The following is a 57,671-nucleotide window of genomic DNA, read 5'->3' as shown; positions in this document are numbered from 1 at the left end:
CGGGAGCGACGCGACCAGCGGAATCGCGGCCAACCCGGCTGTCGGCGCGGCCTGCGACCGCCTCGTCGAGGCGGGCGGCACCGCCTGCTTCAGCGAGACGCCGGAGTTCATCGGCGCGGAACACATCCTCGCGGACCGGTGCGTAGACGAGGAGACGCGGGAACGTCTCCTCGAACGGGTCGAGGCCCGCGAGGGGATGGCCGAACTGATGGGCGTGGACCTCCGCGGCGCGCAACCGACGCCCGGCAACCAGGAGGGCGGCCTCACCACCATCGAAGAGAAGAGCCTCGGCGCCATCTCGAAGGGCGGGACGACGCCCGTCCGCGGCATCGTGGACTACGCCGAGGACCTGCCCGTCGGCGGCGGACTCGTCCTCATGGACACGCCCGGATACGACGTGGAGAGCGTCGTCGGCAAGGTGGCCGGCGGCGCGCAGGTGATAGCGTTCACCACCGGGCGCGGCAGCACCACCGGCAACCCCATCGCGCCGGTCATCAAGGTGACCGGCAACCCGAAGACGTGGGAGAAGATGTCGAACAACGTCGACGTCAACGCCGGGACGGTGTTCGACGGCGAGTCCGTCGAGTCGGTCGGCGAACGCGTCTTCGAGACGCTCGTGGACGTCGCGGACGGCCGGCGCACCGAGTCCGAGCACCGGCGCTTAGAGGAGTTCGCCATCAACGAGATTCAACCGCAGGAACTCGACGCGGAGGCGGGCGCATGAAGGGCCGCGTTCTCGACGACGCCCTCCTCCTTCTAAGCGACGCCGACAACGTCGGAACGGCGGTGGACGACCTCTCGGCTGGAACCGAAATCGAGTGCGACGGTCGGACCGTCACCCTCCCGGAGGACGTTCCCTTCGGTCACAAGGTGGCGTTGGAGTCGTTCGCCGTCGGCGACGAGGTGCGGAAGTACGGCGAAGTCATCGGCGCGGCGACGCGCGCCGTCGGGCCGGGCGAGTGGGTCCACACGCACAACTGCGAGAGCACCCGCGGCCGCGGCGACCGCGCGGCCGCCGGGGGTGAGGCGGCGTGAGCGTCCCCTCCGTCACCGGGCGGACGTTCGAGGGCGTCCCTCGGCGGGACGGCGGCGTCGGCGTCCGCGACAACGTCCTCGTCCTCCCGTCGGTCATCTGCTCGCACATCGTCGCCGACCGCATCGCCGCGCGCGTTGACCACGCCGTCTCGACGCCGCACGATCACGGCTGCGCCCAACTCGGGGCCGACAACGAACAGACGCGGCGGACGTTCCTCTCTCTGGCGCAGAACCCGAACGTTGCGGGCACCCTCGTCGTCGGACTCGGGTGCGAGGAGGTCCAGAGCGACGACGTGGCGGGTGCGCTCCGGTCGCGGGACGTCCCGGTGCGAGAACTGTCGATACAGGGCGTCGGCGGCACCGACGAGTGCGTCGAACGGGGCGTCGAGGCGGCGTCCGAACTCGTCGAATCGCGCTCCGTGGACCGCTCCGACGCCACCATCGGGGACCTGACGCTCGGCGTCGTCTCCACCGACCTCGACACCTCGACGGTGGACGTGGCGGACCCCCTCGTGGGCGACGTGGCCCGCGCCGTCGTCGCCGCCGGGGGTCGAGTCGTCGTCGCCGGCAACGAACGCGTCCTCGCCCACCCGGACGACGCGCGCGAGATGACCGAGGAGTCGGCCCGCGACTCGGTGGACGAACTCCTCGCCCGACACGAGGGCATTCCGCCGCGCGCGACGCGAGTCGGTCGGTTCGCCCGCAAGCGGTCGTTCGACGAGGTGACTCGCTCGTGGGGAGAACGCGACGTCTCGGAGGTGCTCTCGTACGGCGAACGCGCGAGCATCTCGGAGGGTCTCGCCCTCGTGGACGCGCCGTCGCGGTTCGCGGAGGCGACGACGGCCCTCGCCGCCGCCGGCGCGAACGTCGTCGTCCACGTCACCGGCGACGGCATCCTCGCCGGCCACCCCCTCGTCCCGGTGGTGAAGGTGACCGGCGACCCGGGCACGGCGGCGGCGCTTCCGGACGACATCGACGTGGAGGCGACGAACGCCGACGCCGACGACCTACTGGAGACACTGGTCGCCGTGGCGAACGGCGACCCCTGCTGCGCGGAGCGACACGGCCTCACGGAGTTCGCCATCACGCGCGTCGGACCCTCGATGTGAGTCCGCCGCGTCATCCGCCTTTTCTCGGTCTCAGAACGCGCTCGGGGTGAACCCGCCGTCTATCGTTATCGTCTCGCCGGTGACGTACGACGCGGCGTCGCTGGCGAGGTAGACCGCCGCGCCGGCCACGTCCTCGGGGCGACCGATTCGCCCGGCGGGCGCGCGGGACGTGACGCGTTCGTACCGGTGGCTCCCCTCCTCGTAGGCGTCGGCCGTCTGCGCCGTGGCGATGAACCCGGGGCGGACGGCGTTGACGCGCACGTCCGGCCCGAGGTCCTTCGCCGCCGCGCGGGTGTAGCCGTCGATACCGCCCTTCGCGGAGGAGTACGCCGCCAGGTTCTCGATTCCGAGGACGGAGGACAGCGACGCGACGTTGACGACGCTCTCTACCCCGGTACGGTTGGCGAACGTCTGCACCGTGCGGTGGACGCCCGTCAGTTGCACGTCGAGGACGTGGTCCCACTCCTCGTCGGTCACCTCCGAGACGGACGACCGGGCGATGGCGCTGGAGGAGTTGACGAGGATGTCGACGCCGCCGAAGCGGTCGGTCGCGGCGTCGGCGAGCGATTCCAGCGAGTCGCGGTCGGTCACGTCGCAGGTGGCCTCCAACGCCTCGCTCCCCCGTTCGCGCACCTCGTCTGCGGTCGCGGCGACGCGCGATTCGGTTCGACTCGTCGGGACGACGTTCGCCCCCTCTTCGGCGAACGCGAGGGCCACCGCGCGACCGATACCGCTCGTTCCGCCGACGACGACGGCCGTCTTCCCGTCGACCGTGACCGGTTCGTACGTGAACGACGCGGGTTCGCTACTCTCGTCGGACATGGGTCTCGATGCGTCGCCGACCGTGATATACGTTCGTGTCGCACACAGGTTCGGAACTGTCAGACGGACGAACTTGGAGTCGCAGAAACTGAGAACGCCCGCCCGGCGGGCGCGCGGTCAGTCACGAGTACGTGAGGTTGAGTTCGATGACGTTCGCCGCGCTCCGGACGCGTTCGGGTATCTCCGATTCGAACGCCTCGTCCTTCATCCGACTCGTCGGCCCCGAGACGCTCACCGCGCCGATGGCGCGCCCGTCGGGGTCCGTGACGGGCGCTGCGACGCACCGGAGACCGGAGAGCCGTTCCCCGTTGTCGGTGGCGTACCCGCGTTCGCGGATGGCCGCGAGTTCCTCGTCGAGTTCCTCCCGCGTGGAGACGGTGTTGGCCGTCTGCGCCGGGAGGCCCCAGCGGTCGACTATCTCGTCGACGCGTTCCTCGGGGAGGTGCGCGAGAATCGCCTTCCCCAGCGAGGTGCAGTGGAGGCCGACGCGCATCCCGGCGTGCGTGTCGAGGTTGACCGCTTGGTCCCCCTTCGAGCGGAGGAGGTAGACGCCCTCTCCGTGCTCCTCGACCAGCAGGTTCGCCAACTCCCCGGTCTCCTCGGCCAGCGCCTCCACCTCCGGTTTGGCGACGTCGTAGATGCGCATCCGGTCGCGCGTGTGTTCGCCGAAGTCGAGGAACTTCAGGCCGATGCAGTACGTCTCGTCGTGCCAATCGACGTACTCGTGTTCCCGGAGCGTCCGCAGGTGGCTGTAGACGGTGCTCTTGGGAAGGTCGAGTTCGTTCGCTAACTCCGTCACACCGGCGTTACCCTTCTCCTTCAACGCTTCGAGGATTCGAAGCGAGGTTCCCAGCGCCCCGATCGTGTTCGCGGTGTTCGTTCCCATGGCACACACCGGTTGCCGTCCGGTATACATAACGTTTGTTCACGTTCGCAGAACGTGTTTCCGGCCATGGTGGTGGACGACCCGACATCGTCGTGCGCGCCGGACGTGACGGTTCGGCGACGCGTTCCCGCCCCGCGGTGCGTCGGTGCGCGTCCGCTTCAACGTTTCCCCGCCGCCGGACTGCGGCTTTCCGAACTGTTTTGTCGCGGGGGAGAGACGCTGCGGGCATGCACCGCGTACGATTCCGCGACCCCGCGGGGAGCGTCAGAACCGGACGGCGAACGGACGACGGACTCGTCTTCGGCGACGAGACGTACGACCCCGAGGACGTGGACGTCCTGCCGCCCTGCGACCCGACGAAGATAGTCTGCATCGGCCTCAACTACGAGAAACACGCCGAGGAATCCGGGATGGAGATTCCGGACCGACCGCTGTTGTTCCTCAAGCCGCCGAACGCGCTTTCGTCCCACGGCGACACCGTGACCCTCCCCGCGGGAAAGGAACGGGTGGATTACGAGGCGGAGTTGGCCGTCGTCGTCGGCGAGCAGTGTCGCAACGTCTCCGAGGAGGAGGCGATGGAGTACGTGGCGGGCTTCACCTGCATGAACGACATCTCGAACCGCGACGACCAAGATAAAGAACAGAACTGGATTCGCGGGAAGGCGTTCGACAACAGCGCACCCCTCGGCCCGGTTCTCGCCACGCCCGACGAGGTGCCCGACGACGCGAGCATTGAACTCCGGATGAACGGCGAGACGAAACAGGACTCCTCGCGGGCGGACTTCATCTTCTCGATACCCGAACTCGTCGCGGAGATTACGACGTACATGACGCTGGAACCGGGCGACGTCATCTCGACGGGGACGCCCGAGGGCGTCGGTCCACTCTCGGACGGCGACACTGTCGAAGTCGAAGTCGAGGGCGTCGGCGTCCTCGAACACGACGTGCGCGTCCCGTAAGACGGCGGGACGCCCCGCCCCGGCGGCCCTGACGACCGGAGCGGACGGGGCCCGAAGATTCATGTCCATAGGTGACACAATACACGCTGCGGTCGGAGGGGAACGTTGCGCGTAGTCCAACAGCCGCGTGCCACTATCAGTTCAACCAGCCCACTGCCGTCGCCCCCCTCCGTCCGCGTGCGTTCTGCCGGCGGAGCGACCGTTCGCGTTCGGCGTAAAAATAATTCGGAGCCGAGGGGCGGGCTCAGTAGTTGTCGTAGACCGTCTTCGTCGTGGTGAAGAACTCGAGGGCGGCCTCGCCCTGTTCGCGGTAGGTGTTACTGGAGGAGTCTTTCATCCCGCCGAAGGGGACGTGGAGTTCGAGGCCCGTCGTCTTCTCGTTTATCTTCACGACGCCCGCTTCGATATCTTCGACGAAGCGATTCGCCTCGGTGTGGTCGTCGGTGACGATGCTGGCGGCGAGGCCGTAATCGACGCCGTTGGCCACTTCGACCGCCTCCTCGTAGTTCTCGACGCGGATGACCGAGAGCACGGGGCCGAATATCTCGTCCTGCGCTATCCGCATGTTCTCGTCCACGTCGGAGAAGACGGCGGGCGAGACGAAGTAGCCGTCCGCGCCGTCGACGTCGACCTCCTCGCCGCCCGTTTCGAGGGTCGCGCCCTCGTCCTGCCCGACTCCGACGTACTCCAGCGTCGATTCGAGTTCGCTCTCGCTCACCTGCGGCCCCATGTCGTGGCCGTCGAGGCCCGGGCCGACGTCGATGTCCTCGGCGGCGGCGACGACCCCGTCCACGAACTCGTCGTACACGTCGTCGTAGACGATGGCGCGGGAGGTGGCGGTACACGCCTGTCCGGTGACGCCGAACGCCCCCGAGGCGACGATATCGACGGCCTCCTCCACGTCCGCCGTGTCGGAGACGATAGTCGGGTTCTTCCCGCCCATCTCGCACTGGACGCGCTTTTGGTCGTCCGTCGCGGCGTCGTACACGTGGTGTCCGACCGCGGAACTCCCGGTGAAGGAGACGGCGTCCACGGCGTCGTGGTCCGTGATGGCGCCGCCGACGTCGCTCCCGGACCCGATTACGAGGTTCACGACGCCGTCGGGGATCCCCGCCTCGTCGAGACACTCGATGATACCCTTCGCGACGCCGGGCGCGAGTCGCGCCGGTTTGATGACGACCGTGTTACCGGTCGCGAGGGCGGGTGCGAGCTTCCACGCGGGGATGGCGATGGGGTAGTTCCACGGCGTGATGAGGCCGGCCACCCCCAACGGTTCGTTCTTCGTGTAGAGGTTCTTCCCCCGTCCGCTGGCGGCCTTCACGGTGCCGCCGTGGTCTCCGGCCTTCTGCGCGTAGTAGTAGAAGATGTCGACGGCGCGTTGGACCTCCGGTTCGGCCTCCGCGGGCGTCTTCCCCTCCTCGCGGGTGAGCGTCTCCGTCAGTTCCTCCTTGCGGTCTTCGAGCAACCGCGCGGTCTGCGTGAGAATCGCGCCGCGTTCCGGACCGGGCGTGGCCGCCCACTCCTCGGACGCCGCGGCGGCGGCCTCGATGGCCCGTTCGGCGTCCTCGGTGGACCCCATCGCGTACTCCGCGACTACCTCCTCCGCGTTCGCCGGATTGGTCACCTCGAACGTCTCTCCCGACTCTGCCTCCGTCCACTCTCCGTCTACGTAGTTCGTGGCTGCCATGGGCACCGAAGCGTACGCCCGCGTGCCTTAGGGGTTTTTCGGTGAGTGCGGCGCTCCGAGCGGTGTCCCTCACGAACGACCGTCCCGAACCACCCTCTCTCACCGGGACAGCCCGATTCGCCCGACCGATTCCCCGTCGGCGCTAACAATTATGTGGCAGTGCCCGGTACCTGAACGCATGCAATACTACGCATTATCGGGTGCGGAGCGATCAGCACTCGTCGCACGAGACGGGGACGACGCCTTCGACCTGACGAGCGCGAATCCGAAGGTGGAGACGTTCTCCGACCTCGCGCGGGCCGCGAACATCACGAATCAGGGCGTCGACGACGTCGCGCGGGGACTACTCGACGACGCCGACTCGGTCCCGGCGGACGAGTTGTCCGACCGGGCCCGTCGCCCCGCCGTTCCGGACGAGGTGTGGGCGGCGGGCGTGACGTACCACATCAGTGAACAGGCCCGAGAGGCCGAAAGCGGGATGCCCGACGTCTATCTGGACGTTTACGAGGGGGAACGACCCGAGATATTCTTCAAGGCGACGGAGAGTCGAACCGTCGGCCCGAACGATGCGGTCGGAATCCGCGAGGACTCCTCGTGGGACGTTCCGGAACCGGAACTGGGCGTCGTCCTCTACCGCGGCGACATCGTCGGCTACACCGTCGGCAACGACATGAGTAGTCGGTCCATCGAGGGGGAGAACCCCCTCTACCTCCCGCAGGCGAAAGTGTACGACCGCTGCTGTTCCATCGGTCCTTGCATCACCTCCGCCGACGCCGTCGACGACGCGCAGAACCTCGGCATGACGATGACCATCGAACGCGACGGCGAGATTCTGTACGAGGAGTCCACCTCCACCTCCGAGATGATCAAATCGTGCGAGGAACTCGTCTCCTACTACGCCCGCCACAACACCGTCCCCGAGACGGCGGTTCTCCTGACGGGAACGGGACTCGTCCCGAGCGACGACTTCACCCTCCGGGAAGGCGACAGCGTCCGCATCGAGATAGACGACATCGGCATTCTCGAAAACACCGTCACGGTCGTCTGACTCCCTCTTTCGATTCGGAGGCGGCACCTCCGTTTCCTATCGTCGCACGGGGCGATACTATGGCGACACGGAAACGGAACGCCTCGAACTGCGGATATCACCCCTGACGGCGACCGTATCCGCGGTGAACGGACGAGAACGTCCGCGCCGGTCGAATCTCCATCCGTGCGACCAAATCGCACAGCCGTCCGCCCCCGTCGGAGGCTGTGACAACAGTAAGACTGTAACGTCGGCCGAGGGAACGGTCCGTTCGACGACCGGTTCGTCGGGCCGGCCGGCTACCCGTATCGAAGGGGCGTCGCCGTCGTCCGGTTTTCCGCCCCGCGTGGCAGTCGAGTTCGCCGTCGGGCCGGGAGAGACGCTCCGTCCGCCCCCTCGTTCGGATCCGTTCCGGGGGTCGCTCTCGTCGGACGGGGGCCTCCGCCGTTTCGTATCGTCGTCTCGCCCGCGCGGCGCGTTTCCCCCGACAGAACCGTCTGCCCGGCGGAGCGAGTCGTCTCCTCGGGGCGGACGCAATCGGGTAGTCGAGTCGCCGATTCGGCTAGCGGACGGTGTACCCACCGTCGAGAACGATCGTCTCCCCAGTCATGTACGCAGAGGCGTCGCTCGCGAGGTACACCGCCGTCGGGCCGAGCATCTCGGGCGACGCCATCTCGTCCATCAACATCTCGCCCTCCCACGTCTCGACGGCGTTCTCTGCGACCTGCGCGCCCTGGTCCGCGTTGTCGGTCGCGACGTACCCCGGCGCGAGGTTGTTCACGCGGATTCCGTGCTCGGCCCACTCCGAGGCGAGTTGGTTCTTGAACCCCTCTAACCCGGCCTTCGAGGCGTTGTAGGCGACCTGTCTCTGGGGGTAGTTCGCGATGAACGCGGACATCGAGGAGACGTTCAGGACGACGCCGCCCCCGTTCTCCATCATCTCGCGCCCGGCGGCGCGCGAACAGAGGAACGCGCCCGTGAGATTCGTCGTGAGGACCGCGGACCACTCTTCGAGCGACATCGTCTCGATGGCCTCGTGGACGACGATGCCGGCGTTGTTCACGAGCACGTCCACTCCGCCGAATCGTTCGACGGTCGCCTCGACCATCGCCTCCACGGCGTCCTCGTCGGTCACGTCGCACTCAACCGCGAACGCGTCGGCTCCGGTGGAGTCGCTAATCTCCTCCGCCGCCTCCTCTCCCGACGCCGCGTCGCGGTTGGCGACGACGACGCTCGCGCCCGCCTCCGCGAGGGCGTTCGCGATAGCGCGGCCGATGCCGCGATTCCCGCCGGTCACGATTGCCGTCTCTCCGTCAAGGTCGAACGCGTCGAGTACAGTCACGGACGTACTACCGACCGAGTCTCACAAAAACCTTCGTCCCCGCTTCCCCGTTGGCGCGACTGAGACGGTACCACCGGGGGGTGGTACGACCGCCGACGGATCACTCGCCGAACGATATCATCCCCTTGACGACGGAGGGGTCCATCGCGCGCCGGAACGCCCCGTCGATATCGTCGAGCGACGACTCGAAGTCCACGATGCCTTCCACGTCCACGGCGTCGTCTTCGAGGAGGCCGATAGCCGCGTCGTACGTGTTCTTGTAGCGGAACGAGCCGTGGACGTCGAGTTCGTTGTCGATGATGTCGAGGACGTCGAAGGGGACGTTCGCCTCGTCGGCGAGTCCGACGAGGACGACGGTTCCGCCTCGCCGAACCGCGTCGATGGTCGATCGGATGGACGGCTCCGCGCCCGACGCTTCGACGACTACGTCGGCCCCGACACCGTCGGTGTACTCGTCGACGGCCGCTTCGAGAGACTCCTCCGCGACGTTGACTACCCGGTCCGCCCCGCGTTCTCCCGCGAACGAGAGTTTCTCCTCGACGACGTCGGTGACGATGACGTCCGTCGCACCGGCCGCCCGAGCGGCCTCCATCACCATCAGACCGATGGGGCCGGCGCCGGTCACGAGCACCGTATCGCCCGTCCCGACGTCACCGCGACGACAGGCGTGGATGCCGACGGAGAGCGGTTCACAGAGCGCCCCTTCCGTCGTCGAGACGTTCTCGGGCAACTCGTACACGTAGTCCGCCGGCCACGAGACGTACTCGGTGAAGGCGCCGTCGTGCGGCGGCGTCGCCATGAACTCGACATCCTCGCAGAGGTGGTAGTCGCCGCGCTTGCAGTGTGCGCACCGCCGACAGGGGACGCCCGGTTCCAGGGCGACGCGGTCGCCGGGTTCGAGCCTGCTCACGTTCTCGCCGACGTCGACCACCTCGCCGGCGCTCTCGTGTCCGAGGACGAGCGGATTTTCGACGACGTAGTCTCCGATGCGGCCGTGCTCGTAGTAGTGGACGTCCGACCCGCAGATACCGACGTCCCTGACGGCCACGAGGACGTCGTCCGGACCCGGAGACGGCCTGGGACGGTCCTCGATTTCGAACTCGTGAGGTTCGGTCAACACCGCGGTTTTCATACCCGATCAATTGGCGAGGTGGACACAAATAGGTGCGGGTCGGCCTATCGAATCACCACTCCGCGATGCTCCCGTCCTCGTGGTGCCAGATGGGGCTGTGCCAGTTGACCTGCGTCTGGGCCTTCTCGCGAACCGCGTCCTCGTCGACTTCGATACCGAGTCCCGGGCCGGTGAGTCGGTTGATGTAGCCGTCCTCGAACTCGAACGCGCGCGGGTCTTCGAGCAGTTCGAGTCCGTGGCTCGAATCGGCGTCGTGCAGTTCGAGGTCCTGTTCCTGCATGACGACGTTCTGGGAGGCGAAGCCGACTTGAAGGCTGGCGGCCAACGCGACGGGACCCAGCGGGCAGTGGGGGACGACGGCCACGTCGAACACCTCCGCCATCGAGGCGAGTTTTCGCATCTCGGTGATACCGCCGACGTGGGTGACGTCCGGCTGGACGACCGACACCGAGTTGTCGACGAACAGCGGTTTGAACTCGTGTCTGGAGTACAGACGCTCCCCCGTTGAGATGGGGACGGTCGTCTGCTGTGCGAGCGACCGGAAGGCGTCTCCGTACTCCGAGAGCACCGGCTGGTCGACGAACATCATGTCGTACGGTTCCACCCGCCCGAGGAGTTCCCGAGCCATCGGCTTCGAGACGCGGCCGTGGAAGTCGAGACCGAGGAAGGCGTCGTCGCCGACGGCGTCTCGGACCGCCGCGACCTGTTCCACGAGGCGGTCGACGGCCGCGGGCGTTTCCAGCGGGCGGAACTCGTGCGGGGAGTTGAGCTTGAACGCCCGGTACCCGTTCTCCCGTGCTCGACTCGCCGCGTCCGCGAGTTCTTCGGCGCTGTTGCCGCCCAACCACTCGTGGACGAGCATGCGGTCGCGGACGTGTCCGCCGAGGAGTTGGTGAATCGGCGCGTCGTAGTGGCGCCCCTTGATGTCCCACAGCGCGTGGTCGATGCCGGCCAGCGCACTCATCAGCACGGGGCCGCCGCGGAAGTAGGCGCTCTGGTAGAGCTTCCGCCAGTGGTACTCCGTCCGAAGCGGATCGCTCGTCAGGAGGTGCTCTTCGACGAGTTCGGAGACGGCGGTCCGGACCGTCTCCAATCGCCCCTGCACTATCGGTTCACCCCAGCCGGTTATCCCCTCGTCGGTCTCCAGTTTGAGGAGTAACCACCGCGGGGGAACGGCGAACAGTTCGTAGTCGACGATTTCCATGCGTGGGCTGTGTCCTGCCGACTACTTTAGTTAGCAGGTCCGGACGTACACGGAACGGATTTCACCCGTCCGCATCCATCGACGGCGCGATAGTGAACGGACACGTACATTTAACATGATAGAAACCGACTATCGACTCGTTCGCATGAGCGTACTCGAAAGCTTCTCCCTAGAGGGAGAGACAGCTATCGTTACGGGCGCGGCGCAAGGACTCGGTAAGCAGATGGCGACCGGTCTCGCGGAGATGGGAGCCGACGTCGCCATCGCCGACGTGGACGTCGAGAAGGCCGAGCGGACGGCCGCGGAGTTGGACGGCGAGACGGACGTCGTCGCGACGGAAGTCGACGTCACCGACGAGGCGTCGGTCGAAGCGATGGTCGAGGACGTCACCGACCGCCTCGGGCCCGTAGACGTGCTGGTCAACAACGCCGGCATCGTGGAGAACTCGCCCGCCGAAGAGACGTCGCTCGACTCGTGGCGGCGCGTCCTCGCCGTCAACCTCGACGGGGTGTTCCTCTGCGCCAAGCACGTCGGTCAGCGGATGTTAGAACGCGGCGGAGGGCGGATCGTCAACATCGCGTCGATGTCGGGCTTCGACGTCAACGTCCCGCAGAAACAGGCCAGCTACAACACCACGAAGGCCGGCGTCTCCATGCTGACCAAGTCGCTGGCCGTCGAGTGGGCGGACCGCGGCGTCAGAGTGAACGCCATCGCGCCGGGCTACATGCGAACCGACCTCGTCGACGAAGTGCTGGAAGCGAACCCCGAGATGGAGGAGACGTGGTTGGAGAACACGCCCATCGGACGACTCGGTCGGCCCGAAGAGCTCCGCGAACTGGTCGTCTACCTCGCTTCGGACGCGTCCTCGTACATGACCGGGTCGACGGTCGTCATGGACGGAGGGTACACCGCCCGGTAGCGGTGTCACCCCGTCTCGAACTCGGTTATCCGACTCTTCGCTCGGTCCCATCCGTCGGTCGTCGCGGGTTCGTACGTCGTCGTCTCGAACTCCTCCGCCACCAGTCGCCGTCCAGTCTCGACGTCCGGGAGCGTACCGACTCCGACGGCCTGGGTCAGGAGGTTTCCGACCGCCGTCGCCTCCGTCGGCCCGGCCACCACCGGGCGACCGGTCGCGTCGGCGAGTAACTGACAGAACAGTTCGTTCCGCACGCCGCCGCCGCCGAGGTTGATCTGTGGTATCGGCCCATCCGCGACCGACGCAAGTTCGTCCAGCGCCAGCGCCGTCTTCGTCACGAGACTGTCCAAGAGACAGCGGACGACTTCCCCCCGACCGGCCGGGACCGGTTGGTCCGTTCGCTCGCAGAAGGCGCGTATCTGGTCGGGCATCGGTTCGTCGATGCCGAAGCTGTCGGCGTCGGGGTCGACGAACGACGCCCGCGCCGGGGCCTCTCGCGCCGCCGAGAGGAGCGTCTCGTAGTCGGCGGGTACGCCGGCGTCGCGCCACGCCTCGCGGCACTCTTCGAGGAGGAAGAACCCGTTGACGTTCGTGAGCAGACGGACGGTTCCGTCGGCGCCCAGTTCGTTCGAGAGGGCGCGCTCGAAGGCGGCGTCCGTCCGCACCGGTTCCTCCCGTTCGACGCCGAGGATGAACCACGACCCGGTACTCAGGAACGCGGCGTCGTCGGTGAGCGGCAGACCGGCGACGGCGGACGCCGTGTCGTGGCTCGCGGGCGCGACGAGTTCGGGGTCGCAGGGGAGTTCCCGGGACACGTCGTCGGCGAGCGAACCCAACCGTCGCCCGGGTTCGTCGAGCGTCGGGAGGATATCCGTCGGAAGCGACAACTCCTCCAGCAGGTCCGTCGCCCATTCACGCTCCCGCGGGTCGACCATCTGCGTCGTCGACGCGACGGTCACTTCGCCGCACGGTCGCCCCCCCAGCAACGCCGTCAGCAACTGGGGCATCATGAGGAGTCCGTCGGCCCGGTCGAGGAGTTCGGGTTCCTCGTGCGCGAGCGTGTGGAGTTGCCACAGCGTGTTCGGCGTGTTCCAGTTGGTGACGCCCGTCGCCTCGAAGACCCGTCGTTCGTCGACCGCCTCGAACAGCGACTCGCGCGTCGCCGTCGCGGCCGGATCGCGGTACGAGATGGGGTCCCGCAGGACTTCGCCGTCGGACAGGAGCCCGAAGTCGAGCCCCCACGCGTCGATACCGACGGTGTCGACGTCGTCCCCTCGCTCGGCCGCGGCGCGGATGCCGGCGACCATCCGGTCTCGGAGGGCGTCGAGGTCCCAGACGTAGCGACCGCCTCGCTCGACCGGTCGATTATCGAACTGGTGGACTTCCCGGACTTCGAACGACTCGGGCGTCACGGTTCCGAGGTACACCGTTCCCCCGCTGGCACCGATGTCGATGGCTACGTGTTCCATCGTCCGGTCACTGCCCGTAGCTGTCCAGTTTCCCGCGGAGACGGTCTATCTCCTCGTCGGGGAGGATCTCCGGTTCGCCGATTGCGCGGGCCTGGTAGTGGATGCGCGCGCAGTACTCGACCATCTGCGCGACCGTGTACGCGTCGTCGAGCGACCCGTCGGCCGTCAAGACGCCGTGGTTCCGGAGGAGGGTCGCGTTGTACGACTCGCCCAGGGCGTCGACGGCCGCGTCGCCGAGAGCCTCCGTCGCGTGGGTCTCGTACCCGGTGACGGGGACTTCCGACCCCGTGAACGCGAGGAGGTAGTGCGAGGCCGGAATCGCCTCGCCGAGCGAGGCGAACGTGGTGGCGTACGGCGAGTGGGTGTGGACGACGCCGCCGACGTCCGAGCGCCGTTCGTAGACGGCGAGGTGCATCGGCAGTTCCGTCGACGGTTCGGTCTCCCCCTCGACGACGGTTCCGTCGGTGCGGACGACGGGCACGTCCGCCGGCTTGATGTCCGCGTACGGGATTCCGGACGGGCTGATGGCGATTCGGTCCTCGTCGAGACGAGCGCTGAGGTTCCCGCCCGTCCCGGTCGTCAGGTCGTCGTCGAGCAGGCTGCGGCCGTATTCGCAGATGGCGGTGCGCGTCTCGTAGTGCGGAATGTCTCGTGATGTCATGAACTGTCGTGGATAGGTGTTGATGGTCGGCGGATGGTGCGTGCGAACGAGAGCGCCTCCCGTCCGCGGGTGTCGGCGTTCACTCGGCGGAGCGACTGACGGACTGTGACTCCTCCTTCGGCGTTATCTCCGCGTCCAAGTCCAGCTTCCGCTGGTGAATCGTCTCGCCGGTGTTCGCGTCGAAGAGGTGGACGTCGGTCGGCTCGACGTACGCGTACACCTGTTCTCCCTCGGAGATGGGGCGTTTCCCGTCTATCTCGACGACGAACGTGTCCTCGTGCGACTGGTCCACCGGGCGGAGGTAGACGTAGGAGATGCTCCCCATCGGCTCGACGACGTCGACGGTCACTTCGACGCTGTTGCCTTTCACCGGAGTTTCCGAGAGGTCGAAGTCCTCCGGGCGCGCGCCCAGCGTCACCGCCGAGCGGTCGCCGACGTTCGACCGCATGCGCTCGGAGAGTTCGTACTCGAACCCGTCGCAGGCGAGCCTGTCGCCGTCGACATCGCCCTCGAAGAAGTTCATCGACGGCGACCCGATGAAGCCGGCGACGAACCGGTTGGCCGGCCGGTAGAAGCACTCCAGCGGCGTCCCGACCTGTTGGAGTTCGCCGTAGTTGAGCACGACGAGGCGGTCGCCCATCGTCATCGCCTCCGTCTGGTCGTGGGTGACGTACAGTGTCGTCACCCCGAGGTCGTTCTGGAGCCGGTTTATCTCGGTCCGCATCGTCGTCCGGAGCTTCGCGTCCAGATTCGAGAGCGGTTCGTCCATCAGGAACACGTTCGGGTCGCGGACGATGGCCCGTCCAAGGGCGACGCGCTGTTGCTGTCCGCCGGAGAGTTCCCCCGGCGTGTTGTCCAACAGATTCCCGATACCCATCATCTCGGCGGCTTCGGTCACCTGCGCCTCAATCTCCGCCTCCGAGAGGTCCGTCGACATCTTCAACCCGAACGACATGTTCTCCTCGACGGTCATGTTCGGGTACAGCGCGTAGTTCTGGAACACCATCGCGACGTCCCGCGCGCGCGGTCCAAGTTGGTTGACGAGGGCGTCGCCGATGAAGACGTCGCCCTCGCTCTGCGTTTCGAGCCCCGCGACGATTCGCATGAGCGTCGACTTACCGCTACCTGACGGACCGACGAAGACGACGAACTCGCCGTCTTCGATGTCTAACGAGACGTCGTCCACCGCGACGACGGCGTCGCCGCTCTCGCCGAACCGTTTCGTTACGTCGTCTAACGTGATACTGGCCATTATGTGCCCTCCGTAGCGCGAGCGGGGAGTCCCGCCGCGCGAATGCGTTTTGCGAACTGTGCGCGTCGTTCGGTTGTGGTCGCGTTCATTCTTTGATCACCACGCCGAAGCTGAGCCCCGCGGCGAGGTACTTGTTCACCGCTATCAGGAAGATAACGACGGGGAGGATCATCGCCATCGAGGCGGCCGCGAGCATGCCCCACTCGATGGAGCGGGAGCCGATGAACGAGTAGACGAACAGCGTCACCGGCACCGCCTTGAAACTCGTCAGCACGAGTCCGAACAGGAGTTCGATCCACGCGAAGATGAAGCTGATAATCGCGACCGAGAAGATGCCGGGCTTGGCCGCCGGGAGGACGACCTTGCGGAACCCCTGGAATCGGGTCGCGCCGTCGACGCGCGCCGCCTCCTCCAGGGTCTCGGGGATGCCGTCGAAGAACGCCTTCATCACCCACACCACCAGCGAGAGGTTGATGCTGACGTACATGAGCACCATCCCGATTCGCGTGTCGAACAGGTTGAACGACTGGAAGATGACGAAGAACGGGATGACGACGGCGATGGGCGGGAGCATCCGCGAGGAGAGAATCCACACGAGGACGTCCCGTTCCATGGGGATGTCGTACCGCGAGAGGACGTACGCCGCCGGGACGCCGATGAGCAGGACGAGTATCACCGACGCCGACACCATGAGGACGCTGTTGGCGAACGCCGTGAGGAACTCCCCGCTCTGGGCGAGCTGGATGTAGTTGTAGACTGTCGGCAGGAATATCCAGTCCGGCGGGAGCTGGTTCGCCTCTCCCGGGGGTTTCAGCGACATGGACGCGAGCCAGTACAGGGGGAAGAGGACGACGAGCGACCACAGCAGCAGGATGCCGTGTCTGGCCGCTCGAACGACGGTCTCGCGCGTGTCCTTGTCGAGCCGCTGCGAGCCGGTCGTGGGGTCGACGTTGCCGTCTCGGGTCGCCATCAGTCCCACACCCCCTCGAAGCCGACCTTTGCGATGACGACGTTACACACCGCGATGACGAGGACGAGGTAGACGACCGCTATCGCGGCCGCCACGCCGGGCTGGTTGTTGATGAACATCTGCTCGTAGATGTTGATACTCACCAGTTGCGTCGCCGTCCCCGGACCGCCCTGAGTGAGGCCGTACACCACGCCGAACGTCCGGAACAGGTCTATCATCCGGATGAGCGTGGCGACGAACACGACGGGTTTCATGTACGGGATGATGACGTGGACGTACCGCCGCCACAGCGGGGCACCGTCGACCCGCGACGCCTCGACGAGGGTGTCGGGGACCGACGAGAGGCCCGCGTAGAAGATGATGAACATGAACGGCGTCCAGTTCCACGTGTCGAGGAGTATCACCGTCAACAGCGGAATCTCCGAGAGGAACGCCGGCGCCGCGAACGGCGTCCACGTGTTGATCATGTACGGGATGATTCCGACCTCGCTGTTCAGCATGATGCGACCGATAGTCGCCATCGAAACCGGGGCCACCGCCATCGGGACGATGAAAAGCACCCGGTAGAACGACTTCGCCCGCTCGGATTTCACGCCGGCGACGAGTGCGGCGAGGAAGAACCCGAGGACGCTCTCTAAGACCAACGCGCTGGCGACGACGGTGATGGTGACGACGAACGAGTGGAGCGCACCGCCGCGGGTGAACGCCGTCACGTAGTTGCTCAGTCCGACGAACTCGGCTTCGAGCACGTTGAACGTGGGTTCCTCGATGAGACTGAGGTACAGGTCGTACGCACCGGGGAAGAAGGTGATCATCACCATCACGAGCACCATCGGCGCGACGAACCAGTACGGGAGGTAGTCGTTCCAGATATCGCGCAGGCTGGGGAACCCTCCCTTCTCGTCTGCGGCCGTTTCTGCTTTCGTCTGTGTACTCATTGTCAGTGTTGGGTCGGGTGGATGCGGGTCGAACCGTCCGCGTTACTCACTGTAGATGTCCTCCGCAATCTTCGCCGCCTTCTTCATCGCCGCCTCGGGTGATTTCTCCCCGGCGATGGCCCGTTGGAGTTCCTCGGAGTAGCGCTGTCCCCACTGGGGGTACTTCCGGTCGAACGGGTCGGGCTGCGCCTCCTTCAGGGATTCGAGCGTGACCTGGGCGAAGTTCTCGCCGACGCGCGACCGGAACTCATCGTTCTCCCAGACGGACTGGCGCACCGAGAACGCGGCGTCGTTCTCCAAATGCATCCACGTGTTCGTCGGTTGCGAGGAGGCCCACAGCATGAAGAGGAACCCCTGCTTGGAGTTCTTGGCGTTCTTCGAGGTGGAAATCTGCCAGTTGTAGGCGTTCGGTCCGAACGTGCCGTCGGCCGGTTTCGGCGCCTTCGCGATGCCGACGGAGTCGGCCACCTGAGAGTCCTCACCCGTCAGACCGGGCCAGAACAGGTTGGCGTCGGCGACGATGTGACCCGCGCGGCCCTCCTGCATCGTCGTGAGCACGTCGGACCACGTCTGCGTGGACGCCCCTTCGGGGCCGTAGTCCCGCAGGAGGTTCGTGTACCACGTGGCGGCGTCGATGACGCCCTGGGTGTCGAGTCCGGAGTCCTTCGGGAACTTGGTCCAGAGTTTCGCACCGTTCTCGCGGATGAACGTGTTCAGGATGTAGATGTTCATCCCGTATCCCTTCTGTCCGCGCCCGGCGGTACCGGCGACGTCGGACTCGTTCTCGTGGATGGTCTTCGCGTTCTGCCGGTGTTGTTCGAGCGTCTCGGCCACTTCGAGACCGTGTTTCTCGTAGAGGTCCTTCCGGTAGAACTGGGTCTGGACCTCGGTGGTGATCGGGATGCCCGTCCACTTGTCCGTGTATCCGCCACCGTGGGCCTGCCATCGGGACGACTCGAAGAGGTCGTTTGGCTTCCACCAGTTCTCGTCGTAGAGGCTACTGTCGTTGAAGTACTTGTCCAGCGTCTGGAGCCATCCCTCGCTACGGAACTGGTTGATGACCTGGTCCATGAAGAAGACGTCGAACTGACCGGCCCCGGTGCTCACGTCCGTCTGCCGCTTCGTCCGGAACTGCTGTTCCGGGAGGACGTTCCACACCACGTCGATACCAGTCAGTTCCTCGAACACCGGCACCGCGGGCTTTATCGCGTCGACCCACGGGTGCTGGACCGCTCCGATGTTTATCTTCGACCCCTCGAACTGTTTCCATTCGATGTCGGCGCCCTGGTACTCGCTCAACGGGATGGCGAGTTCGCCCGAACTACCGCTCTCGCCGGTTCCCGTCGACGTTCCGGAACTTCCGCCGCGGGTACAACCCGCGAGACCGCCGACCGCTCCGACGCCTAGCGCTTTCAGTACGTTTCTGCGGCTGCGTTGGCTTGCCATACCTATTGACCTCACCGTAGCACAAATCGAGCATGATTAATAAGCTTACTCCTCGTTGGCGCTATCGGCCCCTCCGATTCGGCTCGCTCGACGACTCGTCCCCGCCGAACGGAATGCGTCACCGCGTGAACGGCGTTCGTGGAGGGGATTTATTATGGACCGTGAAGAACCGAGTAGTTGAACGCGGGAGTACATCCGACGGAAACCCCCGCGTGAAGACGACTGCGAGCCATCGCAGCCACCGAAACACCACAGGCAACAGATGATGCGAACCGAGACAGACTCACACGACCAGCGTCCAGTGGAGCAGCCGATAAACGCCGAAGCTCGATACGGAGAGTTCGACGGATGATGCGTACGGCGACGCTGACCGACGTTGGTGAAATCGAAGTACAGGAGCGGGAGCGACCGGAACCGACGGAGAGCGACGTAATCGTCGAAATCGGCGCTTGCGGGGTGTGCATGACCGACTACCACATGTACCACGGCACGTTCGCCGTCGACACTCCGCTCGTACTCGGACACGAGAGCGCCGGCACCGTCGTAGACGTCGGCGAGGACGTCACCGGCCTCGACGTCGGGGACCGAGTCGCTATCAACCCCACCGTGCCGTGCACCAACTGCTCGTACTGCAAGCGCGGGGAGACCCACCTCTGTGAGAACAACACGAGCATCGGCGGGGCCGGCGAGACGATTCTCGACGGCGCGTTCGCCGAGTACGTCCGAGTCCCGGCGATAAGCGTCGAGGACATCGGCGACCTCTCGTTCGAGAACGCCGCGCTGGCGGAACCCTTGGCCTGTTGCATCCACGGCGTCGACCAAGTCGACGTCGAACTGGGCGACAGCGTCGCGATAATCGGTGCCGGCCCCATCGGTCTCCTGTTGATGCAGGTGTTCCGCAACGCCGGAGCCAGTCCGATAGTCGTCTCCGAACTCGATCCCGAACGGCGTGAACTCGCCGCGGAACTAGGCGCCGACGCGGTCATCGACCCGGCCGAATCCGACCCCCTCGCGGCCATCCCCGATGCGGCGGGCGGTCCCGTCGACGTCGCCGCGGAGGCCATCGGCCTCGTCCCGACCATCGAACAGGCGAACGAGGTGACCGCGAACGGCGGTTCGACGCTCATCTTCGGCGTCCCCGACCAAGAGGCGACGATGGAGGTCAACCCCTTCGACATCTTCTTCAACGAAGTCGGCTACCGAGGGTCGTTCTCGCTGACCGCCGAGGACTTCGAGCGCGCGGTGACGATGCTCCGGTATGACCGAATCGACGCCGACCGACTGGTCACGTCCCGAATCGGTCTCGACGACTTGCCCTCCGCCTTCGAACGGATGGAGAACACGGAAGGGCTGAAGAACGTCGTCGTTCCCCATTCCGAGTGACCGCCCCCTTTTTCTCCTGACGCGTACCCCATCTTCCGCTGAAAGCGACGAGGAGACGTCCGGTCGAAGACGACTTTTCGGAGCGGCACGTCCCAGGTTCGTCCACGCCGCCGAAGCGCGTTCGTGACGCCCCCGTAGCGACCCCCTCCCGTTCTTCAGAAATGAACGAGGTAAATTCGAGCTGTTGTCGGGTGGAATCAACCGCATCCGACATGATTCTTCATCCAAAACGCCCCGAAACCGCTCCGCGAAGCGGCCCGTTGTTCTTCTCTGATGAACGGGGTTTTTGTCCCGTCGGCGTGTACGACGGATCATAATGGCCGACCCCACGAAATACACGATCGAGGCGACCGAGACCTCGTTGACTATCCTCGAGGCTCTCGTGGACCAGGACGGACCGACGGGCGTCACGGCGCTCGCGGAGCGAGTCGGGAGTTCGAAAAGCGTCGTACACAACCACCTCTCCACGTTAGAGGCGTCGGGGTACGTCCTCAAAGACGGGACTCAATACCGGCCGTCGCTACGGACGCTGAACCTCGGCGTCCGGACCCGCGAACAACTCCCCGTCTTCCGTATCGCGAAACCGCTCCTCGACAACCTCGCGGCGGCGACGGGCGAGACGGCGACCCTATTCGTCCGAGAGGAAGAGGGGGGCGTCCCCGTCTACGTCGTCGAGCCGTCCGACGAGAGCATTTCAAATCTCCGAGAGGGTGAGCGGTTGCCTCTCCCGGAGAACGCCCCCGGCCGAGCGATTCTCTCCACCCTCTCCGACGAACGTATCGACGAAATCCTCGACGACGCGGAACTCGTCGCGCGCACCGATTCGACGCTCACGGACCCCGAAGAACTCCGCGAACGGGTCAGACAGATCCGGGACAGCGGCATATCGTTCTGCAGAGAAGAACAAGCGGAAGGAGTGGTGAGCGCGGCCGCACCGATCGAAACGAGGAACGACCGTTCGAACGCCGCGCTGGGCGTGTACGGCCCGGCAGACCGCTTACAGGGTCGATATCTGGAGGAAGACCTCACCGGTCAGATACTCAGCACCGCGAAGTCCGTCCGCGTAACGCTCACGAATCTGTGAAGGCGGGAGTACGGCGCGGCGCCTCTCGCGTGTTCCGTGTCCTCGGCAACTGGGGTAACGTATGACGGTGAGAAAGGATTCGTCGGTATTCGAGCGACACTCCGACAGCGCAGCGGTGTTAGTGACGTCATCGTCCGTTACACCTCTATGACTGTAATGCGATTTACTTTTACCACGTTCACCGTCGCTACGCTTACCGGCCCTCTCGAGGGACTGTCGACTCCCGTCTCGTTGGGGTTCTCACGGTGAGAAACGCTCGGTTGGCGTCATTGGATCCCCGTCGAATCGTCACCCTCGTGCGACCTCACTGCCCGACAGAAGCAGTCCACCTGCGACGACCGCCGCGTCCAGTAGCGACGCCGACCGTCGTGGGATTCATCGCGGACGGGTGGGCGCCGGCGTACCGAGAGGGCGAACGGATGCCGCTTCACCTCAACGCGCCCGGGAAGTCCCTCCTGGCTTCCCTCCCCGACGACCGGCTGACGGAGATACTCGGCGAAAGCGACCTGACCGCCCGGACGGAGGCGACTCTCACCGACCGGGACGAACTCGAAGCGGAACTCCGTCGAATCCGCGACAACGGCTTCTCGTTCTGCAGAGGTGAACAGTTCGAGGGGCATCGTCGGAGTCGCCGCGGCGTGTTCCGAACGCGGGCGGCGACCGAGTGGCCGCAGTCGGCGTCTGCGGACCGGCCGCCCGGTTGAACGGTCGATAGTCGGGGAACCGCGCGCAACAAGGCGAAGATTCTGCCCCTTGCCACACGGCTTATGCCCCGGAGGGTGCACCGGGAACCGATGCACGCTCGGAACGCGGCTAGGTACGCCACGCTGGTGTTAGCCGCGGGAATCTGGTTTCTGAGTAAGTTCCTCCGGTACGCGTTTCCGCCCCTCTTCGAGACGATGCAGGCGAGTTACGGCATCTCGAACGCGGAGGTGGGGACGATATACACCGGTCTCATGGTCGTGTACGCGTCGTTGCAGTTCCCGTCGGGGATGCTCTCGGACCGGTTCGGATCCGTCCGCGTCGTCGTCGGCGGCGCTCTGTTGGCCTCCCTCGGGTCGTTCGTCCTCGCGTTCAACTCGCCCGCCGCGGTACTCGCGGCGGCGGCCGTCCTCATCGGCGCGGGGACCGGCGCGCACAAGACCGTCGCCGTGGGGATTCTCTCTCGGGTGTACCCCGACCGAACCGGGCGCGTGCTGGGCACGTACGACACGTTCGGGGCGTACGGCGGCGTCGGCGCGTCCGTGGTGGTCACGCTGTTTCTGGTCGCTCCGCCGACGCTGGACGTCCTGTTCTCGCGGTTACCCGGTGCGACGTGGCGCGGGGTCTTCCTCCTGTCCGGCGTCGTCGGCGTCGCCCTCGCGGGAGCGTTCGCGCGGTACGTCCCCCGGCAGTTGTCGGCGTCGTCCGTGGTGAAGTCGGACTCCGAGGAGACGCCCGCCGCCTCTGAGTACGTCCGCCAGTTCTCCAACCCCGCCTTCACCGCGTTCATCCTCGTGACGGTCCTCTTCTCGTTTTCGTACAACGGCGCGGTGGCGTTCTTCCCGTTGTACCTCTCGGAGGTGGCCGAGTTGGAGACGACGACGGTGAACCTCCTGTACTCGGCGCTGTTCGCGGTGAGCATCGTCCAAGTGCTCACTGGCGACGTGAGCGACCGGACGGGTCGGCTTCCCATCGTCGTCGTCACCATCTCCATGGCGGCGACCGCGCTTCTCGGAGTTATCGTCTTCGCGGACGCGGGCGCGGTCGTTCTCGGGGCCGTCGTCGTCACCTTCGCCCTCGGGAGTCACGGCTTTCGTCCGGTTCGGGGCGTCTACCTCGTCGAGATACTCCCCGACCGAATCGCCGCCGGCGGGTTCGGCATCGTCCGGACGCTTCTGATGGGTGCCGGCGCGGCGTCGCCGACCGTCGTGGGATTCGTCGCGGACGGGTTCGGCTTCCGCACCGCGTTCGCCCTCCTCTCGGCGTCGTTGGTCGGCGCAGCGGTCGTCGCAATCGGTCTGCTCCTCCTTGATGCTCACTAGTCAAAATCAGCGCGTAGCAGGCAACTCCATTACACGCCTATAACTGTAACAGATGCCGTCTTCCTACGAGTACGTGATGTTCACCTCGACCATCTTGGACGCGCGCTGGAGCAAATTCGGAAGTTCCTCTCTGAACCGTTCGCCGTTGAGCCGACGAGTAGGTCCCGCCACGGTCAACGCGCCGAGTAACTCACCGGTCTCTCGGTTCTGGATCGGGGTCCCAACGCCTCTCATGCCGTCGACTCGCTCTTCGTCGTCGAACGCGATACCGGTCTCGCGTATTTCGGCCAGTTCCCGCTCCAGTTTGTCGGGATCAGTAATCGTCTGCTCCGTCTTCGCCGGGAGTCCGTACTCGTCGATGACCGCCTTTCTCCGTTCCTCGGGGAGGTGTGCGAGTATCGCCTTTCCTGCGCCCGTACAGTGGAGGTACAGGCGGATTCCGAGACGTGCGTCCGTTCGGACGGCCTGATCGGTACGGTCGTAGTAGAGGTAGACCGCCTGTCCGTTCTCTTCGACGGCGACCGCCGCGGACTCTCCGGTTTCCTCCGCCAGTTCGTTCACCACGGACTTCGTCACGGGGTAGACGAGTTGCCTGCTGAGAGCGCTCGACGCGAGGCGGAGCGTTTTCAGGCTGACGCTGTACGAGCGGTCCGCCTTTACGACGTAGCCGCACTCACGGAACGTGTCGAGGTGGCGGTGGACGGTACTCTTCGGGTGACCGCTCGCCTCCGCAATCTCCGAGATACCCGCCGTTCCCTCGTCCTGTAGCGCCTCCAGTATCTCTAGCGCTGTAACGACCGACTTCATCGGTGCATTGGTATCGGTGCTCATTGATTGTCTGCTCTATTGCAGGCATTCTTCAAAAAGATTGTTCTACGACTCGGGATTCTCGTTCCATGATATGGAAAAGACTCGCCGCTTACAGAAACCATAATAATTGATGTAGTACGTTCTCCCCTTTCGAGGGACGGGTGGAACGAACGTTCCACGATGTGGAATTCTGCCAACTATTCCGTTCTGTATGGTGATTATATTGACAGCACTTTGGACGTTGGAAGCGCCGACCGAATGAGACAGAATTCGCCTAGACGGTCTCTTCGTAGATATTTCCCGCAGAACCGTCCAGGGTGACTCCGAAGACACTTCAGGAACTGTCGGAAAACATACTCTAGCGTTCGTCTATATCTTCGATAGTTATTTATAGTGATAGTCTAGAGTTTGTCCTGGTGTGACACGCCAATGAGTATGATAGGTGCAATCGGGATCCTAGTAGTGTTTGCGATATTCGGCATCCTCATGATGACCGAGTTAGTGCCGACGTTCGTCGCACTCGCTGCAATGGCTCTCGGGATCGCGGCGGTCGGTGGTTTAGGCTACGAACAGATACTGAACGACGTCATCGTGGATGGGTCGACACGATTGAGTGCAGCCTTCGTTGCGGTCTTCTTCGGTGCTGCCCTCGGGGCGATCGTCGAGCAAACCGGCATCGCGGAAGACCTGGTGAAATCGGCTGCCGAACTCGGCGGCGACAGTCCGTTCATGGTCGCGATACTGCTATACCTCGCGGTGGCAGTCATCTCTACGAGCATCTCCGGCCTCGGAGCGTTCATCATGATCGCGACCATCGTGTTCCCGATCATGGTGAGCATCGGTTTCCCCCGGAAAGCCGCCGCCGGAATCGTCTTACTCGGGTACGCGAACGGTGTGATGTTCAACCCCGCGAACTGGGTTTTCTACGCCGACGTGACGGGGATCAACCTCCAGAGCGTGATGGTCTGGGCGCTTCCGACGGGCGGGGCCGCGCTTCTCGCCGGCCTCGGGTACATCACGTTCCAGACGCGGACGTCCTCCCTCCAAGCCACCTGGGCGATGGAGGCGGGAGTTGAGTCGGAGGAGACCACCTCTCAGTTCAAATCGAACGTTCCGACGTACGCGCTCCTGTCACCGGTGATTCCGGTCGGCCTCGTCGTCGTCGGTCTCCCGGTCCTCCCGGCGTTCGTCGTCGGCATCCTCTTCGCCGCCGTCGCGAGCAAACCGGGTCTCGAAGGTCTCAAGAACCCCGGACAGACGCTCAATCAGGTGACCCACGCGTTCCACGAGGGAATCTCCAACGCTGCGCCGGCCATCGCGCTGATGGTCGCCATCGGGTGGCTCCTCAAAGCTGTCTTCGCCGAATCCGTCGCGACGACGATGGAACCCCTCCTCTCGGCGATTATTCCCGATAGTATGGTCCTGTACGCGGCGATGTTCATCCTCCTCGCACCGCTGGCGCTCTACCGGGGCCCGCTCAACCTGTGGGGCCTGGGGAGCGGTATCATCGGGGTTCTCGCCGCTATCGGCGTCAACCCCGCGTTGATAACCACGACTGCGGTGAGTGCGCTTCGCGTCCAAGCCCCCGCGGATCCGACGAACACGCACAACGCGTGGACCGCCGACGAGATGGGCGTCAACGTCAACACCATCACGAAGAGCGTCCTGCCGTTCGCGTGGATAACCGCAGCCGCAGGAATTATCGCCTCCGTCTACCTCTTCGGAGCCTAACGAACGATGACCAAGATACGAGTCGGAATCGACGTTGGCGGGACGTTCACTGACGCTGTCGCCGTCGACAGCGAATCGCTCGAACTCCTGGAGCAAGTCAAAGTCCCCACGACGCACGATGCGGACGAGGGGGTCGCCGCAGGGATCGTCCAAGCGGCCTCACAGATCCTCGAAAACATCAACGCGACGCCCGAGGACGTCGTGTTCCTCGCTCACGGAACGACGCAGGCGACGAACGCCCTCCTCGAGGGCGACGTGGCGAAAGTCGGCGTCATCGGCATGGGGAAAGGACTGAAGGGACGCCGCGGAAGGACGGAGACGAACGTCGACGACATCGACCTGAAGAACGACCAGGTCATCGAGACGACGCACGCCTTCGTCTCGCTCAGCGACGGGTTCCCGGAAGCAGAGGTCAGAGAAACGCTCGCTCGGTTCGAGGAGGAAGATGTGGAAGCGGTCGTCGCGAGCCAAGTGTTCGGCGTCGACGACCCCCGCATGGAAGAACGAGTCTGCGAACTCGCCCGCGACGAGGGGTTCGCAGCTATCGGGGCGAACGTCGTCTCGAAGCGGTACGGACTGAAGGTCCGGACGCGGACGGCCGTCGTGAACGCGAGCATCCTACCTCGGATGATGGAGACGTCGCGGTCCACCGCGGCGGGCATCGAGGGAATGGGCGTCACCTCCCCCTTGATGATCATGCGTTCGGACGGCGGCGTGATGGAGATAGACGAGATGCGCCGGCGACCGATACAGACCATCCTGTCCGGTCCGGCCGCCGGGGTCGCCGGTGCGCTGATGTACGAGAACGTCACCGACGGCATCTTCATCGAGGTCGGCGGAACGTCGAGCGACATCAGCGTCATCGAGAAGGGACAGCCGAAGTGGAAGCCCGCAGAGATCGGTAACCACACGACGTTCCTCGAGACGCTCGACATCCGTACGGAAGGGGTCGCCGGCGGGTCGATGATACGAATCGAAGACGGCGACGTCGTCGCGTCGGGCCCCCGGAGCGCACACATCGCGGACCTCCCGTACGCGGTGTACGCGGACCCCGAAGATATCACGGACCCGAAACTCGTCCGCGTCCGTCCGAAGGACGGCGACCCCGAGTACGTCGCCGTCGAGACGGCCGACGGCGACCGGTACGCCGTCACTCCGAGCGGTGCGGCGAACCTGCTCGGATTGGTCGACGAGGACATGTACGCGTCGGGGAACCCGGAGGCTGCGAGACGCGCGTTCGAGCCGGTCGCGGCCGAACTCGGAACGGACGTCGAGTCGGCCGCAGAGCGCGTCCTCGAGGTGAGCGCGCAGAAGATCAAGCCGGTCATCGAGAACATCATCGACGAGTACGACCTGAACCCGAACCTGCTCGAACTCGTCGGCGGCGGCGGCGGGAGCGCAGCGCTCCTTCCGTACCTCGCGGAGACGACGGACTACGACGTCCACTTGGCCGTGAACCACGAGACCATCAGCACTATCGGCGTCGCCCTCGCTATGGTCCGAGACGTGGTCGAGCGGAACGTGATGAACCCCTCGGAGGAGGAAATCGAACACCTCCGGCGCGAAGCGGTCGACTCCGTTATCGGAATGGGCGCGAATCAAGAGACCGTCGAGGCGAAAGTCGAGTACGACGCGTCTCGGAACCTCCTTCGTGCGGAAGCCGAGGGGTCGACAGAGCTCCAGACCCGTGACCTCTCGCAAGGGGCGGTCAGTCCCGACGAGCGTCTGGAAGCGGCCGCCGCCGCCTTAGACGCAGACCCCGACCAGATAGACGGCGGTGCGTCCACCGCCGGTCTCCACGTGTACGTCGCCGACGAGACGACGAAACGGCTCTTCGGCCTGCTCTCGAAGACGAAGTCGAAGACGACGATAGTCGACAACGCCGGCGTCGTCAAGATGAAACTCGAAGACGCGGCCGTGTACGAAACACGCGGGGAATCGCTCGAGCGAACGGTCGAACGCGTGCTGAACAGAGAGTCCGTGTTCAGTAACTCGTCGACGAAGCTCCCCAACATCTACATCGCGCGCGGGAACCGCCTCGTCGATATCAGCGGGATGTCGACGCGTGAGCAGGTTCTCTCGTTAGTGGACATCGAACTCGAAGACGTCGAACCGGACGAGGAGCTAGTCATCCTCGCGGAGAAGCCATGAGCTTCGGAGAGACGCTTCGGTCCCGTCGGGGGGAGCAATCGACCGACCGTGAAGCACGACGGTTCGGCGAGGCGAAGGCCGGCGAACTCCGCACGGCGCACGGCACGGATAACGTGTGGGAACTGGCCGCGAACGAAGGCGTCACGATAAGACGCAGCGAGTGGAGCGGCGTCGACCGACTGCGCCTCTTCGGGACGTACGCCGACGGCGTCATCACGCTTTACGACGCCCAGATCCCGGTTCTCGCGGAACGCCTCGGCGTTTCGGAGTCGCTCGCAACCGAACTCGTGCTGGCGCACGAACTAGGCCACCACGTGCTCGACGTCTCAGCGGTGGAGCGGACTCCACGGTCACCGTTGCGCGAGGCCCTCTCGTCGTGGTTCGGAGGCTCTGCCGACGAACGAGAACTGGAAGAACGGGCGGCACAGTGGTTCGCCGTAGAACTCCTCGGAGACCGGCTTCCGGATACGGCCCGTCGGAAACTGCGTCGCGGAGTCGGAGACATCGAATAATACATGACGTACAACATGGACACTCACACAGTAGAGGGAGAAACGTACGCCACCGTCGTCGTCGGCGGGTCGGCGGGAGGAATCGCGACTGCGGTGCGAGCCGCACGAGAAGGCGCGCCGACGCTGTTGATAACGTACAACCAACACCTCGGCGGGATGATGGCGGGAGGCTTGAGTTACACCGACACGCTGGTGATGAAACCTCGCTCGCCGATTCTCGACGAGTTCTTCGAGGCCGTTCGAGAACACTACGCGACGACCTACGGGAGAGACTCCCAACAGTACGAGTACTGCGAAGACGGGTACATCTTCGAACCCCGCGTCGCGGAGGAGACGTTCGAGACGTTCGTCGACGACGAAGACGACCTGACCGTCGTTCGCGGGTATCACCCCGTTTCGGCGGACCGGTCGAACGACACGGTGAACGCGGTCACGTTCGAGTCGTTCGACGGCGACCGGTCGTTCACCACCGAGGGGTCGGTGTTCGTCGACGCCACGTACGAAGGTGACCTCTTGGCTGCAGTGGGCGTCTCCTACCGAGTGGGCCGCGAACCGCGGTCGGCGTACGACGAACAGTTCGCCGGTCGAATATTCACCGGTATCCGCAGTGACCGGTACTATCCCCGGGAGGCGGTCGGACACGCGGACGATAGCGCGCCGATGGACCGGCGAGGGCCGCTCCACGTTCCGGAGGAGAAGCGCCGCGGGAGCCTCGATTTAGTTCCGCATCCGGCAGGGCTGACGGAGATATTCCCCGGAAGCGACGGACGCGGCGATAACGCCATCCAAGCGTACAACTATCGGCTCTGTCTCGCGCGCGACCCCGAGAACCGACGCCTCCCGGAGCGACCGGAAAGCTACGATCGCGAGGAGTTCATCGAAGAACTTCCGCACGTCCGCGAGTCGGGCCTCCGGTCGTACCTGACGCTCCGGTACCTCCCGAACGACAAAGCCGACATGAACGCGGCCGACCTTCCCGGGGAGAACTACGACTACCCGGAGGGGTCGTGGGAGAGGCGCGACGAGATAGCAGAGAGACACCGCGAACACGCCCTCGGGCTTCTGTACTTCCTCCAGAACGACGAGGAGGTTCCGGACGAAATCCGGTCGGACGCCCGAGAGTGGGGACTCGCCGCCGACGAGTTCGAGGATAACGACAACTTCCCGTGGCAGTTCTACGTCCGCGAGGCGCGCCGTCTCGACGGTCGGTACACGTTCTCCGAAGGAGACGCTCGATTGGCACCGGCTCTCAGTCGGACGCCCGTGCACGCCGACGCCATCGCGTACGCCGAGTATCCGCTCGATTCCCACGCGTGCCGCGACGTCCGCCGGGCGGGCGGTGAGCCCGAAGGGTTCTTCTACGCGTCGCAGGTGACCCGGCCGTCCCAGATTCCGTACCGTGCGCTCCTCCCGAAGGACGTGGACAACCTGCTCGTTCCCGTTCCGCTCTCGTCGACCCACGTCGCATACGGGACCATCAGACTCGAACCGACGTGGATGCACATCGGCGAGGCCGCCGGGTTCGCCGCATCGCTCGCACACGAACACGATGTCGCTCCCGCCTCGCTCGACGTGGATGCGCTCCAGCGACGCCTCGCCGTCGCGGACCACTCGCTGTCGTTCTTCAACGATGTCGACGCGGAGACGGACGAACCGTGGGCGCCGGCGGTCCAGTACTTCTCGACGAAGGGGTTCTTCGAGTCCTACGACGCTCGTCCCGACGACGTGCTCGAATCGTCGGTGGCGAGAACGTGGGTCGATGCAGCCGCAGCGCTCGCAGAGGGCGGAGCGTACGATGCGACCGAGCGTGCGTCCGCGGTGGATAGCGAAGCGTCTTCCACTCCAGTACGGCGGGGAGAGTTCGTCGAGATGCTTCGGTCGGCGTTCGACGATGTCGGCGGACTGGAGAGTGGCGAGAGCGACGACGAACTGACTCGCGGCGAGGCGTGTCAACTCCTTTGGGACGCCCTCGTTTCCGAGGTGCAGGACTCGCCCGAGGACGCCGAACGCCTACGTTCGAGACTGGTTGACTCGGAGGCTTCAGGTCCGACGTGAACCCCTCTCTGATAGCCTCCGGCTGACGAGTACGTCCACATTCGGTTCAGCGATCGACTCGCCGGAACGCCCTTGCCGTGCCTGTCTCGTCGAATACCAACCATTACGCTCGTTCGCGTCCGTATTCGAGACACAGCCACCGACGAAAGCGGGGAATCGGAAAATCCTGATGCGGCCTTAGAAACTTATCTGCGCGGGAGAGGACGCCCTTCGGAACGTTGCAGTTCAGTCGCTCCTCGGCGGTGCCTCGTTCATCGCGTCTGTTCGAGGAGGCCCTTCGTGTAGCCGACGGCGAAGAGCCTGCCCTTCGGGTGGACAGCATACCGTTAACGGATATCCTCCAGGAAGATGTCAACGGGGAAAGAATTAACTGGGCAGGGATTACCTCTAGATGTGGGCCGTGTTAGCGCCCCACTAAGGTAGCCTCAGCCATGCAAGAGAAATTCGACCTCGAACGGAGAACAGTGTTACAATCACTCGGAGTCCTCTCTGGAAGTGGGCTCGGACTCGGTACGTCGGTGACGGAAGTTGCATCTGCGTACGATCATACCAATCCGGGTTCTGCGGACCTCGCAGAGAGTGATTCCGTCACAGACATCGACTATTCGAATCAGGGACTGGCCTTCGACCCCGGCGCACAGAGTTACTCTCCAGGAGACGAGTTCATCTTCCCATCCCTCATCGAGACGTCGAACATCGCCGATCCGTTAGGGAAGTACCACTTGTACTGCGCTCCTCACGGTACCTCCGAGACGAAAGACGGTGAGACGATCGGCGTCGCCCTGTTCTACTCGGACACGCTCGGTGACGGTTCGTGGTCGGAGTACGCCGGAAACCCTATCATCGACCCGTCGGACTTCAGCGGCGTCTCTCACATCTCGTCACCGCACGCCATCTACGCCGACGAATACGGGAAAGTGCTGCTCTACGCCCACGGTAACAACGACACGACCCGATGGTGGTACTGCTCAGGTGATGACGGAGCCACGTTCGACTACGGCGGCGTCGCAGTAGACACGTCGATGTACTCCGGGTCGTCAGAAACCTCCTACGCGCGCGTCTACAACTACTCGATTCCCGACCGGTCGAACAGTTACACGATGTTCTTCATGGATAACCAGAGCGGGAATCGTCACATTCGACTCGCGACGTCCGACGACGGGAAGAACTGGACCGTCGACCCGAACGAAGTCGTCACTCCGCAACCGGAACACGAGGGGAACGTCTCCGGTCCCTTCTTCTTCCGATACGCCGGGTCCTACTGCCTCGCCTTCCACGCCTCGGACGGTAACCAATGGGTCGCGGAGGTGGGCGAGAACATAGACAAAGAGAATCACCTCGGGACGTTCAATCAGGCGACGAGCGGAGAACCGGACAACGGCCGATGTAGTTCGCCGTTCCTGATAAGAGACGAGAGTGGCCAGCCGTGGATGTACTACGAGTCCGACGATAGACTCGACGCTGCGATCGGTGTCGAGAAATTGACCGACTCCGACGATGCGGCTAATTTGAGTCTCTTCGACCTCTCGTAACCCACCGTCGGGTAACTGGGTTTGGCGATGAATCGTCCTACGGTATTCCAATCTTTTCCTCCTTTCATCACGTACCCGCTTTGGGCCTTCGTAGGTGTTATCATAATTATAGAAACTGGCTCTCTACTGTAGCGGCTAATACCACTGCTCTCCAGCTCACAGAAGTCTAAAACCGCGTTCATAGCGTAGGACACGGCTAACGCTGGAAATAAGCCATGCATCAAAACCATCCTCCGAGGTTGGGAACCTCCGGTGGCGGTCATTTCATATAGCACCATAGGATTCATTCGGTCCTTGATCTCGCTGTATTGCACGATATCGCGCGTTTCGGACGCCAAAACTGGGGAACCAGATATCGCCAATTCCACATTTCCTTATAATAAGCCAAAGTGGAACGCTCTGAACATCGAATACTAATCATAGGGCCCCTCTATACCTTGAAATCAGCGTGTACCCACCCCGACACTATTAATACACCATATGGCGCTATACAGAATATTAATGCCGGAGGTGTATACGTCTCGTAGAGCGTTACCACTCACAAAAGGTGGACCGCATTAGTGTAGAGATCTAATCAGGTGTTATCAGTGCTGAGCAAATCAGTTCGACACACTCTCTATCTATGAGAGTCGCATATAATCTGTCTCATTACCGTCACTGACTTTCAACAGGAAGTTGATGGCTGCAAGATGTCGTGCGACAAAAATCAGATATCCTTACAATCCTTGTGGAGAAGGCAGTAGGGGTGTCGTCGGGGCACATAGTATCGAAGACAAGGTACAGCGATGTGAATGGATTAGTACCAAACCGTTCAAAATCCTGTCTTAGTGTTTCTTTGACTTAGCCGTAGAATATTAGCGGCAGGTCCATTACTTACTCTGTCACTCTCACATCTTCAAACGTACTGTCAAAATGAATTGCTCCACTATATATCTCGGAGTAGAGAAAAATTCTTATGAAGATATAATAACACAAAAAAGAAATTGTGTTCGAATCTAGTTGTTTGGTTAGGCGACTGGATAAATGGGGGTGGAAGGCCCACAGGGGGCAATAGACTGATCACAGTAATCAACGATACATTCTGCGACCTCCTCACAAGCACCACTAATTTTCATTAACATAACCCTACCTCCACAGAGTGAGGCTATTGCAGCGAGACATGCCACAAATGGTGCCGGACCACCTAGTCCAGTAATGACACAAGCCTCCCCTGCTAGACCACAATAGAAAGACGAGTCCATCAAGTCGTATGCGCAGACATGGAATGGAGCGCCCTTACACGAATCTGGCGTTTTAGCGGCCATCGTTGAGAACCCATCAGAGGAGCTCACAGAAGCTCCTATTTGTTTTTCGTGTAAAATCTCTTCAGTACTCCTATCGATAATTACTACTGACGAGTCCGTTTTACCTTTGTAGTAAATATTCGATTCATTTTCAATCACAGATACGTTACTAACCTCTCCACCAACAATCTTAGCAACTAATGCTTCTTCATCCCCCGTAGCTGTCCTTGCATACATTGCAGTGTCAGGCGTGCCAATAATAAATTGGGATTTGCCTTTAGCGGGTGGTGCGTTGGTAATCTTCTTAATCCAGCCTTTGTTGGACTTCTTCTTAACTGCTAAAATTGCTTGTACAACAGTGCCGTTCTGTATTACCAGCCCAAGGATACCGACGTTAGTTTCATACCGAATTCCATGGGCTATAGTCTCACCTCCGTACTTTACTCGAGATTCTTCCGCCTGCTCATCCAGATTAATTTTTCCACTCTTATTCTCATTATTTCTCTTCCTAATATTGAATCCAGTCCCGATTTTTTCTGAGATATTTTGAACTGGCTTAGTTTGAATATACTTTTCAGTCTCTGCCCGCGTTGTATCTCGGCTTTCTGCAGTAAGATCACCCGCTTGAGCGGTTAAGCTAAACCCACTTGTTGCGCTAGCTACACCAATCGCCTTGAGGAGGTCTCGTTTCCTCATAGAGATGAAGTTATTCTATAATAATATAAATATCACTAATCCTACATTTAAATATCTAATAGTTATATCACTGGTCAGGTGATTGGTTTTTGCTGCTCGTAAATACAAGCATTACTACTATCCATCCAAAAATTAGGTAAGGCACAAAGTCTAGACGGTAATAGATTCCAATGTGGAAGGGTCCCGGTACCAAAAGAGGAAGGAACACGAGATACGCAATGATCATCGCCAGCGTTGCAGCAACAGTAAATTTCGTCACTTCATCCATATATTGTCGATAGCTCCTATTACTCTCAGGGGGGCTTCATTGTATAAATGTACTGGTGATATTTCTTCGTTGAGTCCTACTAAACCATAATCAATTAAGCAAATAGATCCTGACGGTCACCACTGCAAGCGCTCGTTGTGAGCGTTGGGTGATGTCCATTGTGTTCAACGGCAGTATAGTCATCGAAAGAATAATTATCCAACTAATCGATTTCTCATCTTGATGAAGGTGGACATAATCAGAATACTTCGTCAGCCAGAATATACCGGTGAAAATCGATGCGAACCTTGCACAGTATTGAACTTAATCATTGCAGGACTTTTTAGTTCGGCAATTGCCTGGAAATCGAAGATTGGAGGTGTCACTACCTTTGGTGTCTCAGTAGGACTAATCTATCTTTGTGGATATCTTGTTCCTGGAACACCTAGATTAACAAAGCAGTACCTTCCACAAGCAGTACTTCGATGGTTTGGTAAAGAACTCGAATTCGAGACGCTGAACGGCCTCAACACAGCATCCGCACCTACGAATAACACGAATAGTCAGTCATCGCAGGTAGCATCCCATGACCCGGGTACTATGACTGAAAAGATTGATCCCCACAAATACCTACTCACAGAGAGGATCCTTAAGCCATGTACTGACCAGGACGATCTCTGTCTCACAGAGATATTTAAAGAAGAATGGAACGAGAAGATGGTAGAGTTGGCTACCGAGAATCTGGATGGGGGTAAGGGAGCTTCGGCTCTTGAACTAGAGGCGAAAGGAGACTCGTTCGAAATTGAGCAGTACGGAGACGCCTGGACATTAGTATCCGATTCACAGATTCTCGGACAATGGCCTTCTCATGCAGCACTCCTCGCCGACATCGCGGCTGCGCACGTACTGGATAAGCGGTCTGACCAATGGAATGAGCTTGCTTCATCCCAGAAAGGACAGATCCTCACTGGACTTCGGCTATTTTTGGAACATTGTCCTGGCAGTAAAGGGCCTGTAAGCTTGAATCAGAAGACGGTGGAATCGTGTTGTTCCTCCTACGAGGTAATTACGTATTCTTGTGATGAAACAGGAGAACGACTCTTTGAGCAGCCCCTTGAGTAGACCTGAGACCTAGTCGAAGTCAGCACGATTTTTCGTCCTACCTCAATTTGCCTTGGCATTCAGCACCTTCAAAATTAGAAACTAAGACTGCGACGGTTGATGGGGTTATGATAGTGGACAGACGAAAAGAGAAAACCAGATCACTTCGATGCCAGCTCTGATCGCCCATCTATTCTGTAGCTCTCCTGATCCTCCTTAGAGTGCGGATTTCAGGATAGGCTCTACTGGTCACCACCAGATGAACCTCGAAACGAGATGGTAGTCTAGTACTCCATTTCTTCGCCAAGGGAAGTCACTGATTACCGTTACACCTGGCGACAGGTCGAACTTTCTCGATTCTCCTATCTGTGCGACTAAATTGATTGTAGCTATTTCAATAAATCTGAGCAGGCGACCATTACAGTTCTATTATTGTAACTCCGGGATATTCTATAGGTAGGATGAGGCTCTAATTCGACTGGAATCCGACATGGCGGGGTAGTCGGGGTCGGTCCTGACATGACCGTCTGAACCACACCAAATGCCCTGACTGATTGAGACATTTCCGAACACGCTTACTACCGATTTTCTAACAAATTTTGGCTGTATGCAAGGCACGCATCAGTTTCATCCTTTAATATGGCTTATGCGATTGTCTGAGCCTCTGGCGTTACAGTACTATTACTGTAACGGTAGAAAATATAATTCGAATTCTTATATTCCGGTATAACTGGAATCTCATTGCAATCGGTAGAAGACGACGGAACTGAGAGGGACACAGCATCACGTCTAACAAATTTAGGACCATAGGTGCGACCGCAATTTTTGATTTATGAGGACGGAACCTGTTGGGGAACAAGTGGCGCGTTGGCAGACGAATTGAGGCGCCACACGAAACAGAGCTAGATTTCTCCGTGAGGCAGAGATCGTCTTGATCAGCACACGGCTCGAAGTTGAGATACTGAAGAGCGTAGATGGGACGGTTCTATCCTGAGCCGGATACCCCATCCAAAGAATGATTATCCAGTCATGCCTTTTGCACCTTGTATGAAGGTAGACATAGTTGAGATACTCCATCAACCAGAATATACTGATGAAAACCGGTGTGAACCGTGTACAGTACTGAATTTAGTCATCGCAGGGATCGCCGGATCTGCTATCGCTCGGAAATCAAAACTCGGAGGTGCGGCGGCGTTTGGAGCCTCAGTTGGTCTGATCTATCTCCGGGGGTACTTGGTCCCCGGAACGCCAACGCTAACGAAGCGGTATCTCCCATCGGCTGTCCTTCGTTGGTTCGGCAAGGAACCAGAGTTGGAAACTCGAGGTGGCCTTGGCAGTGTACCAAGTGAGACAACGAGTGCAAATGAACAGCCATCGAAAGCAATGACCTCTGATTCGGAGACGTCAACCGAGGAAATTGATCCTCATGATTTCCTGCTCACCGAGGATGTTCTCGAGCCCTGTGAGAACCGCGATGATCTCTGTATTAGTGAGAGCTACAGCAAACGGTGGAATGCAGAGATAGTCGATTTAACTGAGAAGGATCTAGACGTGGATGAAGCTGTTTCCATCCTTGGAGTCCAGATGGAGGGTGAAACGTTCGAAATAGAGCAGTATGGAGAAGCTTGGGCGTTAGTAACTGGTTCACAGACTATCGGGCAGTGGCCTTCTCAGGGAGCGCTCTTAGCGGACGTTGGAGCCGCACGCGTATTGGAAGAGTGGTCCGATGAATGGGATAACCTTGTACCGGCACAGAGAGGGCAGATCCTCAATGGGCTTCGATTGTTCTTAGAGCGATGTCCAGGCAGTGAGGGTTCGGTAAGTATAAGCCAAGAAACAGTAGAATCATGCTGCTCCTCTCACGAGGTAATCACAGTATCCTGTGATAAAACAGGAGAGCGACTCTTCGAGCAGCAATTGAACGAAGTATAGTACAACACACTCGAACCAGTTTTTAGTATAGCTTCGGTAGCTCTATTGGAATCACCAGCCACGCTTGAATCGGTATGTAGTGGGCTATCAGATGAAAATTATCCCGGTGCCGAGTTTGCCACGCAGCTTCTCGAATCGGCCGTGGAGATGCTGTTCAATAGCTTCCCCCGTTTCAAGGGCCGTGGTTAGTTAAGGATGAAGAGTGAGGCGGTGTGATTTCTTGCTGATTCTTGGCAGAAATCGACTGCCCACAGGAGATTGGGACTGGGTTGATTAGGAAGTCGACATGGAAATCGGAACGCTATCGAGCGAATTTTCTGTGAACTCAAACGGCGCACCTCCTCGTTCTCAAACTATTTCAGCCACGTAGAGCCTCAAACCGCTGAACACTGGCTCCAAGCATTTGCTGCCTGGTCCAGTGCTCCAAATTAAACACGACAGTTCTCGCATGGCAAACTAGTGAATCCGGTTCTCCTCGTAATCAGGGAGTACGGATAGTCGATGGAAAACAAGAGATCGAGGTATTCGCAGATCTACGTATCTCTAGTGCTTTGGAAGTCTGTTCAGCTGTAACATAATTTCCCAAGAGAAATTCGGTGTGAACACAACCCATCAAATTCGTCCTACTGCTCCTATGAGGTCCCCTCCGTCACCGTTTATGCTCATTTCACTCTAGAATTTATAACTCCAAAGGAAATGTAGAGGAGCAACACCAACGATAGTAGTAGCTGTATCGCTGTCAAAATCTGATTATTATATCTCCCCATCACTAAGTTGTAGCCTGTTAAGAACGATATGTAGAGTAAGGCTACTACTGAAAATATTGCAAGTCGACGATTTGAACTAGCCCAGTCAACGATATCCTCAGTCATGTACTAGACAATGCACGCCACAATATTAAATCTTTCATACACATATATCTGGTCACCTTACTGTCAGCATGAAAACATCTATATACATTGAACAATAATGTGTCTATATGCGTCCTAACAGACGTGAAATACTAAGAAGTATGGCAACTGCATCGCTTAGCATAAGTGTACTCGGTAGTACTACCGCTGTTGGAACCGACAGTGATGGGAATAACTGGGAGTTTGAACAACTAAAAGGTGATGAGCGGGAGAAGGCTATTGCACAATTTAACGAGAACCCCCAAGTTCGGGAGCTTCTACGCTTCGCTAGAAAGCAGGAATGGCAACCAAACATGGGTGAGGCTCGAGCCGTCAAGACTGTTGGTCCAGATGTAGAGAAAGTTTCGGTGACTGTCGGATTCGAAACCTCTGCAAATAGAGAAGAGAATGTCTTCATGGGGTGGGAATCGTCAGCTGATCTGGAAACAACACTTTACTATTATTCAAGCGAATTCGACAACGACGGCAAAAAATATACTCAAACAGTCTATACTGTTAATGATTCTGGAGAAATAGTGTCTGAAAGCAAGGATGTTACAGATGTGTTGAATAGTGTCACGTCTGTGTCGGGAGACGGAGTGGTAAAAAAAGCTTCAGAGGAGGAGAATGGGATCTCAATAGCGGCCTCAGATGGCTGTTATAGAGAATGTAGATCTTATGTTTGTGACTCATATAATCTCGAGTGTATTGGCCAGCTCGTGTTCATGGGAGTAATTTCGCTTGGCACTTGTTTAGGATGCGGTACAATTGACATCACGAAAGCGAGCTGTTTGGTGTGCTTCGGTTCGCTTGGAACAACCAGTCTTTCACCATTTACTTGCCATCTTGGAGACAACTGTTCAACTCGGTACGTCTGTGTAACTCGTTCCCAGTACCGTCATAGTCGATACAATGACACCGGTTGTCGCGCACCATAGAACCAAGATTAAATTATAGAATCTAACTTGTTTTCACGGATGGTCTCTAATAGATCCTAATCACCTACGAGTCAACCCGGGAACGAACACCACTCGGGTACGCCCACTGCGACCACATTCGAGACCTCTCTATCGAACGGATTCGAGAGATGTACTGGCAGGTGATCCGGCATCTCCTCGACAAGGTCGCAGAGATAGAGGAGTTCTTCCGCGCCGGTATCGTCGCCATCGACATTATTGAGGCTGACCCTTTCACGGGCGATAGAACGGGCCATAAGGACGAAATCATCGGGACAAAAGAGCAAACCGACGAATATGCCTATCAATGGGCGACGGTCCAGCTGGTCGGCAATGCCGTCCCAGTCGTGCTGGACGCGCGCCCCGTCCGAAAGGGGGAGACACGACTGGAAATCGTCGAAGACTTGCTCAATTCGGCTGAGGAACTCGTTCACGTCGATAACGTGCTGATGGACCAGGAGTTCGATAGCCAGCATGTCTTGGAGATGATCAGCCAACGCGGGCTCTCTTACGTCGTTCCGAAGCGGATGCAGACCAGCGAGAAGGCCCAGGCCAAGCGGCTGCTCCAACAGAGTCGGGACCACTACGAGACCGACCAGAGGCTCCACCTCGACAAGAACGAATGGCACGAGACGACGCTGACATATCGTCGAAAGGAGAACTCCGAACACGATGACCACCAGCAGTACTCGGTGTTCATGACGAACCGAGGCAGCGGGCACCTTACTGAGTATGGTTATCGGTGGAGAATCGAGAGCGGCTACAAGTCGATCAAACGGTTTATGGCCGCGACAACCTCGAAGAATTTCGGGCTGTGGTTCTTCTACGTCGCGTTTGCGTGTCTGCTGTACTCGATCTTGCGCGCGATCGAGTTGCTCGTGCAGGTCGAATTGACCGGAGAATACGAGCATTCGCCACTCTTGACAGCCGACAATACACTGACGCTACTGAAGAAGGAAACAGGAATCGGATAATAAACGTTTTAGTCAGGGTTTCCGCAGCGTCTGAGTGGTAACACTGTCGGGAGTCGAGGAGATTCGCCCGTCTGGTTGGAAATATAATAAGAATGACCGTCCAGAGAGCGATTTGAAGCAGTTTCCGCTCGTTGATTCAGTCGAAACCACGCATCACATCCCTGCTATACCCACTGTAGTCTCTACTTCCAAATATTTGGATTACGTATAGCTTCATGTGGTTTATTTAGTTGGGATCTTAGTAGAATGTGCTGATTTCGTGAGGTAGCGGTCCTGTGTTGGCTGTTCGAGGCTCGACACATTCCACTTGCGCTTAGAACAATAAGCCCAAGTGGATTCGGCAGGGTCGGCGCCCTCTACCGACAGACGGCGCTTCCGCGGACAGAGGAGGCGTCCATCGAGAGATATCGCCCGAGAACACGACCACTGCTTCAGTGTGCGCCGAATTCGAAACCGCCCGCCCCGAACGCCGACTTCCGATCAGCGAGGGAGGGCGTGGGCGAGCAGTTCCGCCGGCGTCGGGGGTTCCTCGCGGTCGAGAGCGGTCCCGGCGAGCGAACTGTCGGCGGGGACGGGTTCTATTCCGCCGTCGCCGAGTTGGGTGCGACAGGACGTCCCCGGCGCGGTGACGACGCCGGCACCGCTGTCCGCTATCTGGTCGAAGAGGATGTCGCCGATAGACCGGCTCAGCGAGTAGTGCTCGGCCTCGTACCCGAAGGTTCCGGCCATCCCGCAACAGCCCGAATCGAGGGGCTCGACGTCGTAGCCGGCGCGACGGAGGACGCCGACAGCGTGATGGTCCTTCTTCTCCGCCTTCTGGTGGCAGTGTCCGTGGTAGGCGACCGATTCGTCGGGCGCCGCCCACGCGACGTTCTCGTCGAGTCGGAAGGCGTCCAGATACTCGCAGAGTCCGTAGGCGTTCGCGGCGACGGACTCGACTGCCGCGTCGGAACTCAGGTCGAGGGCGTCCGACTGGAACATCACGGCGTCGGACGGTTCGACCACGACCACGTCCCACCCCTCGCGGACGCGCGGTTCGAGTTCCGCCGCGTTCGCCTCGACGGCGTCGCGCGCGGCGTCCACGAACCCCTTCGACAGCGCCGGCCGACCGCTGTCGGTCCGGTCGGCCACGTCCACGCGGACGCCCGCCGATTCGAGGACGCGCACCGCCGCCTTCCCGACTTCGGGGTGACTGTAGTTCGTGTACGTGTCCGCGAAGAGAACGGCCCTCCGTTCGGCCGCCGCCTCGGCGGTGCGCGGGCCGCCTCGCTCTGCTCGCGCCTTCGCCGCTCGCTTTTCCGAGGCGGCGCAGCCGCCTCGCTCTTCGAACCAGTCCCGAAGCGTCTCCCGACGGAACTCGGGGAGCGACCGCTCGCTGGCTATCCCGACCGTCTTCTCGGCTATCGCGCCCGCGCCGGGGAGCGACTGCAGGAGGTTCGACACCGGCGCGAGGGCGCTTCCGACCGCGGCCAGCGTGTCGAAGTTGGCGAACAGCTTGTCTCGGAAGCTCGCGCCGCGTTCCTGATGCCGTTCGTGCATCACCTCGGTTTTCAGTTTCGCCATGTCGACGCCGCTCGGACAGTCCCGCTTGCAGCCCTTACAGCCGATACAGAGGTCGAGAACCTCCTCGGCGAACTCGTCGTCTGTCGGGTCGTCGGGCAGGTCGCCGCTCATCGCCTGCCTGAGGAGGTTCGCCCGGCCGCGCGTCGCCGTAATCTCCTCGTCGGCGGCCCTGTACGTCGGACACATCACGCCGCCCGTCGTCTCCTGCGACCCGCGGCATCCGCCGCACCCGTGGCAGAGTTCGACCATCCCCCGCATGCCGTTCTCGTTCTCCCAGTTCAGCGAGGGGTCGAACCCGGCGTCGTACTCGTACTCGCCGTCGTACCGCAGGTTCTCGGTCATGTCGTGATCGCCGCAGACGTTCCCCGGGTTGAGCAACCAGTCCGGGTCGAACGCCGACTTCAGATCGCGGAACGCCCGCCACAGGTCGTCACCATACAGTTTGCGGTTCCACTGGGTGCGGGCGTGGCCGTCGCCGTGTTCGCCCGAGACCGACCCACCGAACTCGACGACCATGTCCGTCACCGCGTCGGCGATGGCCACCATATCCTCGCGGTCCTCGGCGGCCTTCGTGTCGACGAGGGGTCGAACGTGGAGGACGCCCGGTCCGGCGTGCGCGTAGAACGCCGCGTCCGCGTCGTGCCCCTTCTCCGTGAGGAGCGACTGGAAGCGTTCGACGAACTCGGGGAGGTGTTCGGGCGGAATCGCGCAGTCCTCGATGAAGCTGATGTGCTTCTCGTCGGACGTCCGCGAGAGGAGAATCGGGAGCCCGGCCTTCCGGAGCGTCCAGAACATCTTCCGTTCGCCCTCCTCGTGGGCCTCCAACCCGGCGAACGCGATGGTCTCCTCTATGGCCGGCCGGTCCTCGGGCGGCGTCGCCTCGGTGTCGGTCCCCGGTACCCTGTCCGCGAGGAGGCCGGCGGTACGTTCGCGGCCGTGGTCGTCGTCCTCGGCGTAGAACTCGACGAGCAATGCCGCTTGGGCTTCGTCCGGCACGAGCGACGCCGCCTCCTCGAACTCGGTCGTCTCCCGGGCCAACCCGAGTAGCACGTCGTCGACGAGTTCGACCGCCGCCGGGTCGTGTTCGAGGACGTACTGGACGTCGGTCACGGCGTCGAGGACGCTCTCGTAGAACAGCAGCGACACCGCCTTCGTCTCCGGGACGGGTTCGAGCGACACCTCCGCCTCCGTGACGACGGCCAGCGTCCCTTCGCTCCCCGCGAGCAAGCGTGCGAGGTTGACCGTCCCGGTTTCGGCCTCCTCGACGAGGACGTCGAAGTTGTACCCGGAGACGTTGCGCTTCAGTTCGGGGAAGCGCTCGCGAACCTCGTCGCCCTCCTCGTCGATGACTCGGACGACTTCCGCGTACACCCGTTCGAGGAGCGACCCCTCCCGGTCGGCGTCCGCGCGGAGTTCGGAAACGGGCGTCTCGCCCAGCGTTTCGACCGTCCCGTCGGCCAACACGACTTCGCACTCCTCGACGTAGGCGTCGGTCTTCCCGTACTTCAGCGAGTGTGCGCCCGTCGAGTTGTTTCCGATAGCGCCGCCGATGGCGCTGCGATCACCCGCAGCAGGGTCGGGCGCGAACTTCAGTCCGTGCGACGCGAGCGACTCGTTGAGTTCGCCAAGCACCGCTCCGGCCTCGACGCGGGCCCGTCGCTCGCCGGGGTCGATGGAGACGATATCGTCCATGTGGCGGGTGAAATCGAGGACGACGGCCTCGTTGACCGCCTGCCCCGCGAGGCTCGTCCCGCCGCCGCGAGGGAGGACCGGAATCTCTCGCTCCGCGCAGTACGCGACCGTCGTAGCGACGTCCTCGGTCGATTTCGGGAAGACGACCCCGATGGGCGTCATCTCGTACGCGCTCGCGTCCGTCGCGTACAGTTGGCGCGTGTACGCGTCGAATCGGACGTCGCCCTCGACGCGTTCTCCGATGTCGTCTACGACCGCCGGCCGGGCCACGTCGTCGTCGACGAAGTCGTACGTCGCCCGACGGTCGGTCGTCGCGTCGTCGGTGCCGTCCCCCGCGTCGAATCGGGTGTGAGAACTCGCAGTCATCCTCAGTTGCCCACCCCGAACGGATCCTCGCGCGTCCGGCGACGAGACGGCGCTCGACGGACCTGAGACCGCCTTCGCTCGTCGAACGCAGTCGTGCCGTCGCCCGCCTGCCCGTCGGGTTGCATCATTGCGTAGATTTCCCGCTCCGTCCGTCATAAACATTACCCAAAATAACGCTCCTTCGGCCGAATTTGTCACGTCGTTATTCCGTCGCAGTGAGCGATTTACGGCCCGATATCGCCCGAATAGGGTTTCGGACGGACGCTCCCTCGGACGAGGGCGTACGCGGTGAGAACATCGACGCCAGTACGAACGGTTGTCTCTCGCCCTCGTTCGTCGCGACGAGTCGCTCAGATCGCCAGACCGAGTCGGTCGGCGGGAGTCCGCGTCGAGAAGTCCGTTCGATAGAGTAAATGCGCTCGACCGTGACCACCGAATCACGATGCCGGACGGAACGCGTCGGGTCGCGGTCGAACTCGCCGATCTGGACCCCGCGTGGCTCTCGGTCCCCGCGGGTCTGCTCGCGGCCGGGGGGATTCTCCGATTCGCTCCGCTGGCGGATGATGCGTCCCTCATGCTCGCTATCACCGTGTTCTGCGTCGCCCTCTGGATACGGTCCCCCGTCGAACCGTGGTTCACGGCGCTCGTCTGTATCGGACTCGTCGGCGTCGCGTTCTCGACGGAGTTGGCGCTGACGGGCTTTCGGTCGCCGGCGACGTGGCTGGTCGCCGTCGGCATCCTCGTCGGAGAGGCGGCCCGCCAGAGCGGACTCGCGGAGCTGGTCGAGGCGTTCACCCGCGACCGGATGCCCGACCGGATTCTGACCGACGCCGTGGTCGCGTTTCGGTATCTGCTCGTCTACTTTTGCTTCGCCAGCCTCGCGCTCGCGGTCCTAATTCCCTCGGCGCTCGTTCGAGTGCTCATCCTCGGCCCCATCTTACTCTCGCTCGGCGACGTGTTCACCGAACGCCGCGCGAAGGTCGGCATCTTCCTCGGACCGCTATTCGCGACGTTTTACGGCTCCTCCGGCGTGCTGACGGGGTCGCTGGCGAACATCATCGTGACCGGACTGGTCGAGTCGAGCGGCGGACCGGCCATCTCGTGGACCGAGTGGCTGCGGTGGCTCGGCCCCGTGATGGGCGTCGGACGCGTCCTGTTGGTCGTCGGCGTCACGTACCTCCTCTATCGCCCGCGCGACCGGGACGCCGTCGTCGCCCCCGAACGGACCGAGAGCGTCACCGCATCGGCCGACGAGATGCGGATGCTCGGATTTCTGCTCGTCGGCGTGGCCATCTGGGCGACGGACTTCCTCCACGGCCTGCACCCGCTGTTCGGTGCGCTCGCGGTCGTGTTGCTGGCGTTCGCGCCGCGAATCGGCGTCGTGGACGCCGACGCCGTCGCCGAGGCCGACTTCTCGATTCTCTTCTTCTTCGGGGCGATATTCGCTATCGCCGAGGGCCTCCGACGGATCGGGTTCACCGACCTCGCCGCGAGGGAACTCCTCTCGTATCTTCCGAGCGACGCGTCGCTCCCGGTGATACTCGGGTTCGTGGTCGTGGTTTCGCAACTGCTCGCGCTGGTGATGGAGGGGTTGGCCGTCGCCAGCGTCCTCACACCGGTTCTCATGTCCTTCGCGGCGAGTGCCGGCGTTCCGCTGGTTCCGGTCGCGATGATGGAGGCCGTAGCACTCAACACGTACTTCTTCCCCTACCAGTCGGCCGTCCTCGTCGCCATCCTCGGGATGGGCGTCGTAGACGGCGTGGAATTGGTGCGAACGTCGAGCGCAATCGCTCTCGGGACGCTCCTGCTCCTCGTCCCGATTCAGATCGGCGTGTTCGTCCTCTTCTTCTGACCGCCCGCCTCCGACGCCTTCCGGATCGGCGACTCGTTCCTCCTGGGAGATTCGGACGAAGCGTGGATATAGAAGAGAACTGTGAGCGTCCGGTGTCGGAAATAGTTACGGTGTTCCATTACTCTAATAGGGGTGTAATGAAGGGCTCAGCGACGAATGCCGGAACACTCGTCGATTAAATCACAAGTCGTCGCTTCGGGGAAGACGCCGGTGGTGTCGGATCCCGAACGGAGTCATTCACGTCTCACGAGACTGTTTTCGACGTAATTCGTCTCACTCTCGGGCGTGTAAGAATCGATATCGTGGTCCTCGACGACTTGGTTCGGTTCTCCTATATCCTATATCGATATACTACCTTCTGTTGTGCGCGGGTCTACAACCTCGGAGGATGATTCCGGTGTGGTTATTTCAGAATATTTGTATGTGGTAAATCAGTCAGCACTGTTGTATTGAACGGACGGTTGTATCCGAAAACACCGCCAGAATTGTGTCTGCCGCACGATAAGGCGTTGATGAGAATGAGGGAATCCGTCGACGATATCCAGAAATTCTACGATTCGTACGGTCGAAACGAGTGGCAACGGCTCAAAGAGAGTATCGACTCGTCACAAGCGTTCTCGTAGATACCTCGTTACTAGTGCGTTTGACGAGGAACTCCGGCTGAATTCCGGCGACGAATGTCCATAAGTATTTAAACATCTACTATCCGACACGTATTCAAAGCCTCACTGAGCGTGCTACTAGTATGGCCCGCCCTCCACTCCGAATCAACCGACGTACACTCGTCGCGTTCTTGCTCCTTGGCGTCGTGCTTCTCGCAGCTCTCTGGGCGTCAGGGGGTGCGATAGGAAACACGAGCCCCTCAGTCGACGCTAACGTGACCGAGCGCTACCGCTCCATCGACGCGCTGACTGGAACGCAGACGGTCACGATGCAGACTAACGGCACCGTCACATCTCGGAACGTCGCCACCGTCACGCTCGTTCCGGGTACCGACCGGAAACGGATCCGCTTCGAAAACGCGTCGGACCGGCGGTACGAACTGCAGGTCTCGAACGGGTCGACGCTCTGGCTCCACGATACCGACCGAGACGCCGTAACCGCCGTCACGCTGACGGGACCACCGACCCAGTCGCACACGGCTACCCGGATCCAACAGATCGTCGCGGCCGCGGGGCTGACCGACGACACGGGCCGGCCGCAATCCATCGGCGTGTCGCCGTTGCCCGTCTTACCGCGACAGACCGGTGTCGCCCCCGACGTGGACGAGAACCGTAGTTACGCCGTCGAATTCGTCGAGACCGATACCGTCGGCGGGCAGGAGACGTACGTGCTCGACATCGTCCCCGCGACCAATCGGAGCGAGGCGCACTACAGACAGCGACTGTGGGTCGACACCGAACGGTTCTATCCGCTGCGCAAGCAGACGGCGTGGACTGCCGACGGCGCCCGGCGGTCGGTAACGACAACGTACACGAACGTGACGTTCGACGCGCAGGTGCCGGCGGGCGCGTTCCGACCCGAACTAGACGCCAACACGACAGTACGGCGGCCGGACGTCCCGAGCACGGAGTGGTACCGAAGCAGCACCGCCTTGGAGGCGCAGAGTTCGCTCTCGGTGCCGGATCCGACCGTACCGCCCGCGTTTGAACTGGTGTACGCGACGCGAACGACCGGCCGCATTGACGGGGTCGGACTCCGCTACGCCTCGGAGGGACGCGAACTCACAGTTGCGAAGTTCAACTACACCCTCGACATCGACCCCGACGAACACGAAGTGACGCTCGACGGCCGGCCGGCGACCCTCGACTACGGGTCGAGCACATCGCTCTCGTGGAACTGCAACGGGTACGGCTACACCGTCCGGGGGAACGGCGTCGAAACGGACCGTCTGATCGAAGTCGGCCGGTCGGTGGGCTGTCCCGCCTGAGACCGCGCGAGTTTCTGGGTCAGAAACTCGTCCCCCTTTTATATCTTGTAACGGCCCGTCGATCGAAGTGCGATGGGTTCAGACGAACTGACGACGTGCCCCCACGCCCGAAGTCTGGGGATGTGCCCTCTGACAGCACGATTCATCCCATCGCAGTCTCCGTTGACGTATCTGCCCTTCCAAAGTATCGCGGTACTGCCCCCACAACCCCGCGGTACTTCTAGAACTGGTCGCTACGACCGTCGGTGTTCAGAACCAGCGGGTCTTATTAATCCATCAGGCAGTTATTCGACCGAAACGTGAGTGAGGATCCTGCGCTGGATGATCTTCTCGATGTCCTCAGCGACGAGTACGCCCGAGACATCCTCGCAGCGACGAGTATCAAACCAATGTCCGCACAACAGCTTGTCGACGAATGTGAGATGTCCAAACCGACGGTCTATCGCCGGGTGAAACGATTACAAACGTACGGGCTCCTCGACGAACAGACCAAGATACGGACCAGTAACAACCACTACAGCGTCTACACGGCCACGCTGTCCGAGGTCTCTATCACGTTGGAGACAGGCTCCTTCGAGGCGGCCGTGACGCGCACCGACACCGAATCGTTCCCCGGCGAACAGGAGAGCGACACCGCCGACCGCTTCACGAAGATGTGGGAGGACCTCTGAGATGGTCTCCGTGGCAACCCTCATCGACTGGGCGATCATTGCGCTCGCCCTCGGGTCGACGCTCGTCGGTAGCTACGTGGGATATCAGGCCTACCGCGGGTATCGCCGCCACGACAGCCGAACGATGCAAGCGCTCTCTCTGGGGCTGTTTTTCCTCACGGCCGTCGCGTTCGGTATCGCCTTCGTCGGCTCGTTTCTCCTCCGCGAGGGGTACCTCGGTCTGCAGTACCAGCAACCGCTTACGCTCATAACGCGGCTGTTTCAGTTCCTCGGAGTGCTGCTTATCGCCTACTCGTTACATTCGCGGGGGTAGCCCGCTCGCACGGAACCGCGGATGGGTTCTCTCCCGTCTGTTCGACGGACCGCTCTGCCGAAGTCCCCGTAGATTTCATCCGTCGAGTCGAATACAGAGAACTACTCTCGTCGCCTCAGGAGAGATCGTGGCGTCCGATCTCGTGCGAATCGCAAACCGGACACACATCGGTAGTTGAAGAAACGATCGTTCCGCAGTGGCGACACTCGTAGAGTCGGTCTTCGGTTCGTGAACGCCGGAGGAGTTGCCGGAGGGTCTGAATCATTAGTTAGCCTCGGTTAGCACGATCTGGGATATTCGGATACTCACTCCACATCGAATCTGCAGCCCTCACAAGGTCGTCAATAAGACCATGAGATGGACGATTCTCGGATCTGGGGTGCGGACAGTCTCTCTGCGTTTGGTGTGACGGATCCATCGGTCTAAGGAGATGAAATAGACGACGAGTTGGGGTAAGTCGTCTTTACGAGGAACAACTACCGCGAGGGGGATATAGGTCAGCCAAGCACAGCGGAAGTAAAGCCTTCTGGTGGGTTACCACGCACTTGGTCGAATACGGCTTGTCCAACAGCCAATGTTTGGTTCTCCGTTGATGCCTCTGCGACCTGTTTGTCACCGCCGACCTATCCAAGGAGTGAGACGGTACCGGTCATCGCCGTCGTACCGGTCTTGCAAGCGGAGGGTTGGACGGAATCGTCGCTGAGACGCGCTCCTGTGAACGCCTTACCTCTCAGGAAGGTGATAAACTGAACTATTAGAACAGCGGGTCTCCTGTGTGAAATCCGCTTCTTGCTCTCTTCTCCAGTTGAAGATACATTCTCACAATAGAGAACGAGGGGTATAGTTATATTACCTGAGTAATCAGATTCGTTGGATGTACGATCTCACCGGGTTCCAACGTGATCTATTACTCGTCGTTGCGGGTCTCGGCGAGCCGCACGGTCTCTCGATCAAGGAGGAGATGGAGGACTACTACGAAAAGGAAGTACACCACGGACGTCTGTATCCGAATCTCGACACCCTCGTAGAGAAAGGGCTGATCGAGAAAGGTGAGCGTGACAAGCGAACGAACTACTACACCCTGACCGGAAGGGGGAACCGCGAAATCACCGCTCGTCAGGAGTAGGAAGCCGAGTATCTCAGCGGCTGAAGGTTCCAAGTAGCGCTCCACTGAGTACTAGCAGTCCCCTCTCTAAACGGACCGAACGAGGCCGCTCGAAGGGTGTACCGTCGGATTACGAGTTCGTACTGAGTTCTGGAACAATCGAGTTCGTCCACTGGCGTCGGTTGAGGAGCGCCTGCTCCCCTCGGTCGGACACTTCATAGTAGTTCGTCCGCCGATCGAGTTGCCCTTTCTCTACGTAGCCCTCTTCGACGAGCGTATCGAGGTTCGGGTAGAGGCGACCGTGGTTGATATCGTCGTGGTACTTCTCCATCTCCTCTTTCACTTCCTGTCCCGACGGCTCATCGAGGCCAGCGATCACGGTCAGAAGGTCACGCTGGAAGCCAGTGAGGTTGAACACCTGCTCCGTCATACAGAGGTAAATCAACGGACATGATAAAAAATCATCTGCCCAATATTCCTTACTTTCCAGTGTATCATAGAATACGGAATTTCGCAAGTGAGTGGTAAAGACTCCTGCAAGAGAGCAACGGTGTATACCGATACGCTACGTGACAGTATAGGATACAGTACTGCTCTCACTTTGGAGGCCCGGTACATCAAAGAGCCCCGCGTTTCCGAGAAATCGCCGAATCACTGCTCCAACCATCCGCACCGTCGATGGTGGTGTGCTGCTCGATTCCGTGGCGTCGATGGCATCGACAGCGGTTGACTTCGGACTATTAGACACCTCCTCGTGCCCGGTCTTCGCTGGGTGAGAGAAGCGCTCATAAACGGTAGCTGAGATCGTAACCCAAATACCGTGAGTTATATTTTCTGCTCGGGCGTATTACTCACACGAGTACCCATGACTGCGAACGACGAGCGAATTCGTACGACGCACATCGGTAGCCTCCCCCGACCGCCGGAACTACTCGATCTTCTGAAGAAGCGCCAGGACGGTGAGGACATCGACGCCGACGAGTGGGATGCGACCGTCGAGGATGCCACGCGCGATGTCGTCGAGCGTCAGGCCGAGGTCGGTCTCGATGTCGCTAACAACGGCGAGCAATCCCGTGTCTCGTTCAACTGGTACGTCGCGGACCGCCTCAGCGGTATCGACGGCAAGCGCGAACAGGAACTCTGGGCGGACCTCCAGGAGTTCCCCGACTACGCTACGGAGACGTTCAAGACGGACGTTATCGACCTCTCGATGCAACCCGTCGTTACCGGATCCGTCGAGTACACCGGCCACGACGAGGCTGAGGCTGAACTCGAGGAGTTCCGCGCCGCGCTCACAGCGGTCGACGCCGAATTCACGGAGACGTTCGTAACCTCGGCGTCGCCCAGCGTCGTCACCGCCACGCACGTCAACGAGTACTACGACTCCTACGAGGAGTTCCTCTTCGCCGTCGCGGACGCGATGGCCGAGGAGTACGAACTCGTCGCCGAAACCGGGATGACGCTTCAGATCGACGCGCCAGAACTCCTCACCGTCGGCCACACGGCGGCGTACGCCGACGAACCCCTAGCGGAGGTCAAGGAAGCCACGCGACTCCACGTCGAGGCACTCAACGAAGCGCTGTCGAACGTCCCTGCCGAACAGGTCCGACTGCACACCTGTTGGGGGAGCTACGAGGGTCCCCACCACCTCGACACCGACTTAGTCGAGATGCTGCCGGTGATTTACGAGGCAGACATTACCGGACTCAGCGTCGAGCAGGCCAATCCCCGCCACCAGCATGAATACCGCGCGTTCGCCGAGCAGCCGGTTCCTGACGGGTGGACGCTGATCCCGGGCGTCGTCGACGTCAAGACGAACATCGTCGACCACCCGGAGACTATCGCGGACCGCTTAGGGCGGGTCGCCGACGCAGTCGACGACTCGACGCCGCTCGTCGCCGCGCCGGACTGCGGCTTCGGCACGCAGGCCGGACTCGGGATGGTCGACCCCGAAATCGCGTGGGCGAAGCTGGAGGCGCTCGTCGAGGGTGCCGAAATCGCGACCGAGCGTCTCTACTGACCGACGCTCTACAGAGGTATAGTCGGTACGTGATTCTATTCATTTCTGAGGATTTCCACGGTGCCGGGATTTCGGATTTTAAGCGGCGCAACGCTCCTATTCAGGCCCAAAGGCTGCGATATCGGCACCCACTGTCGCTAGTGCGTCGGCGGGGTTCGGGTCGCTGTCGGCCAGATGCGTGTATCGGTGCTCCGGGATGCTCGATAGTGCCGCCGTGACGGCCTCGCTGTACGTCTCGACGCCCGGTTCCGTCGGGTCGTCGCCGCCCCAGACGTCTCGGATGACCGTCATCGAATCGATGCGCACTTCCAGCCTGCGTGGCTCGTAGCGAGCCAACAGTTCGGAGAGGCCGAGTTGGAGGGCGACGTACTCGGCGGTGTTGTTCCCCGTCCGGGAGCCGACGGGTCGGCCGAGACGCGCGAGTTGGTCCTCCGCGGCGTCCATGATGACAGCGCCCGCACCTGCGGGGCCGGGGTTGCCGCGCGAACTGCCGTCGACGTAGAGGACGAACGCGTCGCTCGTTGGCTCAGAGATCGGTGGCCGGCTGAGTCCCGACTCCAGCAGGCTTTCGAGCGCGCGACGCAACTCGTCCGGGGTGGTCGCGGGATCGAAGAGACCGCCGTAGCCGGGGACGGCATCGTCGATGACGTCGGTGGCGGCCGCCACCTCGTAGCCGACCCCCGCGAGTACCTCGTCGACGAGCGTTGCGAGCGGCGAGAGGTGTTCGGCCGGGAGGGTGTCGTCGGTCACGCTACTCCCCTCTTCGGACATCGGTTCTGGGCGCTCACATCCTCGCTCCCGGTTACTCTCGTAGGCTGGTCACACCACTGCATACGGGTTCTCGGTGGTCGAGCGGGATAATCTCTTCAGGTGGTTGCCGGTGGCGGGCCGTTCTGAATCAGTTGGCCCCCTTGCGTTTCTCAGCGGCTGATACGAACGGCCTGCTGGATATAGACGCTGTATTCACCGACGTATGTAGGCCGCGTCCAGTACTGGGCCGGGGACCGATTCGTGTGTTCTAGTCAGTACACCCGACAAGTCGTTACTGACTAAAGATTTCAACAGCGCCGGTGCTCAGCCGTTGACTACCGACCGACGAATCGTTGATAGAACGTCGTCCGAACTCCGTACGCCAAGTAACCGGCCAGTGCGAGCGCTAAGACGAGTGGGATGAGAGGCAAGATGAATGACGAAGAAAATCCGAACAGTGGCACCCCAACGACCCCGAGTATGACCATACCGAGGGTCGTGACGAGACTAAATGTGAGAACGAACAAAATCAAAAGGACAACAAATTCTGTAGAGCGGTCTCCGCTACGTTCCGTATCAGTCAGGAGATAGCCGGCAATTGCCCCGAGACCCACGGCCACGACGATCCCAGGCCCACCACTGATACTATAGTTCGTTTGAGTTGCAGCGAGATATCCAGCGTATGCGATGAACCCGATGAATCCCATCACCAGCCCAGTAAACGCACCTTTGACCGCGCCGAGGAGTTGGGTCCGATGACGACGGTACCACTTCGGGTCGACTCGATAGGCGAGTAGGTACGAGCCGACGAAGACCGCAACCGCCGTGAGAGTTGGGAGGACGAAGTACGGCGTCGAGAACAATTGGTCTCCGAGGAGCCATTGGAATGCCATTGTCGGGACGATAGCGAGCGTCCAGCCTGCGAGAAGCGACCCGACGAATACCACACGGTTACGATGCGCCGACGCCAACGTCGCGGCTCGACCGCTAGTCACCCACCGATAGCCACTAATGCTGCCAACGAGGAGACCCAGCGGGGCCGCAAATTGAATTGATGCCACCCAATCAGGTGGAAAGAACGCGTCCGTCGATGCGCGGTAATAGTTTCGGAGAAGTCGACCGAGCGTATCGAGGACGAACGTCTGAACCAGACCCCACTGAAGCGCAGTCACTAACGCCTGGTTCTTTGTGGAGGGTCCATCTGGGGAGGGCATATCTAGGCTATCTCTACCTTCTGATTAGAACGTGTTGATGAATTGTCGTAGCCAAAGCCCGCGTGTGTAGCGTCTCAGGTCGGTCTCAAGCTCCACATATCTCCAAATGGGGCGTCATCAGCGTCGCCAACTCCAGTCAACGAAGCCTACCAGTTATCAGAAGCGGGATGCCAAGCGACCGAGAACTTGCCTGTACTACCCCTTCACAGATCGGTTCTGTGAGCGTCGTCTCTACCGCACTCCGCAAGTCGTCGCTGCGCGATAATCCGAAGAAGAAGGTAGGAGGGAACCGCGCCGGGAAGGAAAATGCTGATGATTCTGACAACGAAACCGGCAAGTCGATCGGAATGCCAGCGAGATACCACCGCTAAGCGGGAGATCGACGCCGTGTAGGCCCTCCTCCGTGACGGTGTGCGCTTCGCGGACGACACTTCCAATGGTCGCCTCCTCGTCGTATCCCCGAATCACGGCAAGTGCGTCCGTTCGCACGCCACCGTCGGCCACGGTTCGGTTCGCCTCGCCCGACTCGGCCGTCCGTTCAATCTTTTCGCAAGTATTTCCACGCGAAGAATAGGGATTCCCGTGCGAAATAGAGCGTACAGGACGGATTAATGTGTTAGTATCTGGATAGTATCCGCTCCGTACCGATGCTCCAACTAGTGGGAACGGCGCGTACGCCGCCACCGGGTGTACGTTCCGAGAGGAACTGTCGACTTTCCGCGGCCGACGGAGTCCCGCCCGTTTCGCCGTCTCGGAGAGCTCCGATCTTGTCACGGCAACTAGCGGTTGGAAGGCGTCTGAACGCTACGACGCCGGTTCCCGCCCGGAGGCATCGGTGAAGGTATATACGGTTATCCCTGAACGAAACAGAGGTGAGATACCATTCTACGAGTTGAGTTTCGAACGACTCCGACGGGGGTGATGTCCAAAATCGCGAACACGCTCGACGAGGTTCGGAGCATCGAACTCGACAACGCCTTCTACGTCGAGGACGGAAAGTGGATCGAGTCGCTCACGATCTCTGCGACGGAGGATTTCGACCCGGCGGAACTCTTGAGCGGAATCTCCGGGACGTCCCTCTTCTATACGCGCACGATTCCGACGGGTCCGACCGACGTGACGGTGAAGCGCCTCACGCTCCTCGCGAACGAATCTTACCCGTTCATTTTAGGGATCGTACTTCGGAAAGAATCCATCCCGAACCGGATCGTCTACCAAGACGACCTGTTCGAGGTAGTCGTTACGACCCGCGAGTGGGAGGACTTTCGAGAACTCGCCGACGAGATCAAGGAGACGCTCGGGAAGTTCGAACTACAGAGCGTGAACCAGATCGAACAGCCGGGCGAACCCCTCGATAGCGGACGGTTAATGGAGGTGTTAACCACGAAGCTCTCCACCGAACAGCTGGAAATCCTGGAGACGGCTTACACACTCGGCTACTTCGACGTTCCCCGGGAGGTTTCGGCCAAGGAACTCTCCGAGGAACTGGACATCGCGCAGTCCACGCTGAGCGAGCGACTCCGTACCGCCGAACGGGCTCTGCTTGCACTGATCTACGGCCCGAACGATTTCTGAAGTACGGTTCCCCGCTCCGAGTCCGTGCAAACGTCAGGTGACAGACACTCCTTATAAAGAACGATCTTCATCATCGTCCTTCGGGAATATCTTGAGTGTAAATAACTCACAATGGAGGGGTACATGGAATCGAAAGACCATGACAAATCGGAGCGCTCGGGTACAGACGACCGATTCAGTCGGCGCGAATACCTCGCGGCGACCGCAGCCGGTACGGCGGCGCTGACCGCGCTGGCAGGGTGTAGTAACAGATCCAACGGTGGCGGAACGAGTAGCGGGCAGAGCCTCGAAGCGAAGGTCCCCGAGGGAGCGCCCGAGTCGGTCGAGACCAAGTACTGGCACGATTGGTCGAACATCGACGCGGAGAAGCCCCCGCTCGACTACACCGCGAAAGCGGGCGCAGTTCTCGATCCGATCCCGGTCGAGTTCTCGAGCGAAGACGACCCGTGGATGCGCGAACACGCGCTCATGGTGAAGCGGGCGGCGAACGACCTCGGCCTCTCCGTCTCGCTCAACGACCGGCCGCTCAACCAACTCTACGCGCAGAGTTGGAACACGCCGGGCCTGCAGGCCGTCATCTCGATGAGCACGCACGGCCCCGACCCGCAGCGAGGACTCGATCCGAACCCGCTACTGATGCGTCGGCACAAGGACAATCCCTCGAACTACGACAACTACTTCAATCCCGAACTGAACGAGGTTCTGGAGAAACAGCGAACCGTTACCGGAGACAAGAAGAAGCGCCAAGAGCTGGTTTCGAAGGCTCAGCGGATATTTGCCGAGGACGTCGGCGGTATCATCAGCCTGTTCCCGGACGTGATCACGGCGGCGAACCGGAAGAAGTGGAAGGGATACGTGAAGACGCCCGGTAACGGGCCGACCGGAGACTCGTTCCGGTGGACGGAAGTCAACCTCCAGCCGAAGACCGACGAGACGACGTACGTCAAGGGTGTGACGACGTCGATGAACTCCCTCAACCTCCCGTGGGCGGCGGGGGGTGCCGAGGAGAAACGCCTCAAGTACGTCTACGACGGCCTCTTCGACGCGAATCCGGACCTCGAAGTCGTGCCGGCACTCGCGACGAACGCTAAGTTCACGGACGACACGACCATCGAATTCGACCTTCGCGAGGGCGTCACGTGGCACGACGGCGAGTCGTTCACCGCGGAGGACGTCAAGTTCACCGTCGACTTCTACAAGGAGCACTCCTCGACCAGCCAGGTCCCGTTCTACGAACCGATCGAGAGCGCGGAGGTCCTCGGCGACCACAAGGTCCGCTTCAACCTGAAATACCCCGACGCCGCGTTCATGACGCAACGCGTCGTCCGCAGCGTCATCATCCCGAAGCACAAGTGGAAGGACGTCGACAACCCCTCCCAGCACAACCCGGAGAATCCGATCGGGACGGGGCCCTTCCAGTACGAGAGTTGGGAGCAGGGTTCGAAGCTCACCGTGTCGGCGAACAAAGACCACTGGCTGTTCGACGAGCAGACGCGCGGGAAGTACCTCGGTGACCGCCTCGCGAGCGGTTCCGGTATCGACGGCGTCGTCTGGGTGAACGTCGGCAACGTCGATTCCATGTTGGGGGCCCTCCAGCAGGGCAAGATCGACGCTATCGGGACGACGCTATCGAACGGACAGGCAGACCGGGCGGCGAAGACCGACGGCATCGAGAAGATGGTCGCCGACAACTTCGCGCCTCTCGACGTGAAGCTGATGTTCTCCTGTCCGCTCGTCCGGGACAAGGAGTTCCGCGTCGCCCTCGCGAAGGCGGTCGACAAGAAGGGGTTCACCGAGAGCGTGCTGCGGGGCAAAGCGACGGTTCCCAACGGCGAGAACCCGATCTCCCCGATCAACCCGTGGCACACCGAGGACACCCCGGAATACTCTCACAGCGTCGACGAGGCGAAGACGATCCTCAAAAAGGCGGGCTACACCTGGGACTCCGGGGGGAACATCCGCTTCCCGAACGGTGACGCCTGGGCCGCCTTCGTCGAGCGAATACAGACCGGAAACACGCACAAGCGCCGCGAGGAGCTCGGGCAATCGGACTTCTCGTAACTCGCCCACGCGACCACCCAAGCCGACCCAACTCATGGTCCCACACACAACGCCGTCGCGGAAGCGCCTCGCGTCGACACAGCCGCGTCATTACGCGCCGGGGTCTCCCCGGTCCTGTGACCGTCCGCGGGGTAAGCGACCAACGACAAGTCGAGATATGCATCCGATACCAGATACCACGAGAGCGACCGCACGCCAGTACACTGCGTGCGGCCGCCGCGCGCACGAACGACTTCGAGACGCACAGCCCGAAGTGACCACCAGAGACCAGGAGGTGGCGCGATGAGCGAGTTCCAGCGCTTCCTCGCAAAGCGGTTCGCCATCGCCGCGGTGCTGACTTTGG

The 57,671-nt window shown here is 61.3% G+C and carries 47 protein-coding genes and 2 pseudogenes (2 of these 49 running past the window's edge); 29 read left to right on the top strand and 20 right to left on the bottom strand.

Features of this window, described 5'->3' with window-relative positions; all coding sequences use genetic code 11:
- The 3 genes in view from ACFQEV_RS01585 to ACFQEV_RS01575 are tightly spaced (each overlapping or abutting the next) and all read left to right on the top strand, a layout consistent with a single transcriptional unit that may run on beyond the window.
- On the top strand, positions 1–724 hold the 3' portion of the coding sequence (locus ACFQEV_RS01585) for a UxaA family hydrolase (protein WP_379692152.1). 464 nt of this gene lie to the left of the window's left edge; 724 of the gene's 1,188 nt are visible here — the last part of the coding sequence; its start codon lies off the left edge, out of view; it ends in the stop codon at positions 722–724.
- A complete protein-coding gene (locus tag ACFQEV_RS01580) occupies positions 721–1,035 on the top strand; it encodes a UxaA family hydrolase (protein WP_379692151.1) in 315 nt (104 codons plus the stop codon). Before ACFQEV_RS01585 ends, ACFQEV_RS01580 begins: the two co-directional genes overlap by 4 nt.
- Positions 1,032–2,144: a UxaA family hydrolase gene (locus tag ACFQEV_RS01575; RefSeq protein ID WP_379692150.1), complete on the top strand. Its 1,113-nt coding sequence runs from the start codon at positions 1,032–1,034 to the stop codon at positions 2,142–2,144. Before ACFQEV_RS01580 ends, ACFQEV_RS01575 begins: the two co-directional genes overlap by 4 nt.
- 30 nt (positions 2,145–2,174) lie before the next feature.
- Here ACFQEV_RS01575 and ACFQEV_RS01570 read toward each other — a convergent pair whose 3' ends face one another.
- Together ACFQEV_RS01570 and ACFQEV_RS01565 are read right to left on the bottom strand one after the other, a co-directional pair.
- Positions 2,175–2,966 (bottom strand): SDR family NAD(P)-dependent oxidoreductase, encoded by a 792-nt coding sequence (locus ACFQEV_RS01570; protein WP_379692148.1) that lies wholly within the window; start codon positions 2,964–2,966, stop codon positions 2,175–2,177.
- A 121-nt stretch (positions 2,967–3,087) separates the two neighbouring features.
- Positions 3,088–3,852, bottom strand: coding sequence for an IclR family transcriptional regulator (locus ACFQEV_RS01565; protein WP_379692147.1), 765 nt, complete (start codon positions 3,850–3,852; stop codon positions 3,088–3,090).
- 227 nt (positions 3,853–4,079) lie between these two features.
- Between ACFQEV_RS01565 and ACFQEV_RS01560 the strand changes: the two genes are divergently transcribed.
- On the top strand, positions 4,080–4,811 hold the full coding sequence (locus tag ACFQEV_RS01560; RefSeq protein WP_379692146.1) for a fumarylacetoacetate hydrolase family protein: 732 nt from the start codon (positions 4,080–4,082) through the stop codon (positions 4,809–4,811).
- A gap of 244 nt (positions 4,812–5,055) precedes the next feature.
- On the opposite strand, the gene xacF is transcribed toward ACFQEV_RS01560, so the two are convergent.
- Positions 5,056–6,498: a 2,5-dioxovalerate dehydrogenase gene (gene xacF / locus ACFQEV_RS01555; protein ID WP_379692145.1), complete on the bottom strand. Its 1,443-nt coding sequence runs from the start codon at positions 6,496–6,498 to the stop codon at positions 5,056–5,058.
- A 178-nt stretch (positions 6,499–6,676) separates the two neighbouring features.
- On the opposite strand from xacF, the gene ACFQEV_RS01550 reads away from it, so the two are divergent.
- Positions 6,677–7,546 carry a fumarylacetoacetate hydrolase family protein gene (locus ACFQEV_RS01550; protein ID WP_379692143.1) on the top strand — a complete coding sequence of 290 codons (870 nt, stop codon included), beginning with the start codon at positions 6,677–6,679 and terminating at the stop codon, positions 7,544–7,546.
- A gap of 541 nt (positions 7,547–8,087) precedes the next feature.
- Here the strand turns inward: ACFQEV_RS01550 and ACFQEV_RS01545 are convergent.
- From ACFQEV_RS01545 to dgoD, 3 genes are all read right to left on the bottom strand, one after another.
- Complete coding sequence (locus tag ACFQEV_RS01545) at positions 8,088–8,867, bottom strand: SDR family NAD(P)-dependent oxidoreductase (protein ID WP_379692142.1); 780 nt, start codon at positions 8,865–8,867, stop codon at positions 8,088–8,090.
- Positions 8,868–8,967: 100 nt separating this feature from the next.
- Entirely contained in the window at positions 8,968–9,999 is a 1,032-nt protein-coding gene (locus tag ACFQEV_RS01540; RefSeq protein WP_379692141.1) for an NAD(P)-dependent alcohol dehydrogenase, read from the bottom strand.
- A gap of 52 nt (positions 10,000–10,051) precedes the next feature.
- On the bottom strand, positions 10,052–11,203 hold the full coding sequence (gene dgoD / locus ACFQEV_RS01535; protein ID WP_379692140.1) for a galactonate dehydratase: 1,152 nt from the start codon (positions 11,201–11,203) through the stop codon (positions 10,052–10,054).
- Positions 11,204–11,348: 145 nt separating this feature from the next.
- On the opposite strand from dgoD, the gene ACFQEV_RS01530 reads away from it, so the two are divergent.
- Complete coding sequence (locus tag ACFQEV_RS01530; protein WP_379692139.1) at positions 11,349–12,122, top strand: SDR family NAD(P)-dependent oxidoreductase; 774 nt, start codon at positions 11,349–11,351, stop codon at positions 12,120–12,122.
- Positions 12,123–12,127: 5 nt separating this feature from the next.
- Here ACFQEV_RS01530 and ACFQEV_RS01525 read toward each other — a convergent pair whose 3' ends face one another.
- From ACFQEV_RS01525 to ACFQEV_RS01500, 6 genes are all read right to left on the bottom strand, one after another.
- Positions 12,128–13,588 (bottom strand): rhamnulokinase, encoded by a 1,461-nt coding sequence (locus ACFQEV_RS01525; RefSeq protein WP_379692138.1) that lies wholly within the window; start codon positions 13,586–13,588, stop codon positions 12,128–12,130.
- 7 nt (positions 13,589–13,595) lie between these two features.
- Positions 13,596–14,249 (bottom strand): class II aldolase/adducin family protein, encoded by a 654-nt coding sequence (locus tag ACFQEV_RS01520; RefSeq protein ID WP_379692137.1) that lies wholly within the window; start codon positions 14,247–14,249, stop codon positions 13,596–13,598.
- Between the two features lie 79 nt (positions 14,250–14,328).
- The gene (locus ACFQEV_RS01515; protein WP_379692136.1) at positions 14,329–15,501 is read right to left on the bottom strand and encodes an ABC transporter ATP-binding protein; all 1,173 of its coding nucleotides are present in this window, start codon (positions 15,499–15,501) and stop codon (positions 14,329–14,331) included.
- 85 nt (positions 15,502–15,586) lie between these two features.
- Positions 15,587–16,471 (bottom strand): carbohydrate ABC transporter permease, encoded by an 885-nt coding sequence (locus ACFQEV_RS01510; protein WP_379692135.1) that lies wholly within the window; start codon positions 16,469–16,471, stop codon positions 15,587–15,589.
- Positions 16,471–17,409, bottom strand: coding sequence for a carbohydrate ABC transporter permease (locus ACFQEV_RS01505; RefSeq protein ID WP_379692133.1), 939 nt, complete (start codon positions 17,407–17,409; stop codon positions 16,471–16,473). Before ACFQEV_RS01505 ends, ACFQEV_RS01510 begins: the two co-directional genes overlap by 1 nt.
- Positions 17,410–17,451: 42 nt before the next feature.
- The gene (locus tag ACFQEV_RS01500) at positions 17,452–18,855 is read right to left on the bottom strand and encodes an extracellular solute-binding protein (RefSeq protein ID WP_379692132.1); all 1,404 of its coding nucleotides are present in this window, start codon (positions 18,853–18,855) and stop codon (positions 17,452–17,454) included.
- A gap of 351 nt (positions 18,856–19,206) precedes the next feature.
- On the opposite strand from ACFQEV_RS01500, the gene ACFQEV_RS01495 reads away from it, so the two are divergent.
- The 4 genes from ACFQEV_RS01495 to ACFQEV_RS01480 all read left to right on the top strand — a co-directional run bounded on the left by ACFQEV_RS01495 (position 19,207) and on the right by ACFQEV_RS01480 (position 23,346).
- Positions 19,207–20,238, top strand: coding sequence for a zinc-dependent alcohol dehydrogenase family protein (locus ACFQEV_RS01495; protein WP_379692208.1), 1,032 nt, complete (start codon positions 19,207–19,209; stop codon positions 20,236–20,238).
- A 316-nt stretch (positions 20,239–20,554) separates the two neighbouring features.
- Positions 20,555–21,322, top strand: coding sequence for an IclR family transcriptional regulator (locus ACFQEV_RS01490; protein WP_379692131.1), 768 nt, complete (start codon positions 20,555–20,557; stop codon positions 21,320–21,322).
- A gap of 368 nt (positions 21,323–21,690) precedes the next feature.
- Positions 21,691–22,026, top strand: coding sequence for an IclR family transcriptional regulator domain-containing protein (locus ACFQEV_RS01485; RefSeq protein ID WP_379692130.1), 336 nt, complete (start codon positions 21,691–21,693; stop codon positions 22,024–22,026).
- A 90-nt stretch (positions 22,027–22,116) separates the two neighbouring features.
- Complete coding sequence (locus tag ACFQEV_RS01480; RefSeq protein ID WP_379692129.1) at positions 22,117–23,346, top strand: MFS transporter; 1,230 nt, start codon at positions 22,117–22,119, stop codon at positions 23,344–23,346.
- 63 nt (positions 23,347–23,409) lie between these two features.
- Here the strand turns inward: ACFQEV_RS01480 and ACFQEV_RS01475 are convergent, their stop codons facing one another.
- The gene (locus ACFQEV_RS01475; RefSeq protein ID WP_379692128.1) at positions 23,410–24,177 is read right to left on the bottom strand and encodes an IclR family transcriptional regulator; all 768 of its coding nucleotides are present in this window, start codon (positions 24,175–24,177) and stop codon (positions 23,410–23,412) included.
- A gap of 414 nt (positions 24,178–24,591) precedes the next feature.
- Between ACFQEV_RS01475 and ACFQEV_RS01470 the strand changes: the two genes are divergently transcribed.
- The 5 genes from ACFQEV_RS01470 to ACFQEV_RS01450 all read left to right on the top strand — a co-directional run bounded on the left by ACFQEV_RS01470 (position 24,592) and on the right by ACFQEV_RS01450 (position 32,137).
- A complete protein-coding gene (locus ACFQEV_RS01470) occupies positions 24,592–25,887 on the top strand; it encodes a citrate transporter (RefSeq protein ID WP_379692127.1) in 1,296 nt (431 codons plus the stop codon).
- Positions 25,888–25,893: 6 nt separating this feature from the next.
- On the top strand, positions 25,894–28,038 hold the full coding sequence (locus ACFQEV_RS01465) for a hydantoinase/oxoprolinase family protein (RefSeq protein WP_379692126.1): 2,145 nt from the start codon (positions 25,894–25,896) through the stop codon (positions 28,036–28,038).
- Entirely contained in the window at positions 28,035–28,550 is a 516-nt protein-coding gene (locus tag ACFQEV_RS01460) for an ImmA/IrrE family metallo-endopeptidase (protein ID WP_379692125.1), read from the top strand. The genes ACFQEV_RS01465 and ACFQEV_RS01460 overlap by 4 nt, the downstream gene beginning before the upstream one ends.
- 15 nt (positions 28,551–28,565) lie before the next feature.
- A complete protein-coding gene (locus ACFQEV_RS01455; protein WP_379692124.1) occupies positions 28,566–30,605 on the top strand; it encodes an FAD-dependent oxidoreductase in 2,040 nt (679 codons plus the stop codon).
- Positions 30,606–31,123: 518 nt separating this feature from the next.
- Entirely contained in the window at positions 31,124–32,137 is a 1,014-nt protein-coding gene (locus tag ACFQEV_RS01450) for a hypothetical protein (RefSeq protein WP_379692123.1), read from the top strand.
- Positions 32,138–33,144: 1,007 nt separating this feature from the next.
- Here ACFQEV_RS01450 and ACFQEV_RS01445 read toward each other — a convergent pair.
- A complete protein-coding gene (locus ACFQEV_RS01445) occupies positions 33,145–34,116 on the bottom strand; it encodes a hypothetical protein (protein WP_379692122.1) in 972 nt (323 codons plus the stop codon).
- Positions 34,117–34,606: 490 nt separating this feature from the next.
- Between ACFQEV_RS01445 and ACFQEV_RS01440 the strand changes: the two genes are divergently transcribed.
- From ACFQEV_RS01440 to ACFQEV_RS01430, 3 genes and pseudogenes are all read left to right on the top strand, one after another.
- A complete protein-coding gene (locus tag ACFQEV_RS01440; RefSeq protein WP_379692121.1) occupies positions 34,607–35,485 on the top strand; it encodes a DUF8054 domain-containing protein in 879 nt (292 codons plus the stop codon).
- 1,026 nt (positions 35,486–36,511) lie between these two features.
- Complete coding sequence (locus tag ACFQEV_RS01435; protein ID WP_379692120.1) at positions 36,512–37,396, top strand: DUF8054 domain-containing protein; 885 nt, start codon at positions 36,512–36,514, stop codon at positions 37,394–37,396.
- Positions 37,397–37,678: 282 nt separating this feature from the next.
- Positions 37,679–37,828 (top strand): annotated as a pseudogene (locus ACFQEV_RS01430) (IS6 family transposase); the annotation flags it as partial.
- A gap of 230 nt (positions 37,829–38,058) precedes the next feature.
- On the opposite strand, the gene ACFQEV_RS01425 reads toward ACFQEV_RS01430, so the two are convergent.
- A complete protein-coding gene (locus tag ACFQEV_RS01425; RefSeq protein WP_379692119.1) occupies positions 38,059–38,268 on the bottom strand; it encodes a hypothetical protein in 210 nt (69 codons plus the stop codon).
- 140 nt (positions 38,269–38,408) lie between these two features.
- Between ACFQEV_RS01425 and ACFQEV_RS01420 the strand changes: the two genes are divergently transcribed.
- On the top strand, positions 38,409–39,224 hold the full coding sequence (locus tag ACFQEV_RS01420; protein WP_379692118.1) for a hypothetical protein: 816 nt from the start codon (positions 38,409–38,411) through the stop codon (positions 39,222–39,224).
- A 65-nt stretch (positions 39,225–39,289) separates the two neighbouring features.
- Positions 39,290–40,216 (top strand): annotated as a pseudogene (locus ACFQEV_RS01415) (transposase); the annotation flags it as partial.
- A gap of 480 nt (positions 40,217–40,696) precedes the next feature.
- Here the strand turns inward: ACFQEV_RS01415 and ACFQEV_RS01410 are convergent.
- Both ACFQEV_RS01410 and ACFQEV_RS01405 read right to left on the bottom strand, forming a co-directional pair.
- A complete protein-coding gene (locus ACFQEV_RS01410) occupies positions 40,697–43,837 on the bottom strand; it encodes an FAD-binding and (Fe-S)-binding domain-containing protein (RefSeq protein ID WP_379692117.1) in 3,141 nt (1,046 codons plus the stop codon).
- Between the two features lie 2 nt (positions 43,838–43,839).
- Positions 43,840–43,965 (bottom strand): hypothetical protein, encoded by a 126-nt coding sequence (locus ACFQEV_RS01405; RefSeq protein WP_379692116.1) that lies wholly within the window; start codon positions 43,963–43,965, stop codon positions 43,840–43,842.
- Between the two features lie 314 nt (positions 43,966–44,279).
- On the opposite strand from ACFQEV_RS01405, the gene ACFQEV_RS01400 reads away from it, so the two are divergent.
- The 5 genes from ACFQEV_RS01400 (at position 44,280) to ACFQEV_RS01380 (ending at position 49,729) form a co-directional block, all read left to right on the top strand.
- Positions 44,280–45,689, top strand: a complete 1,410-nt coding sequence (locus tag ACFQEV_RS01400) for an SLC13 family permease (RefSeq protein ID WP_379692115.1) — start codon at positions 44,280–44,282, stop codon at positions 45,687–45,689.
- A 745-nt stretch (positions 45,690–46,434) separates the two neighbouring features.
- A complete protein-coding gene (locus ACFQEV_RS01395; RefSeq protein ID WP_379692114.1) occupies positions 46,435–47,619 on the top strand; it encodes a LolA family protein in 1,185 nt (394 codons plus the stop codon).
- Between the two features lie 299 nt (positions 47,620–47,918).
- Positions 47,919–48,290 (top strand): helix-turn-helix domain-containing protein, encoded by a 372-nt coding sequence (locus ACFQEV_RS01390; protein ID WP_379692113.1) that lies wholly within the window; start codon positions 47,919–47,921, stop codon positions 48,288–48,290.
- Between the two features lies 1 nt (position 48,291).
- On the top strand, positions 48,292–48,603 hold the full coding sequence (locus ACFQEV_RS01385) for a DUF7521 family protein (protein WP_379692112.1): 312 nt from the start codon (positions 48,292–48,294) through the stop codon (positions 48,601–48,603).
- A gap of 874 nt (positions 48,604–49,477) precedes the next feature.
- Positions 49,478–49,729 (top strand): helix-turn-helix transcriptional regulator, encoded by a 252-nt coding sequence (locus tag ACFQEV_RS01380; RefSeq protein ID WP_379692111.1) that lies wholly within the window; start codon positions 49,478–49,480, stop codon positions 49,727–49,729.
- Positions 49,730–49,838: 109 nt separating this feature from the next.
- On the opposite strand, the gene ACFQEV_RS01375 is transcribed toward ACFQEV_RS01380, so the two are convergent.
- Positions 49,839–50,138, bottom strand: a complete 300-nt coding sequence (locus tag ACFQEV_RS01375) for a PadR family transcriptional regulator (protein ID WP_379692110.1) — start codon at positions 50,136–50,138, stop codon at positions 49,839–49,841.
- Positions 50,139–50,573: 435 nt separating this feature from the next.
- On the opposite strand from ACFQEV_RS01375, the gene ACFQEV_RS01370 reads away from it, so the two are divergent.
- Complete coding sequence (locus tag ACFQEV_RS01370; RefSeq protein ID WP_379692109.1) at positions 50,574–51,728, top strand: methionine synthase; 1,155 nt, start codon at positions 50,574–50,576, stop codon at positions 51,726–51,728.
- A 96-nt stretch (positions 51,729–51,824) separates the two neighbouring features.
- Here the strand turns inward: ACFQEV_RS01370 and ACFQEV_RS01365 are convergent, their stop codons facing one another.
- Together ACFQEV_RS01365 and ACFQEV_RS01360 are read right to left on the bottom strand one after the other, a co-directional pair.
- Positions 51,825–52,478: a ribonuclease HI family protein gene (locus ACFQEV_RS01365; protein WP_379692108.1), complete on the bottom strand. Its 654-nt coding sequence runs from the start codon at positions 52,476–52,478 to the stop codon at positions 51,825–51,827.
- A 335-nt stretch (positions 52,479–52,813) separates the two neighbouring features.
- Positions 52,814–53,692 (bottom strand): hypothetical protein, encoded by an 879-nt coding sequence (locus ACFQEV_RS01360; RefSeq protein ID WP_379692107.1) that lies wholly within the window; start codon positions 53,690–53,692, stop codon positions 52,814–52,816.
- A 921-nt stretch (positions 53,693–54,613) separates the two neighbouring features.
- On the opposite strand from ACFQEV_RS01360, the gene ACFQEV_RS01355 reads away from it, so the two are divergent.
- The 3 genes from ACFQEV_RS01355 to ACFQEV_RS01345 form a co-directional block, all read left to right on the top strand.
- On the top strand, positions 54,614–55,267 hold the full coding sequence (locus ACFQEV_RS01355; RefSeq protein WP_379692106.1) for a helix-turn-helix domain-containing protein: 654 nt from the start codon (positions 54,614–54,616) through the stop codon (positions 55,265–55,267).
- 123 nt (positions 55,268–55,390) lie between these two features.
- Positions 55,391–57,328, top strand: coding sequence for an ABC transporter substrate-binding protein (locus ACFQEV_RS01350; RefSeq protein ID WP_379692105.1), 1,938 nt, complete (start codon positions 55,391–55,393; stop codon positions 57,326–57,328).
- A gap of 282 nt (positions 57,329–57,610) precedes the next feature.
- A protein-coding gene (locus tag ACFQEV_RS01345) for an ABC transporter permease (protein ID WP_379692104.1) crosses the window boundary here: on the top strand, positions 57,611–57,671 show its 5' portion. The gene runs 935 nt beyond the window's last position; 61 of the gene's 996 nt are visible here — the first part of the coding sequence; the start codon lies at positions 57,611–57,613; its stop codon lies beyond the right edge, outside the window.

Origin of the sequence: Halopelagius fulvigenes, from assembly GCF_042662625.1 — an archaeon.
Classification (GTDB): Archaea; Halobacteriota; Halobacteria; order Halobacteriales; family Haloferacaceae; genus Halopelagius; species Halopelagius fulvigenes.
The sequence above is the reverse complement of the archived record's forward strand: the minus strand, read 5'-3'. Positions and strand labels throughout refer to the sequence as shown.

What these genes read in the sequence shown, in the direction of transcription:
- ACFQEV_RS01580 (WP_379692151.1), top strand. Translation starts at nt 721, where the DNA reads ATGAAGGGCCGCGTTCTCGACGACGCCCTCCTCCTTCTAAGCGACGCC.
- ACFQEV_RS01570 (WP_379692148.1), bottom strand. Translation starts at nt 2,966, where the DNA reads ATGTCCGACGAGAGTAGCGAACCCGCGTCGTTCACGTACGAACCGGTC.
- ACFQEV_RS01565 (WP_379692147.1), bottom strand. Translation starts at nt 3,852, where the DNA reads ATGGGAACGAACACCGCGAACACGATCGGGGCGCTGGGAACCTCGCTT.
- ACFQEV_RS01560 (WP_379692146.1), top strand. Translation starts at nt 4,080, where the DNA reads ATGCACCGCGTACGATTCCGCGACCCCGCGGGGAGCGTCAGAACCGGA.
- xacF (WP_379692145.1), bottom strand. Translation starts at nt 6,498, where the DNA reads ATGGCAGCCACGAACTACGTAGACGGAGAGTGGACGGAGGCAGAGTCG.
- ACFQEV_RS01550 (WP_379692143.1), top strand. Translation starts at nt 6,677, where the DNA reads ATGCAATACTACGCATTATCGGGTGCGGAGCGATCAGCACTCGTCGCA.
- ACFQEV_RS01540 (WP_379692141.1), bottom strand. Translation starts at nt 9,999, where the DNA reads ATGAAAACCGCGGTGTTGACCGAACCTCACGAGTTCGAAATCGAGGAC.
- dgoD (WP_379692140.1), bottom strand. Translation starts at nt 11,203, where the DNA reads ATGGAAATCGTCGACTACGAACTGTTCGCCGTTCCCCCGCGGTGGTTA.
- ACFQEV_RS01530 (WP_379692139.1), top strand. Translation starts at nt 11,349, where the DNA reads ATGAGCGTACTCGAAAGCTTCTCCCTAGAGGGAGAGACAGCTATCGTT.
- ACFQEV_RS01525 (WP_379692138.1), bottom strand. Translation starts at nt 13,588, where the DNA reads ATGGAACACGTAGCCATCGACATCGGTGCCAGCGGGGGAACGGTGTAC.
- ACFQEV_RS01520 (WP_379692137.1), bottom strand. Translation starts at nt 14,249, where the DNA reads ATGACATCACGAGACATTCCGCACTACGAGACGCGCACCGCCATCTGC.
- ACFQEV_RS01515 (WP_379692136.1), bottom strand. Translation starts at nt 15,501, where the DNA reads ATGGCCAGTATCACGTTAGACGACGTAACGAAACGGTTCGGCGAGAGC.
- ACFQEV_RS01510 (WP_379692135.1), bottom strand. Translation starts at nt 16,471, where the DNA reads ATGGCGACCCGAGACGGCAACGTCGACCCCACGACCGGCTCGCAGCGG.
- ACFQEV_RS01505 (WP_379692133.1), bottom strand. Translation starts at nt 17,409, where the DNA reads ATGAGTACACAGACGAAAGCAGAAACGGCCGCAGACGAGAAGGGAGGG.
- ACFQEV_RS01500 (WP_379692132.1), bottom strand. Translation starts at nt 18,855, where the DNA reads ATGGCAAGCCAACGCAGCCGCAGAAACGTACTGAAAGCGCTAGGCGTC.
- ACFQEV_RS01495 (WP_379692208.1), top strand. Translation starts at nt 19,207, where the DNA reads ATGCGTACGGCGACGCTGACCGACGTTGGTGAAATCGAAGTACAGGAG.
- ACFQEV_RS01490 (WP_379692131.1), top strand. Translation starts at nt 20,555, where the DNA reads ATGGCCGACCCCACGAAATACACGATCGAGGCGACCGAGACCTCGTTG.
- ACFQEV_RS01480 (WP_379692129.1), top strand. Translation starts at nt 22,117, where the DNA reads ATGCACGCTCGGAACGCGGCTAGGTACGCCACGCTGGTGTTAGCCGCG.
- ACFQEV_RS01475 (WP_379692128.1), bottom strand. Translation starts at nt 24,177, where the DNA reads ATGAGCACCGATACCAATGCACCGATGAAGTCGGTCGTTACAGCGCTA.
- ACFQEV_RS01470 (WP_379692127.1), top strand. Translation starts at nt 24,592, where the DNA reads ATGATAGGTGCAATCGGGATCCTAGTAGTGTTTGCGATATTCGGCATC.
- ACFQEV_RS01465 (WP_379692126.1), top strand. Translation starts at nt 25,894, where the DNA reads ATGACCAAGATACGAGTCGGAATCGACGTTGGCGGGACGTTCACTGAC.
- ACFQEV_RS01460 (WP_379692125.1), top strand. Translation starts at nt 28,035, where the DNA reads ATGAGCTTCGGAGAGACGCTTCGGTCCCGTCGGGGGGAGCAATCGACC.
- ACFQEV_RS01455 (WP_379692124.1), top strand. Translation starts at nt 28,566, where the DNA reads ATGGACACTCACACAGTAGAGGGAGAAACGTACGCCACCGTCGTCGTC.
- ACFQEV_RS01445 (WP_379692122.1), bottom strand. Translation starts at nt 34,116, where the DNA reads ATGAGGAAACGAGACCTCCTCAAGGCGATTGGTGTAGCTAGCGCAACA.
- ACFQEV_RS01440 (WP_379692121.1), top strand. Translation starts at nt 34,607, where the DNA reads ATGAAGGTGGACATAATCAGAATACTTCGTCAGCCAGAATATACCGGT.
- ACFQEV_RS01435 (WP_379692120.1), top strand. Translation starts at nt 36,512, where the DNA reads ATGAAGGTAGACATAGTTGAGATACTCCATCAACCAGAATATACTGAT.
- ACFQEV_RS01425 (WP_379692119.1), bottom strand. Translation starts at nt 38,268, where the DNA reads ATGACTGAGGATATCGTTGACTGGGCTAGTTCAAATCGTCGACTTGCA.
- ACFQEV_RS01420 (WP_379692118.1), top strand. Translation starts at nt 38,409, where the DNA reads ATGGCAACTGCATCGCTTAGCATAAGTGTACTCGGTAGTACTACCGCT.
- ACFQEV_RS01410 (WP_379692117.1), bottom strand. Translation starts at nt 43,837, where the DNA reads ATGACTGCGAGTTCTCACACCCGATTCGACGCGGGGGACGGCACCGAC.
- ACFQEV_RS01405 (WP_379692116.1), bottom strand. Translation starts at nt 43,965, where the DNA reads ATGATGCAACCCGACGGGCAGGCGGGCGACGGCACGACTGCGTTCGAC.
- ACFQEV_RS01400 (WP_379692115.1), top strand. Translation starts at nt 44,280, where the DNA reads ATGCCGGACGGAACGCGTCGGGTCGCGGTCGAACTCGCCGATCTGGAC.
- ACFQEV_RS01395 (WP_379692114.1), top strand. Translation starts at nt 46,435, where the DNA reads ATGGCCCGCCCTCCACTCCGAATCAACCGACGTACACTCGTCGCGTTC.
- ACFQEV_RS01385 (WP_379692112.1), top strand. Translation starts at nt 48,292, where the DNA reads ATGGTCTCCGTGGCAACCCTCATCGACTGGGCGATCATTGCGCTCGCC.
- ACFQEV_RS01380 (WP_379692111.1), top strand. Translation starts at nt 49,478, where the DNA reads ATGTACGATCTCACCGGGTTCCAACGTGATCTATTACTCGTCGTTGCG.
- ACFQEV_RS01375 (WP_379692110.1), bottom strand. Translation starts at nt 50,138, where the DNA reads ATGACGGAGCAGGTGTTCAACCTCACTGGCTTCCAGCGTGACCTTCTG.
- ACFQEV_RS01370 (WP_379692109.1), top strand. Translation starts at nt 50,574, where the DNA reads ATGACTGCGAACGACGAGCGAATTCGTACGACGCACATCGGTAGCCTC.
- ACFQEV_RS01360 (WP_379692107.1), bottom strand. Translation starts at nt 53,692, where the DNA reads ATGCCCTCCCCAGATGGACCCTCCACAAAGAACCAGGCGTTAGTGACT.
- ACFQEV_RS01355 (WP_379692106.1), top strand. Translation starts at nt 54,614, where the DNA reads ATGTCCAAAATCGCGAACACGCTCGACGAGGTTCGGAGCATCGAACTC.
- ACFQEV_RS01350 (WP_379692105.1), top strand. Translation starts at nt 55,391, where the DNA reads ATGGAATCGAAAGACCATGACAAATCGGAGCGCTCGGGTACAGACGAC.